The 50,743-nt window shown below is 58.2% G+C and carries 43 protein-coding genes and 4 pseudogenes (1 of these 47 cut by a window edge); 25 read left to right on the top strand and 22 right to left on the bottom strand.

Translation table 11 applies throughout. The features are described from left to right. Positions 1–458: 458 nt before the first annotated feature. From NKG99_RS17555 to NKG99_RS17540, 4 genes are read right to left on the bottom strand one after another with little or no spacing between them, the layout of a single operon-like run. Positions 459–1,235, bottom strand: coding sequence for a hypothetical protein (locus tag NKG99_RS17555; RefSeq protein ID WP_352731729.1), 777 nt, complete (start codon positions 1,233–1,235; stop codon positions 459–461). Positions 1,236–1,267: 32 nt separating this feature from the next. Next, positions 1,268–1,669: a hypothetical protein gene (locus NKG99_RS17550; protein WP_352731731.1), complete on the bottom strand. Its 402-nt coding sequence runs from the start codon at positions 1,667–1,669 to the stop codon at positions 1,268–1,270. Further along, entirely contained in the window at positions 1,666–2,754 is a 1,089-nt protein-coding gene (locus NKG99_RS17545) for an AAA family ATPase (protein ID WP_352869868.1), read from the bottom strand. The genes NKG99_RS17550 and NKG99_RS17545 overlap by 4 nt, the downstream gene beginning before the upstream one ends. Positions 2,755–2,765: 11 nt before the next feature. Further along, on the bottom strand, positions 2,766–4,514 hold the full coding sequence (locus tag NKG99_RS17540; protein WP_352869876.1) for a type IV secretory system conjugative DNA transfer family protein: 1,749 nt from the start codon (positions 4,512–4,514) through the stop codon (positions 2,766–2,768). On the opposite strand from NKG99_RS17540, the gene NKG99_RS17535 reads away from it, so the two are divergent. Continuing rightward, complete coding sequence (locus tag NKG99_RS17535; RefSeq protein WP_352869866.1) at positions 4,503–5,894, top strand: BID domain-containing protein; 1,392 nt, start codon at positions 4,503–4,505, stop codon at positions 5,892–5,894. The genes NKG99_RS17540 and NKG99_RS17535 overlap by 12 nt on opposite strands. 335 nt (positions 5,895–6,229) lie before the next feature. On the opposite strand, the gene NKG99_RS17530 is transcribed toward NKG99_RS17535, so the two are convergent. The 4 genes from NKG99_RS17530 to NKG99_RS17520 all read right to left on the bottom strand — a co-directional run bounded on the left by NKG99_RS17530 (position 6,230) and on the right by NKG99_RS17520 (position 9,121). Continuing rightward, positions 6,230–7,258 carry an alpha/beta hydrolase family protein gene (locus NKG99_RS17530; protein ID WP_352869864.1) on the bottom strand — a complete coding sequence of 343 codons (1,029 nt, stop codon included), beginning with the start codon at positions 7,256–7,258 and terminating at the stop codon, positions 6,230–6,232. A 70-nt stretch (positions 7,259–7,328) separates the two neighbouring features. Then, entirely contained in the window at positions 7,329–7,424 is a 96-nt protein-coding gene (locus NKG99_RS35965; protein WP_502911002.1) for a hypothetical protein, read from the bottom strand. After that, complete coding sequence (locus NKG99_RS17525) at positions 7,417–7,905, bottom strand: recombinase family protein (protein WP_502911003.1); 489 nt, start codon at positions 7,903–7,905, stop codon at positions 7,417–7,419. Before NKG99_RS17525 ends, NKG99_RS35965 begins: the two co-directional genes overlap by 8 nt. A 955-nt stretch (positions 7,906–8,860) precedes the next feature. Then, on the bottom strand, positions 8,861–9,121 hold the full coding sequence (locus NKG99_RS17520; protein ID WP_352869862.1) for a hypothetical protein: 261 nt from the start codon (positions 9,119–9,121) through the stop codon (positions 8,861–8,863). Between the two features lie 177 nt (positions 9,122–9,298). On the opposite strand from NKG99_RS17520, the gene NKG99_RS17515 reads away from it, so the two are divergent. From NKG99_RS17515 to NKG99_RS17500, 4 genes are all read left to right on the top strand, one after another. Beyond that, positions 9,299–9,790, top strand: a complete 492-nt coding sequence (locus NKG99_RS17515; RefSeq protein ID WP_352869860.1) for a DUF302 domain-containing protein — start codon at positions 9,299–9,301, stop codon at positions 9,788–9,790. 105 nt (positions 9,791–9,895) lie between these two features. Continuing rightward, positions 9,896–10,912, top strand: coding sequence for an alcohol dehydrogenase (locus tag NKG99_RS17510; RefSeq protein WP_352869858.1), 1,017 nt, complete (start codon positions 9,896–9,898; stop codon positions 10,910–10,912). Between the two features lie 237 nt (positions 10,913–11,149). Continuing rightward, positions 11,150–13,471: an FdhF/YdeP family oxidoreductase gene (locus NKG99_RS17505; protein WP_352869857.1), complete on the top strand. Its 2,322-nt coding sequence runs from the start codon at positions 11,150–11,152 to the stop codon at positions 13,469–13,471. 65 nt (positions 13,472–13,536) lie between these two features. Continuing rightward, entirely contained in the window at positions 13,537–14,364 is an 828-nt protein-coding gene (locus tag NKG99_RS17500; RefSeq protein ID WP_352869855.1) for a formate/nitrite transporter family protein, read from the top strand. A gap of 331 nt (positions 14,365–14,695) precedes the next feature. On the opposite strand, the gene NKG99_RS17495 is transcribed toward NKG99_RS17500, so the two are convergent. Continuing rightward, a complete protein-coding gene (locus NKG99_RS17495; protein WP_352869854.1) occupies positions 14,696–16,582 on the bottom strand; it encodes a monovalent cation:proton antiporter-2 (CPA2) family protein in 1,887 nt (628 codons plus the stop codon). A 5-nt stretch (positions 16,583–16,587) separates the two neighbouring features. Further along, a complete protein-coding gene (locus NKG99_RS17490; RefSeq protein WP_352869853.1) occupies positions 16,588–17,190 on the bottom strand; it encodes an NAD(P)H-dependent oxidoreductase in 603 nt (200 codons plus the stop codon). Between the two features lie 221 nt (positions 17,191–17,411). On the opposite strand from NKG99_RS17490, the gene NKG99_RS17485 reads away from it, so the two are divergent. Further along, positions 17,412–17,606: a hypothetical protein gene (locus NKG99_RS17485; RefSeq protein WP_352869852.1), complete on the top strand. Its 195-nt coding sequence runs from the start codon at positions 17,412–17,414 to the stop codon at positions 17,604–17,606. A gap of 443 nt (positions 17,607–18,049) precedes the next feature. On the opposite strand, the gene NKG99_RS17480 is transcribed toward NKG99_RS17485, so the two are convergent. The 4 genes from NKG99_RS17480 to NKG99_RS17465 all read right to left on the bottom strand — a co-directional run bounded on the left by NKG99_RS17480 (position 18,050) and on the right by NKG99_RS17465 (position 20,317). Continuing rightward, on the bottom strand, positions 18,050–18,640 hold the full coding sequence (locus NKG99_RS17480) for a peroxiredoxin (RefSeq protein WP_352869851.1): 591 nt from the start codon (positions 18,638–18,640) through the stop codon (positions 18,050–18,052). Positions 18,641–18,708: 68 nt separating this feature from the next. After that, positions 18,709–19,563 (bottom strand): alpha/beta fold hydrolase, encoded by an 855-nt coding sequence (locus NKG99_RS17475; RefSeq protein ID WP_352869850.1) that lies wholly within the window; start codon positions 19,561–19,563, stop codon positions 18,709–18,711. A gap of 18 nt (positions 19,564–19,581) precedes the next feature. Then, entirely contained in the window at positions 19,582–19,752 is a 171-nt protein-coding gene (locus tag NKG99_RS17470; RefSeq protein ID WP_352869875.1) for an oxidoreductase dimerization domain-containing protein, read from the bottom strand. Positions 19,753–19,768: 16 nt separating this feature from the next. Further along, positions 19,769–20,317: a helix-turn-helix domain-containing protein gene (locus NKG99_RS17465; RefSeq protein WP_352869849.1), complete on the bottom strand. Its 549-nt coding sequence runs from the start codon at positions 20,315–20,317 to the stop codon at positions 19,769–19,771. 268 nt (positions 20,318–20,585) lie between these two features. Between NKG99_RS17465 and NKG99_RS17460 the strand changes: the two genes are divergently transcribed. From NKG99_RS17460 to NKG99_RS17415, 10 genes are all read left to right on the top strand, one after another. Then, the gene (locus NKG99_RS17460; protein WP_352869847.1) at positions 20,586–21,356 is read left to right on the top strand and encodes an SDR family NAD(P)-dependent oxidoreductase; all 771 of its coding nucleotides are present in this window, start codon (positions 20,586–20,588) and stop codon (positions 21,354–21,356) included. Between the two features lie 26 nt (positions 21,357–21,382). Next, positions 21,383–24,277 carry an ATP-binding protein gene (locus NKG99_RS17455; protein WP_352869846.1) on the top strand — a complete coding sequence of 965 codons (2,895 nt, stop codon included), beginning with the start codon at positions 21,383–21,385 and terminating at the stop codon, positions 24,275–24,277. Between the two features lie 391 nt (positions 24,278–24,668). Next, the gene (locus tag NKG99_RS17450; RefSeq protein ID WP_352869845.1) at positions 24,669–25,928 is read left to right on the top strand and encodes a mechanosensitive ion channel family protein; all 1,260 of its coding nucleotides are present in this window, start codon (positions 24,669–24,671) and stop codon (positions 25,926–25,928) included. Positions 25,929–26,069: 141 nt separating this feature from the next. Further along, on the top strand, positions 26,070–26,900 hold the full coding sequence (locus NKG99_RS17445) for an alpha/beta fold hydrolase (protein ID WP_352869844.1): 831 nt from the start codon (positions 26,070–26,072) through the stop codon (positions 26,898–26,900). Between the two features lie 25 nt (positions 26,901–26,925). After that, positions 26,926–27,645 carry a hypothetical protein gene (locus NKG99_RS17440; RefSeq protein ID WP_352869842.1) on the top strand — a complete coding sequence of 240 codons (720 nt, stop codon included), beginning with the start codon at positions 26,926–26,928 and terminating at the stop codon, positions 27,643–27,645. A 54-nt stretch (positions 27,646–27,699) separates the two neighbouring features. Beyond that, complete coding sequence (locus NKG99_RS17435) at positions 27,700–28,128, top strand: GlcG/HbpS family heme-binding protein (RefSeq protein WP_352869840.1); 429 nt, start codon at positions 27,700–27,702, stop codon at positions 28,126–28,128. Positions 28,129–28,130: 2 nt separating this feature from the next. Beyond that, entirely contained in the window at positions 28,131–28,850 is a 720-nt protein-coding gene (locus NKG99_RS17430; RefSeq protein WP_352869839.1) for a hypothetical protein, read from the top strand. Between the two features lie 174 nt (positions 28,851–29,024). Then, a complete protein-coding gene (locus tag NKG99_RS17425; protein WP_352869837.1) occupies positions 29,025–29,153 on the top strand; it encodes a hypothetical protein in 129 nt (42 codons plus the stop codon). Between the two features lie 28 nt (positions 29,154–29,181). Beyond that, a complete protein-coding gene (locus NKG99_RS17420) occupies positions 29,182–30,057 on the top strand; it encodes an MBL fold metallo-hydrolase (protein ID WP_352869835.1) in 876 nt (291 codons plus the stop codon). Positions 30,058–30,405: 348 nt separating this feature from the next. After that, complete coding sequence (locus NKG99_RS17415) at positions 30,406–33,138, top strand: ATP-binding protein (protein ID WP_352869834.1); 2,733 nt, start codon at positions 30,406–30,408, stop codon at positions 33,136–33,138. Between the two features lie 92 nt (positions 33,139–33,230). Here NKG99_RS17415 and NKG99_RS17410 read toward each other — a convergent pair whose 3' ends face one another. Continuing rightward, positions 33,231–34,211 (bottom strand): alpha/beta fold hydrolase, encoded by a 981-nt coding sequence (locus NKG99_RS17410; RefSeq protein ID WP_352869832.1) that lies wholly within the window; start codon positions 34,209–34,211, stop codon positions 33,231–33,233. 314 nt (positions 34,212–34,525) lie between these two features. Between NKG99_RS17410 and NKG99_RS17405 the strand changes: the two genes are divergently transcribed. Then, positions 34,526–35,044 carry a helix-turn-helix domain-containing protein gene (locus tag NKG99_RS17405; protein WP_352869830.1) on the top strand — a complete coding sequence of 173 codons (519 nt, stop codon included), beginning with the start codon at positions 34,526–34,528 and terminating at the stop codon, positions 35,042–35,044. A gap of 174 nt (positions 35,045–35,218) precedes the next feature. Here NKG99_RS17405 and NKG99_RS17400 read toward each other — a convergent pair whose 3' ends face one another. Further along, entirely contained in the window at positions 35,219–35,599 is a 381-nt protein-coding gene (locus tag NKG99_RS17400; protein WP_352869828.1) for a response regulator transcription factor, read from the bottom strand. 205 nt (positions 35,600–35,804) lie between these two features. Further along, positions 35,805–36,443, bottom strand: coding sequence for a response regulator transcription factor (locus tag NKG99_RS17395; RefSeq protein ID WP_352869873.1), 639 nt, complete (start codon positions 36,441–36,443; stop codon positions 35,805–35,807). A 293-nt stretch (positions 36,444–36,736) separates the two neighbouring features. Between NKG99_RS17395 and NKG99_RS17390 the strand changes: the two genes are divergently transcribed. From NKG99_RS17390 to NKG99_RS17375, 4 genes and pseudogenes are all read left to right on the top strand, one after another. After that, positions 36,737–39,211, top strand: coding sequence for an MFS transporter (locus tag NKG99_RS17390; protein WP_352869826.1), 2,475 nt, complete (start codon positions 36,737–36,739; stop codon positions 39,209–39,211). Between the two features lie 633 nt (positions 39,212–39,844). Next, the gene (gene tehA / locus NKG99_RS17385; RefSeq protein WP_352869824.1) at positions 39,845–40,855 is read left to right on the top strand and encodes a dicarboxylate transporter/tellurite-resistance protein TehA; all 1,011 of its coding nucleotides are present in this window, start codon (positions 39,845–39,847) and stop codon (positions 40,853–40,855) included. A gap of 122 nt (positions 40,856–40,977) precedes the next feature. Continuing rightward, on the top strand, positions 40,978–41,559 hold the full coding sequence (locus NKG99_RS17380; RefSeq protein WP_352869823.1) for an SDR family NAD(P)-dependent oxidoreductase: 582 nt from the start codon (positions 40,978–40,980) through the stop codon (positions 41,557–41,559). 54 nt (positions 41,560–41,613) lie between these two features. Further along, positions 41,614–41,796, top strand: a pseudogene (locus NKG99_RS17375) (MBL fold metallo-hydrolase); the annotation flags it as partial. A 113-nt stretch (positions 41,797–41,909) separates the two neighbouring features. On the opposite strand, the gene NKG99_RS17370 reads toward NKG99_RS17375, so the two are convergent. Then, positions 41,910–42,134 (bottom strand): DUF680 domain-containing protein, encoded by a 225-nt coding sequence (locus tag NKG99_RS17370; protein WP_352869821.1) that lies wholly within the window; start codon positions 42,132–42,134, stop codon positions 41,910–41,912. 418 nt (positions 42,135–42,552) lie between these two features. Between NKG99_RS17370 and NKG99_RS17365 the strand changes: the two are divergent. Further along, a pseudogene (locus NKG99_RS17365) lies at positions 42,553–42,911 on the top strand (alpha/beta fold hydrolase); the annotation flags it as partial. An 87-nt stretch (positions 42,912–42,998) separates the two neighbouring features. Here the strand turns inward: NKG99_RS17365 and NKG99_RS17360 are convergent. Both NKG99_RS17360 and NKG99_RS17355 read right to left on the bottom strand, forming a co-directional pair. Further along, on the bottom strand, positions 42,999–43,436 hold the full coding sequence (locus tag NKG99_RS17360) for a GlcG/HbpS family heme-binding protein (protein ID WP_352869820.1): 438 nt from the start codon (positions 43,434–43,436) through the stop codon (positions 42,999–43,001). A gap of 174 nt (positions 43,437–43,610) precedes the next feature. Continuing rightward, positions 43,611–44,624, bottom strand: coding sequence for a zinc-binding alcohol dehydrogenase family protein (locus tag NKG99_RS17355; protein ID WP_352869819.1), 1,014 nt, complete (start codon positions 44,622–44,624; stop codon positions 43,611–43,613). 61 nt (positions 44,625–44,685) lie between these two features. Here NKG99_RS17355 and NKG99_RS17350 point away from each other — a divergent pair. Continuing rightward, positions 44,686–44,868, top strand: a pseudogene (locus NKG99_RS17350) (winged helix-turn-helix transcriptional regulator); the annotation flags it as partial. Here NKG99_RS17350 and NKG99_RS17345 read toward each other — a convergent pair. Next, positions 44,855–45,734, bottom strand: a pseudogene (locus tag NKG99_RS17345) (DUF992 domain-containing protein). The pseudogenes NKG99_RS17350 and NKG99_RS17345 sit on opposite strands and share 14 nt — an antisense overlap. Before the next feature lie 530 nt (positions 45,735–46,264). On the opposite strand from NKG99_RS17345, the gene NKG99_RS17335 reads away from it, so the two are divergent. Together NKG99_RS17335 and NKG99_RS17330 are read left to right on the top strand one after the other, a co-directional pair. Beyond that, positions 46,265–47,971, top strand: coding sequence for a hypothetical protein (locus NKG99_RS17335; protein WP_352869815.1), 1,707 nt, complete (start codon positions 46,265–46,267; stop codon positions 47,969–47,971). Beyond that, entirely contained in the window at positions 47,968–49,116 is a 1,149-nt protein-coding gene (locus NKG99_RS17330) for an HlyD family secretion protein (RefSeq protein WP_352869814.1), read from the top strand. The genes NKG99_RS17335 and NKG99_RS17330 overlap by 4 nt, the downstream gene beginning before the upstream one ends. Before the next feature lie 102 nt (positions 49,117–49,218). On the opposite strand, the gene NKG99_RS17325 is transcribed toward NKG99_RS17330, so the two are convergent. After that, a protein-coding gene (locus NKG99_RS17325) for a xanthine dehydrogenase family protein molybdopterin-binding subunit (protein WP_352869812.1) crosses the window boundary here: on the bottom strand, positions 49,219–50,743 show its 3' portion. It continues 629 nt past the right edge of the window; the window shows 1,525 of its 2,154 coding nt (coding positions 630–2,154); its start codon lies beyond the right edge, outside the window — the gene reads right to left on this strand; its stop codon occupies positions 49,219–49,221.

The raw sequence follows: 50,743 nt of genomic DNA, 5'->3' as shown, positions 1-50,743 counted from the left end.
ACATCCCCTCTAACGCGGGGCGGCAGCGGCAGAGGTGTAAACCCCCCCCCGCACAAGTCCGCCGGCCCCGGCCCACGCCCCCAAACGCCGGGCGCCGGCTCGCGCCGGCGCCGCCCTTTTCTTATGCAAAGCGTGGCTGAAGACCAATGCCTATCGGCCGGTGCGGACGGTCGACAGGCAGACGGGCGGGAGCGCTTAACCGAGATTTCCGCGATCGCGGAATTGCGAGAACGCCCGTCGACAGACCCAGCATGGCGGCAAGCTGTTCGCGGCGAGCCCGCGCATCTCGCGGCTTTTGGGCGTTTGCTTGCTGAGCTTCTTTTCCATTTCACCGAAAGACACAACCCGTTGAAGCCAGGCCTGCGGAACATCGGCTTTTCAAAACCTCGTTCATCCGTTTCGACGGACCCTGATTGACGGCGGCTGTGGTGCTTTTTGGTTCTCGCCATGACCTTTTGCTACCCCTGGTGCAGCAATTCGCCGCTGTCGATCATGCGCAGGTTCATGTCGGCGGGGGTCTTGATGAGCAGTTGGGCATTGAGAACATGCAGGTCACGCGGCTCGGTGCAGGCCAGCCAGGCGCGAAGCTTGTAAAGACCGGGGTGAAGATCGGCGCCAAAGATGAAGGAGACGCTTTTTTGCTCTCTGGCCGGCATCGGAATTTCACCATGCTGGGAGCCGATCGAGCGATCTTCGAGCCACAGCGAGGCTATGCAGCCGGCATTGACAAAAACGTTGGATCCGGTGGTGGCGCGGTATTCGACGGCGAGTTGCGTGCGGCCGGGTTCTGCGACCTTCAGCCAGCCCTGGAGTTCGACTGAGGTGAGGCCGGTGTAGAGCACACCTTTGCGCGACAGTTCATTGAGGGGAATGGCGCCGCCGATATAGACAAAGCTGCCGACGCTGTCGGCAGGGATCTCTGGAAGATCGTCTTTTTTGGCCGGCGCAACCCGGGCGATGGCGAGCGCGCCCCGCTGGTAACCTTGGCTGGCACCGGCTTCGGAGGAAGCCTGCTTCTTCGCGCCATCGTTTCCGGTGGCGGGCAAGCTGCCGTTGCTCTTTGCCGACGCACCGTCCTGTCCGGGGATGCCGAGATGCTCGATAATTCGATCGAGTTTTTGCTCGATGCGGTCCAATTGCTGCTGGTTTGCCTGCTGGTCTTGCGCCAAGGCAAAGCCGGAGCCCTCAACGAAACTCAACGCTGCGATTGCAATGCCGAGCGCCAGCCTGCCCACGCTTTTTCTTTGCATCATGGGGATGATCCTTCCTACGGTACGGTTCCAAAATCGTCGTGCGGCGCGGGCGCCACCTTTATTCCTTGCAGCGGCCGGCCTGGAGCGACAGCAGGCGTATGGTCTTGAGCCGGCTCCGAGGTTGATCCAGGCGCGGGCGGTTGGGTCCGCGACCCTGCGGCTGTAGATGCATTGCCCTGTTCGAATTTTTCCGAAGTCGACGTCGGCGTGCCGGCGTTCTTTCCAGCGCCGGCAACGGGGCCGTCGCGATTGCCGGCGACATCCCGAACAATACTAATAGCCAGAAAGATCAAAGCCAGAACGGCGGCGATCGTGGCATAGCGGAACAGCGGATCGCGCCGGAACAGGGCGGGAACAAGTTGGAGCCAGCGCACCAGCGTGGCTCGCACAGATGAGAGGAGGGTTTGAGCCGTCATGTAGTTGATCCCTGCCGCTCGTGTGATGCTATCGCCGCCGCAATGTCACCTGGCTCGATGGTCATGATGGCGTCGCGGCCAGCACTGCCGATGCCGTGGGTAGCAAGACGCATGGCTTGCGCCTCGCGCGTGCTTTCCCAAAGCGTGCGGATTGCGCGGGCATTGCCGAAATCGTCTCCACGCTCTGGTTGGATGCGGACGCAGGCAAGGTTAGCCGAGTTCTCGGCCGGGGCGTCGAGCACAAAGCCTTCACGGTTGGCGAGGTTGCGAAAAATCCCCGCCAGCTCTTCAGCCGAATAGTCCTCGAACATTATTGTCCTGGTGAAGCGGGAGCGCAGGCCGGGATTTGCTTCGAGGAAGCGGCGCATTTCACCGGTATAGCCGGCGGCGATGACACACAATCGATCCCGATGATCCTCCATCAGCTTCAGCAGCGTGTCGATCGCCTCGCGGCCAAAATCGTTATTTTGGCCCTCGGGGGCCAATGCATATGCTTCGTCAACGAACAGCACGCCGTCGAGCGACGCCTCGACCGCCTCCCGTGTCTTGATTGCGGTCTGTCCGATATAGCCGGCGACAAGCTGGCTGCGGTCGACCTCGACGACATGGCCGGATCTGAGCAGGCCGAGTGCGAAAAGAATCTCGCCCATAAGACGCGCCGCCGTTGTTTTTCCGGTCCCTGGATTGCCGAGGAAGATCAGGTGCAGGCTTGGGGGTGCGGCGTTGATGCCGTGGCGCCGACGTTCCTGCTCGGCCTGCAGCACCGCGACCAGCTTCTTGACCTCATCCTTGACGGAGCGCCACCCGGTCATGGCGTCGAGTTCGGCCAGCACGTCATCGAGCGGCCGATGTCTTGCTGCACGGATCGGCAGAGCCGGTTTCCGTTCAACGCCTGCTTGCGCGTCCCATTCACCCTTCGAGAATTTCGGCGATACCGGCACGCCATGCTTTGCAGCATGCGCCAGCCGCCAGCCCATGACGATAACCGCGACGATAAGAATGACGCCGGAATAGGTTTCCAGCAGGGCGAGCACGACGATCAGGACGGCAAGGCCAGGGATAATCGGGGCCAGAATGCGCTGCATCTCTTGCCGCCTCAACCCGACGCGGCTTGGGGCGCGAAACGGTTCCGCTCGACCTTGGCGACCATTTCCGGCCTGCGGAAATAAATCGCTCTGCCGCAGCGCAACGGCTTTCGGCCCTGGACGAAGACGAACTGCTCGTCGGCTCTGGCATCGGCAAGAATTTCGGAGACGGTCGCCAACCGTCTGCCACGCTCGGAGCGCTGTTCCGAGGCGCCGGTCGAGGCGGTGCCGATCTCGAGCGGCTTTGCGCTTTTTCCCCGGTTTTTTGTCTCGGAGTTCAGCACGACGCCATGTTCGCCCAGCGCTTCGGAGACAGCGCGGGCCTGTTCGAGCGAGCCGATCGCGGCGTAGGATCGCCAGGAAGCGCTTTCGAACCAGGCGCTCTTGCCGCCATCGCCCCATTGTTCGCGCAGCTGGCCTTCGGACTGATAGAGCATGACCAGCGTAATGCCGTATTTGCGGCCGGCATCGCGGGCGCGGGCCAGTGAGGTCATGTAACCGAGGCGGGCGACCTCATCGAGTAGGAAGACGATACGCCCGCCCGGCAAGACGCCGTCGGCCTCATAGACGGCATTGAGCAGGGATCCGACAACGACACGGGCGAGCGCCGGCGTCGATTCCAGCACCTTCATCGGGATGTTGATAAAGAGGTCGAGCTTGCCGGCGACCAGATCAGCAGTGCGAAAACTGTTACCCGACACCAGTTTTGCGTAGGCGGGATTGGCGAGCCATTCGGTTTGCTCGCTCATGTTGCCGTAGACGCCGGAGAACGTCTCGGCGACCAGCCCCATCAACTGGCCTGCGAGATGGCGGGCGCGATGCGAGGAGGAGTGTTCAAAAATGCGTGCTAGCTCGTTCCGCATTTTTGCCTCCGGCAAGGCGAGCCGTTGCGCCAGAGTGACGAGATTGCGTTTGTCGTCGGACAGATTTTTGTCGAAGACGATGTCGGAAAGCAGGGTCTCGACGATGGCCTTGCCACGGCCCTCGAAGAAGGCCTTGCCCGAGGCGCCGTGCGGCGCATCACGGGTGGCGGTGTGTTTCTCGCCGCAGATCCAGTCGACGACCGAGCGGATGTCGCCATCGATGAGCGGCGAACTTTTTGTCAGCCAGTCGAGCGCGTTGAAGGCTCCGCTGCCCGTCATCGGATCAATTGAGATGACACGCCGGCCCATCGCCGTGCGTGCGCCCGTCAGCATCGGCGCCAGCTCGGAGGAGGGATCGAGGGTGACAATTGAGGCGCGCCAGGTGAGCAGCGTCGGCACGCAGACGGAGACGGTTTTGTAGGCGCCCGAACCGGCGAAGACGAGGCCGTGGGTGCCGCCCCAGGAGAGATCAAAGGTGAGTAAAGGCGACTTGCCACCCTTGCCCCATGTTTTTGGATCGCGCGGATCAAACTTTTGTCCGCGCCGGGCCGGCGCATCCTGATCGACGCGGTAGGCTTCGCCGATGACGACGCCGCAGCGCGGATTGGCTGTCGACTTGGCCGAACCACCGAACAGGTTTTGTGACTCGCGAATGTCCATCCAGTCCGCGTGGCCAAAGATGTCAGAGGAGGCACGCTCAACCGGCTTGACGCTTTGGGCGTGCAGCGATTTTCCCATCAGCATCCTGACGCCGGCCGTGGTCGCGAGAAAGCCGACAACCCCGGCATAAAAGATGGCCATGTCGGCTGCGTTCAAAATGGCGGACCAGGCAAAGTCTGATCGGTCTACAAGGGCCAGGGCAAGACGCTTGACCACACCTATCTCATGCACACGCATCACTGGCGCGCCGCCTCGAGCTATGTCGCGCTGACTAGGCAGCGTGAGAGCGCGACGATCTTCGTAGCGACGCAGACCGCCCGGGATTTGCGGCAGCTCGCCCGGCAGCTCGGTCGCAACGAGATCAAGTCGGCGTCAGTGGCTTATGCAACACGCGACGAGTTCAGCGCGGAACAACGGGCGAAGCTGGACGAGGAACGGGCGGCGGAGAACGCCCGGCCAGTGTCGCAAGTTGGGAAAGCTCACCAAAGCAGGGAACAAGAGGAGCAGCCGATGGCTTCAGTTGTTGAAGAAGCACGGGTGGACATGCGTCAGGCTGATCCGCGCACACCGGAGATGCAGTCCGGCGCCATTGCCAAGGACGCGGAGGGCCAGCGTCGGCCTGAGCATCGAGGCGGGACGCCTGAGCCCGTCGTGGCGCAGAAGTCAAAAGAGGCAGGAGGCAGCGATCGTCCCGGGTCAGCCGATGATCGGGTCGTAGCAAGCGGAACCGAAGATCGGCAGGCTGTTCCAAATGGCAGAAATGAAGAGCGGTCGCGCAGCACCGCAGCCGGCCGGCCAGCGGACGTCAGGGTACTGATAGCTGCGTTCCAGGATGTGGCTGCTGGTGGCGTGCGCCGCGACAGCCTTGGGCGATCGATCGACGAAAAAAGCATCGCCGCTGCTGTCAGTCGCGATGCGGATGTACAGCGCGAGCGCGAGGCTCGCTCAATCTATCTGGAGACCGCCTACCGTGATCCGAAATCGGCGGCGCAGCGTCTCGACGAGATCATTGCTCGAGACGGTCCGACAAGTGCTGCACAACGGATATCGGCGGACACCAGCTTGGTCGGCGAGCTGCGAGGCAGGGAAGGGTTCTTCGCCGGTGCCAGGGCGCGGGAAGAGCGGACCGCCGCTGAACAGGCTGCCGCCGCGATTGGCCCGAACATTGTCCGGACCGCCGAGTTCGAGAACCGAGCCGAACGATCCTATCGCACCCAGGTCGAAAAGCAGCTCAAGGCTGACGCGGTTGAGGTGAGAGATGTTTCTGATCGGGCGAAAGCTGCCCTGGAAAAAATTGCAATGGCCAAGGATGATCGCGAGCGGGCCGAAGCCTTCAAGGCGGTGTCAGCCGATCAGGAGGTCAGACGGGAGATCGCCACCTTCAAGAAATCGATTGAAGTCCGTTTCGGTGAAGACGGCGCACGCGAAATCGCTCGTGCGACAGCCTCGGGCAAATCGTTTGAACATCCATCCGTGCGGAAATCCGATCAGGTCAGGTTGGGTGAGGCCGCGGCTCTCTATTCCGCAGCCCGATCGGGTGAAGTCGCGTCCAGACAAGAGGCCGAAACTGAACGTCTTGCAGCGCGCGAATCTCAGTCGACACGGCTGAAGCAGTAGGGAAGCGCCGTGGGGCCGGCTGCGTTATCCCGTCGGCGTCGCAGGCCGCGGCGAATGACTACTCTTTAAGCAAGGTGGTCGTTCATTGTCACAAATGGGCCCGGTACAGTTCAGAGCTGCAGATCAGCATTCGGGGAGTTGCCAAAGATGCTCTTGTACTCTCGGCCGAACTGAGAGGGCTGAGGTCGCGCCATGCACCTTCAGGAGCCGGGCGACCTCGGCCGGCTTGAAATCGTCGTTGACGAGCTGTCGCGCATGCGCGACCTGGTTGGGGGAGGGACCGAACCACATCCCGCGCGCCCTGGCCGCGATCCGGCGCGGAGCCATCAAATAGCTCAAACTTCGCTAAAGTCGTAGCGAAACCCGCGAACCTCCCAAAGCTCTGACAGGGTCGGGGTTTCTTTCAAAAAACGAAGAACCTTCCGAGCCGCGATCAAATTGAAGGGGAACATTCCAATAGATGAGTGCCCACAATTCAGCCGCACGACCTCAGGTGGAAGATTGCACTTCGCCAGCAACTCAATGAGACGCTCAGAGCCTCCTGGGCGCGCAACCGTATCGTCCTTACCGAGCAAGAACATCAAATCCAGACGAGGACGTGTAAGGCCGAAAAGATGCTTCTCTAAATCGATGAGACCCCAAGCGGTTCTTAGCCCTTCCAGTGACATGGACGATTCAATACGACCACGTAAGGCCGTCATGGTCTCCGCAGTCCAGACGAGATCAGCAGGGCTTCCCGGCGATACCATGAGAACCGCCTTATCAACCTTCTGCTCTTGGGCAGCAACGAGACCCGCAACAGTGCCACCCAAACACATCCCTACAACCGAGATTTTCTGATACCCCTGACTATAAAGCCAACGAACAATCTTACGACCATCTAGGACAGCCTGTCTCATCGACTGGACGGTGCGCCCTAAATTCGCGTTGAAAAGTTTTTCCTCCGAATAGTCATTCGAAGCTCGCCCAAAATGATACGGAAGTGTAGCTTCAATAACCGTTATGCCCTTTCTAGCGAAGTATTTGGAAAATCGCGGATACCGGTTCCGAGCATACCAATGATGAAACACAACAAGCGCATGTTGTTTAAATCCACTGTCGGTAACAACGCATTCGAACGTATTGTTCGCCTGATCTTCAGTTGAAATATCAGATTGGAAGATAACACTATCCGATTCTTCCCTTAACGGAACAGCTGGAAATATCGTCGCGAAAAACATCTCGCCCTTGGAAATTTCATTGAAGACCAATGCGTCAGAGCCATCGCGAGAAAATGGAATCGCCTTATCATGAATACGCCTCTGGCGTTCTAATGATCTCAGAACGTGCTTACGATCATAACGGCGCGCTAGATAACGGAACATTTTCTCTCCTTTCTTGCAGGTCGGAAACCTATCATCATAAAACCAATGCTGAAGTCCCGCCGTACTTCATTCACTCGACAAAGGCGGCTGGCCATCCCTCCACACTATTTAGCGCCCGATAAAGGGTTGCTCGATGCACCTTCAGGAGCCGTGCAACCTCAGTCACTGGCTTGTCTTGGGCGATGAGCTGACGGGCGTGCGTGACCTGGTCGGCCGATAGGGCAGGGGAAGGACCGAACCGCACTCCACGTGCCCTGGCCGCGATCCTGCCCGCTGGTGCGCTCCACGATCAAGGATCGCTCGAAATCCGCAACGCCGGCGAACACGGTCAACACCATGCGGCCGGCCGGCGTCGTCGTGTCGGCCCATGGCTCGGCCAAAGATCGCAAGCCGGCCTCGGCCTCGCTGATCCGCTCGGCAATATCGAGAAGGTCGCGCGTCGATCGGGCGAGGCGGTCTAGCCTGGTGACCGTCACCACGTCGCCGGGGCGCAAATGGTCGAGGAGCTTCACAAGCTCGGGCCTGTCTCGCTTTCCCCCGGAAACCTTTTCCTCAAAGAGGCGAATGCAGCCGGCCGCGCCAAGCGCCGCGTGCTGCTGGTCGAGGTCCTGGCCCTGGGTGTAGACCCGGGCATAGCCAATCATCATCGTGGCGGGTTTCCTCGCAAGTTATGTCGCAAGGACAATTACCACTTGCGACAAAGACATGCGACACAAAAACCCCCTGATTTTCAGGGGACGGCCGATCTGTCGCAGGTTTTAGGAATTATGCGAGGTAGCAACGATCTGCCTAAGAAGCTGCGCGAAATGGTTGGAACCAAGACGTCCACCCCCCCTTGTGCACATCTATAATTTGGGCAACGACCAAATTATAGATGGGCATCACTGCTAGCCCTTGTCCCCGATCCCAACGCGAAATAAGCATCCGCCCCGAACGGACCACCAGACGGTGCAATCCACCATAGATAGCCATATCTTGATCCATGAGACTGGAACAACCTGCTTTTCGAGCCACTGGCCACCATTGAGGAACAACAAGCCGAAGCGCGCGAGATCGCAAGCAGACAGGCGAAATGTATGTGCCCGATGGTCTGACGATGAAACTTGGCGTGGATCCTCGGCCATTTTTTCGGCCTCGATGCTCGGCCGCTGCGCCTGGCGTCGGCCCGAGTTTGCTCGTGCGTCGACTCCCTGTCCGGACGTAGCTCGATCTCGCTCCGGACGCCCATTTGCTCCGCAATCCCGCGCCGCTCAGAAGCGTTCAGAGTCTTCCGTCCAGTTTTATCGGGCGGTGAGGTGATGGTTGGTAATATCGATCCGTCGTATCGAGACTTAGAGTAAGAGTGACCGCCAGAACACTTGATCTAGTTCCTCTAGGTGATTGCTCGAAGACTCGAAACGCGAGCTATTCATACTTTGAATAGTGGAGAAATATTAACTTACACTGGTGAAAGTCGCATAAGATATCTTATGGAACTCGATTTTATATCGACATATCAATAACTTGGCCCCTGGTTATAGCGTGTGACAAGCCCGTCTTTAGGGGTGCTTTACGGCGAGATTCGGCGAAATGGTCCATCTGGGTTCTCCTAGTTGCAGGGTTTCAGTCAAACCGTCCGGAGGCGAGTGGATCGCTTGCCGGAAAGGTCTCCAGGAGACCCTCGCCCAGGCGTTCATTCTCGCGCGGGCACGGCTCGTATAACCCGGCGCGCTTCTTGACGTCGCCGGGCAGCAGACCTTTGTAGCCCGCAACAGCGTCCTCAGTCGATTTTTGATCGACCATCTTGGCACGATTGTCTCTCCTCTTCCGGTTGACGGCGTTTGATCCGCATCTGAGCGCGGTCACGAGAAATCGGCCGCGCATGCCCTCTCCGTATTGCACGATCCGGCCACTCCGGCGAACGGCACTCAATTCATTAAGCGTTCGTCCCAGGCCCGAAATCTACAATAACCTCAGCGTCGGCAGGTGCTCAGATCTGCTTCCCCCGGTTGGTGGGCGGCCGTCCTGAAGGATGACCCGCATAGAATAGGAGGCAGACAGATGACGAACTCCAAAAATGCGATAGAGCGCGAGGTGATCGAGTCCAAAGTGGATTTTGACACCGTCGTGGAACGAATTTTTGAGAGAATTGGACGAACGGATCGGTTGTCGTTGGAAGAGATTCTCGCCGAAAAAGACTTTCTTCGGTTTTCAGAGCGGATCAAGTCGACGATCGGATCGTCTGGCTTAATGGAGTTCGCGACTTATGACCTGGGCGACGCGCTCGGCAAGGATGGGAACTCCGCAGCCTATAGAATAATCAGGATCGTCGCTGGCAACCCGCTTATCATGCGTCAGATGGTTGCTGCGGTTCCACATGCGGGCTCATATGCCCCCGTGACGATCTTGATTTACGAGGAGGGCGGCTTAGTGAAGCTGGCCTATGATCGAATGGAAAGCTGCCTGCAGAGTTATTCATCCGAGCCGGCCCTCGAAGTCGCGCGAGCGCTCGATCAGAAGGTTTTGAATATCCTCGTCGAGGCGGCTTCGTGACGTCTTGGGGAAAGCTGGCCGGGCGGAAAGTACCGATAGATACAATTTTTCCCCTCGGGTATTTGACATGGTTCGCCCAGTTTCGATCGCGAACTGGAGAACGCAATGGAGCAACCTACAACATATCTCGCATGCCAGGCCGTCTCGCCTGGAAAACTGGAGTTCGTGCGCAAGGAACTCCGCAATCCGCCGGCCGGCTTTGTCCGTGTCAAGGTTGAGGCCTGCGGCGTGTGTCACTCGGACGGCGCAACCGTCGAAGGTGCCTTCCCCATCCAGTGGCCGCGCGTGCCGGGCCACGAAGTTGTCGGAAAAATCGATGTGGTCGGCGACGGCGTCGAAGGCTGGCAGTCCGGACAGCGCGTTGGCGTGGGCTTCCTGGGTGGGAGCTGCGGCCACTGCTCACAGTGCCGTTCGGGCCATCTCGTTAATTGCGAGAACCAAGAGTTCACCGGCATTCAACTGGATGGCGGCTACGCGGAATATATGATTGCAAAGGAGACAGGCCTCGTCCTCATTCCCGACGACCTCTCCAATGTAGAGGCCGCACCGCTCCTTTGCGCGGGCCTCACCACATTCAGCGCTCTGCGCAATTCGAATGCACGGCCTGGTGATCGGGTCGCGATCTTTGGTATCGGTGGCCTCGGTCATCTTGCGGTCCAATATGCACGTCGCATGGGGTATGAGGTGGTTGCGATCGGAAGAAGTGAAGCCGTCGGCGCCTTGGCCATGAGGCTTGGCGCACACCACTACATCGACTCGTCGAAGCGCAATGTCGCAGAGGCGCTCCTTGAGCTCGGCGGGGCTGATCTTGTGCTCGCCACGGCATCAGGCGGCGCGGCTGCAAAGGATACAATCAAGGCAATTCGTCCCCGCGGTCAGATTATCGTGCTCGGGGCCACGCCGGAGCCGGTCGAGGTTCCCACCAACGTGCTTCTGTTCGGAAGCAGATCGATCCAAGGCGCCCTGACGGGCGATCCGGGCACGAGCGAAACGACGTTGAAGTTCAGCGCGCTCCAGGGCGTCAATGCAATCATCGAAGAGATGCCGCTCGCAAGCGCGATCGACGCCTACGCGAAGATGATGGCCGGTCAGGCGAAGTTCCGCATCGTCCTGACGATGTGATTCTTTGCATCTGCCGGCGGATATTCCCTCGGCAAACGTATGTAGGCGACGCCGCCGATTCATCCCGCCGGCGTCGCCTCTTTCTATCGTCCGATGCCCTCTCACGTGCGAGTGAGTACCGCTGTCGAGCTGCAGGTAGCGGATCGTACAATCGCGTCCCGATCACGCACCGTATTTTCGAAATCGAGCGCTCATGGTCGTGGGCAATTAGCCATCTTCAACAGTTGGGGCACTTTGATGAGTGAGAAGGATCCAGAGGGCATCGTTCGATATGACGCGCCGGCGGGCGGGTGGGGTGCCTTGAAGGCCCTTGCTCGCACGTTGAAAGAGCAGCAGGTGGTATTTAGCGGCGTTCACGCTCTCTTGCGGGCCAATCAGCCAGATGGCTTCGATTGCCCCGGCTGCGCTTGGCCCGATCCCAACCACACCTCGGCATTCGAGTTTTGCGAAAATGGGGCGAAGGCGATAACGTGGGAATCCACGAAAAAGCGAGCCGATCCCGGGTTTTTCGCAAGTCACACGGTTTCCGAGCTGTGGACCTGGACAGATCACAAGCTTGAAGATGCGGGCCGTCTCACGAGCCCGATGCTATACGATGCCACAACCGACCATTTTGTCCCGATCGCCTGGGACGATGCGTTGAGCCGTATCGGAGCGTCCCTGCGAGGCCTCTCCGATCCCAATCAGGCAGAATTCTACACCTCCGGACGTGCGTCAAACGAGGCGGCTTTCCTCTACCAGACCTTCGTGCGAGCCTATGGGACGAACAACTTTCCCGACTGTTCGAACATGTGCCATGAGGCGACGTCGGTTGGGCTCCCCAAGTCCATCGGCGTCGGTAAAGGGACGGTGGAACTGAGTGACTTCGACGAATGCGACCTGATCATCAGCATCGGTCACAATCCGGGTACCAATCACCCGAGGATGATGACAACGCTGCATGATTGCTCCCGCAGGGGGGTTCCCATCCTGGTGTTCAATCCGTTGAAGGAGCGCGCGCTTGAGCGGTTTGCCGCGCCCCAGAACCCCGTTGAGATGGTGACCCTAACGTCGACCCCGATTGCTTCGGCTTACCACCAAGTGAAGGCCGGCGGCGATCTAGCTTTGCTGAAGGGTATCATCAAGCTCGTTGTCGAGCGGGACGAGGCAGATCTCGCCGCCGGTGGAGACGGACATCTCGACCGAGATTTCATCTTGATCCATACCTCAGGCATCGATGAGCTTCGCAGCGACGCCGCGTCCACAGAATGGAATCAGATTTGCCGGAAGTCTGGCATCGCCAAGGAAGCGTTTGAATCGATCGCCGATGCTTATATACAAAGCAAACGGGTTATTATTTGTTATGGCATGGGCATTACCCAGCATGCAACCGGGACCGAAGTTGTCCAGCAGCTGGCAAATCTCCTTATGCTGCGCGGCAATATCGGCAAACCAGGCGCTGGGATATGTCCGCTACGAGGTCACTCGAACGTGCAGGGTGATCGGACGGTGGGCATCACCGAGATCCCGAACAAAGACCTCATCGACGGGATGGAGCGCGCCTTCGGATTCCGGCCGCCGTCCGCCAGGGGCCATAATGCGGTTGAGAGCATCGAAGCAATCATAGCCGGCGCCTCGAAGGCGCTCGTCTGTCTAGGCGGAAACCTTGCCGTCGCCATGTCCGATCCCGAAAGGACGTTCGCGGCCATGCGCAAGCTTGATCTCGCTGTCCACTTGGCAACAAAGCCGAACAGGTCACATCTCCTCACCGCTAAAACCACAATCATCCTCCCTGTGCTTGGGCGGACCGATCAGGATATGCAAATTTCCGGACCGCAGTCGGTCACCGTTGAAGACTCCATGTCGATGGTTCATGCCTCCCGAGGCTTCTTGAAACCGCCGACGGACACGCTGATGTCGGAGCCGGCGATCATTGCGGCAATAGCAAAAGCGACATTGGGAGACAGGTACGGAATTCCGTGGGACGAGCTGGTCGGAAATTACGACCGGATTCGGGACAAGATCGAAATCGTCTTTCCGGACTTTCGGGACTTCAACCGTCGCGTCAGGAAGCCTGGCGGCTTTCGGCTCAGCATTCCGGCAGCCAAGAGAGTTTGGAAGACGTCGAACGGGAAAGCAAACTTCCTCGTCGCAAAAGGACTGGAAGAGGATCGCCGTATGACCGGTCCCGATAGTCTCGTGATGACGACGATCCGCAGCCACGGACAGTACAACACCACGGTCTACAATCTGGACGATCGCTATCGCGGTGTCTTCGGGCGCAGAGATGTCGTATTCATGAGCCGGGACGACATGACGGCCCGTGGACTTGCACAGGGTGACCAGGTCGACGTAATTGGCATAGACCACGATCCGGCTGCACCGAGAAGGGTTGTGAGCGGCTTCATTGCCATCGAGTACGACATCCCGACCGGATCAGTTGCCGGCTATTATCCCGAAATGAACCGGATCATCGCTCTTTCGGACTTTGACGCCCAGTCTGGTACGCCTGCCTATAAGGGCGCTCCGGTGACGGTCGAAAAAGCTGCTCTTTTTGTCGACGTCGCCTGTCGGGGTTAAAGCCGTGACTTTATCAAACGCAGCCGGGGCACATTCCTGATTTCCCTTTCACGGAGCAGACGAACATGTACGACGATACAGTCATCAGCTTTGCGCAGGCTGGCGCCCATAAGGTTGACTTGGTCAGAAGTAGGCTCCTAGCGTTCCTCGTGGGCTCGATGATGGCCGGGGTTTACATCGGATTCGGCGATCTTCTCATGTTCACGGCCGGCGCACATGTCGATCCGGCTTGGGCGCATCTCGTCATGGGGATCGTGTTTTCGTCTGGCCTGACCATCGTCGTTTTCGCCGGTTCGGAACTTTTCACAGGGACTGCGATGTACATGCCGCTGGCGGTGTTGACCGGCAAAGCAAGGATATCCGATGTGTTGCTTGTCTGGGTGGCATCGTGGTGCGGCAACCTGGTCGGTGCTATTTTGCTCGCCTCGCTCCTCTACGCGGCAGGCGGTGGTGTGATACTGGGTGATGGACGATCTCTGTTCTTTTCGGTCGTCGAGGGCAAGCTCTCGGCAGGTTCTGCAGAACTGGTTGCGAAGGGCGTCTTGTGCAACTGGTTGGTCTGCCTGGCGATATGGATGGCAGGTCGCACCGAGAACGCTGCCGCCAAGATTATGCTGATCTTCTGGCCCATCACGATCTTCGTCGCTGCTGGCTTCGAGCACTCCGTTGCGAACATGTTTGCGTTCTCGATGGCGCTTCTTGGCCCTCGCCCTGATTCCCTGTCGCTGATGGCGGCTGCGCATAACTTGCTCTGCGTAACCGTGGGCAATCTGCTCGGGGGCTCGATCTTCATGGCTTTCGGCTACTGGATCCAGTTCAACGGCAGCCGACACGTCTCGTTCGAGCCGGCACCCGCAACGCTTATACCGCGCGAAGAAGGCAGTCCGCGATGATCGGATCGAGATAACCTCCACTCCCGCGTTGCTAACCGCGCGTATGGCGGCCAAGGATGCGCCCCGCCCCCGTCGGCGATCATGCCGCAAGTGGCTCTCCGAGCAGCCGACAATCCATCCCCCATGCAAGCGCCTCGTCGCCAAGGTTGCCTTTGGCAGCAAGTCCCTATTCGGCATAGCGCGTTGTCGCCGACGATTCGCCATTGCTAAATATGTATGCGAACGCCGCATCGCGGAATGCGGAAGTGGGACAGAACCTGTTCTCCACGGCCGACGAACGCTCGGCGCATCCCTCCCGGAGCGAGTCCAAAGGCCCATCGACGCTCCGGCGTCACCGTTTCTTAGACCGGCTGTGGCTGCTCTCAAGTTCAGGCGGGCTCCATCCTCGTGCCACCGCTTCCTCGAAGGCATCTCTGTCGCCCAACATTGCGTTGGAGATGATCTTTCCGATATCGTTGAAGCCGGCGATAAAGTCCGGATTGTCGGCGACCGGCGTCACGCCATCGAAAAGCGGCGCCATCTTACCCAAGCCGGCAAGATCTTCCCTGACGAACAGCTGTTTTCTTTTCTCGACTTCGTAGGGGTGCATGCCCAAAAACTGGAGCGCATTCCCGGCTGTGTCGACCGAGCTCGCGAAGACCTCCCTCACGATCTGATCGGCGCCCGCGTGCTCCAGCCGGTAATGATGAAGACGATCATAGGCACGAACAATGATCTTGAGCCGCGTGTTTGCCCGGCGTGCATGTTCGACTATCTCTACCGCGCGATCGGTGTCGTCGATGGCGACAACCAGCAACTTCGCGTTTCCGACACCGGCAGATTCCAGCAGATCCGGTCGACCGGCATCTCCGAAAAAAGACTGAATTCCGAACTTGCGCAGGTTGTCCACGACGTCTGCTCGAAAATCGAGAACCACTGGCTTGTAGCCGTTAGCAAGCAGCATTCTGGTAATGATCTGCCCAAAGCGTCCCAGGCCCGCGACAATGATGGTCCCCTCGTCGGGATGATCTGTGGGTCGCTTGGCGATGTCCCTTCGATCCAGCAAAACCACCAGGCGATCGAAGACGATGAACAGACCTGGCGTGAGGATCATGCCAAGTGCGATGATGAGGACCGCGACCGATGAAAGCGATGACGTGAGCAGACCAGCCTGCTCGCCGATAGACAGGAGCACAAAGCCGAACTCGCCGGCCTGGGCCAGGCCGAGGGCAAGCAACCATCCGGCCGAAGACCTTAATCGAAACAACCAGGCCAGGGGCAAAAGCACTGCGATCTTAACGACAATCAACAGGCCCGCAGCCCCTAGGATGAATGGCCAGCTTTCGAACAGCACCCGGAGCTCGATCTTGGCACCGATCGTCATGAAAAACAGGCCGAGCAGGAGACCTTTGAACGGTTCAATGTCGTTTTCCAACTCGTGCTTGAACTCGCTGTTTGCGAGCACGACGCCGGCCAAGAAAGCCCCGAGAGCCGGGGAAAGTCCGACTGACATCATCAATACGGCAATCCCAACAACCAGCAAGAGGGCTGCGGCGGTGAAGACCTCCCTCAGGCCCAGCATTGCGATCATTCTGAACACCGGGCGCGATAGAAAATGACCGCCCGCAACAACGAAAGCGACAGTGGCCAGGGTCAGGATCGCGGAGGCCCAGGCTGGCAAGTTCGAGAGGAGACCCTGGGTGACATGTTGTGGACCGACCGCCGATCCCACGGACAGCAGAGGGATAAGCGCAAGCATCGGGATGACTGCGAGATCCTGAAAGAGCAGGACCGCGAAACTGGAGCGCCCGCCGTCTGACTCCAACAGCCCGCGTTCCTTCAGCGTCTGCAGAACGATCGCCGTCGAAGATAGCGCAGCGACGAAGCCGAAAAGAACGCCCTGTTGCCAGGTAAAGCCAAATGCAGCCGATACAGCGCAAACGGCGATGACCGTCGCAAGCACCTGCAGTCCTCCAAGCCCGACCAGTTTGGTGCGCAAGCGCCAGACCATCTGCGGGTCGATCTCGAGGCCGATCAGGAACAGCATCATGACGATGCCGAACTCGGAAAAGTGCTCCAGGTATCCTGACGCCGAATCGGAAAAATGCAGCACCGGTCCGACGATGACGCCTGCTGCGATATATCCGACAACAGAACCGAGCCCGATGCGATGAGAAATGATCACGGCCACGACGGCCGCGGCCAGGTAACCAAAGGCATATACTGCAAGGCTTTCCACAGAAGTTAGGCTCCCATGTCGCCGGAACGTGTCACCTGGGCAAGCATTTCACGCGCGGTTCCCGACTTCAGGTCAAAGCGATCTTGAACCAGGTCCCCAAGGAGGGTGCGATAGGCCGCGATGTGAGCCTGCGCCGAGGGGCTGTCGATGTGGTTGGCCGAGTGGAGCACGAAGGGGGGAAGATAGTTCATGCCGCATAGCGACGCGGTCTGTTCAAGCGGCAGAAGAAATTGGCCGAACGGATGCCGGTTTCCCCCTGACCGCGAATAGTCCCCATCGCTTCCCCCGGTGGTCGTAGCGATAAGCAAGAACTTCCCCTCGAGCTTTCGGCCTGTCGGTCCATAGGCGAAGCCGTACTCGAGAACCAGATCCTGCCACTCCTTCAAAATGGCAGGGGTCGAATACCAAAATGTTGGAAACTGAAGCACAATCAGATCGTGTTCGAGCAAGCGAACTTGCTCTCGATCGGGATTGATGTCGAAGCGTGGATACTCTGCATAGAGGTCCACGAAGGAGATGCCTTCGACACCTCTGGCTTCCCGGGCCATCGACAAATTAATGCTGGATTTCCGCTGGGCGGGATGCGCAAACAGAACTAGGACACGCATCTGGCTTCCTTGTGTCGGTCAAAGTAAAGAATTAGCGCATCGAAATCACAGCTTGTGCTCGCGCGACACCGTACAGTCGACAAACACGCTTTCTTGGACGATCCGGTCGAAAAACAGCGGCCTTCCTCTGCATGTGCGCGTCTCAATGCGACCGTTTCAGACAAGAACTATTCCTGGGTTGCATTCTAAACCGGAGCGAACGACGGAGACCGATGAATCCCATGACCTTGAACGAGGTACTTTCCGATCCGCTTGTCGCAATGCTCAACGCAGCAGATGGCATCGATGAAGACGAATTTGCTTTTATGCTGATGGAGGCAGCAGAGCGATGGGATTTGGCGGAAAGCGATCGGCCAGCTATTCGGTCGAGCGGGAGGACGCGTATGGAAGCTTTCAGCCGGGAGACCTGCCGGTGACGGCGGGCGCATATCCGAGAGCAATTCACTTTTGCGCTGGCGGCAATAGGGGGAGACATGTGGAGACGCGTTCGACGCTGGCGACCGTAAGCCATTCAACGCGAGCTTGAGTTCCGCGACCGTGCGCGGTTCGATAACTGCCTTATCGTGTGCGGCGGGCTCGCGGACAGTGAAACGATAGCCCGCGCCGTGAAACCCCGGCTGGTGCAAGGCCGAGCTCATGCATTTGGACGCGGGACTGCGGCTCGCAAGCAACCCTGAGGCGTCCCGTCAGATGATGCTGGATGCGTATGAGTTCGCTCGCGGCAAAGGCGCCAGATTCTGTGAACCCAGAGCTGCGGCAAGTCTTCTCGTTCACCCAAAGGCCGTTGTCAAAAGCAAGGCCAAGCACCGCCTTCGAGACACGCTTTCCGCTTTTGAGGGCGAGCTTGAAGTGGCAGACCTCACCGCGGCGCGTGCGTTAATCTGTTCGCCGCACCTCGTTCCCCGACTTGTGGCGCTGTGTAGTTATGGGCCCTTAAATAGCTGAGCATTGTCGCTGCGTCCGATACCGTCACGCTCAATCCGTCGGAATTGTCAGTAAGGCCTGGCTCTGTGAAAATGGAGCGGATCTCTCCGTCGACGACATGCATCGAATATCGCCAGCTCCGCAATCCCATGCCGTTGCTGGTTTGTTGAACCAGCATTCCCATTTGCCGCGTAAAATCCCCATTACCGTCCGGGAGCATTCGAACCTTCTGAACGCCTCGTGCTTTCGCCCATTGGTACATGACAAAGGCATCGTTCACCGCAACGCAAACGACTTCATCGACACCGACTTCACGAAAGTCATCATAATTTTGCTCAAAACCGGGCAAATGGCTTTCGGAGCAGGCGGGCGTGAAGGCACCTGGGAGCCCAAACAGGACGATGTTGCGTCCCGAAAAAATCTCATCCGACGTAATCGTCTTCCACTCAAAAGGATTAGGACCTTCAAGGGCGTCATTTCTCACGCGCGTGTGAAAACTGATATTCGGGACGATTGCTGGGGGCATTGGTCTTCTCTCTAGTAGGAATCATGGCGCTGCAAGGGCGAGCTCAGGCACTAGCCCTTCAGGGAAAGTCAATGACGAGCGATGAACGACGCGACGGCATCGGCGACGAATTCAGGTTCCTGATGATGCGGCGCGTGGCCCGCTTGGGGGATCGTGAGGAGGTGCATTGTCTTCCAGGCACGGGATAGACCGTACCAATTATCGACCGGGCACGCGATATCGTGGTCACCGCCGATCACCAGCATCGGCTTTTCACAATCCGACAGGTAGGACATGTATCTTCCATCTGCATCCGGGAAAATCGTCGTCCTGTCCGTCGCTTCGCTCAGCAGCTTCAAAAACGTCCCTTCCGCGATGGCGGGCGATCGGTCCGTTTGACGCTCTGCGATGCGTGCGTGCGACCTGGTGGCTGCCGCTCTGCTCGATTCCGATTCCGGTTCGAAGAACAGGACGTGTTCATCCTCAAGATCGTTGACGGGCTTCATCGCGGTCCTCATGAACACTGCCTCCCCCGGGACCTGCGGCTTTCCGGGCGGGGCAGTTCCAATCAGGACGACGTGAGAAACCCTTTCTGGATAGATCGCCGTAACGACTTGAGCGACGACGCCCCCTAAAGACCATCCTCCCATGATCACCCTGTCAAACCCCAGATGATCCATCAGGTCCTTCGCATCCTTCGCCAAAGACTCACGAATATAGGTCGGCTCGCCCGTCGACGCCCCAAGACCCGTGTAGTCGAATGTCACGACTGTGAAATGCTTTGCAAGTTCATCGAGGAAAAGCGGGTCCCATACATCGAGGGTCCCTCGAAACCGCACCGCAAGGAAGAGCGGCGTGCCCTTACCGATTTTTCGGTAGGCAAGTGTCCTGCCCTCAACTTCAGCAAATTCGGTAGGCGCGCTGACCGAGCTGGAAGTTATCATTATTCGACCCCTTTCGTGTTAGTTTTCCGGTTCACCGACTGCAGCGAAGAGCATGTTCAATGCCTCCGAGACAGTCGGGTGCGCGAAAATGCCGTCCCGCAAAGCGGTAAAGGGCAGTTCGCCAAGCATTGCCATCTGGACCACCGTCATCACTTCGCCGGCGCTGACGCCCAGCATGCTGAGGCCCAGTACTGCCGCGACAACATTATGCGAGTTCCGCAGTCGAGCAGCTCAGCCTTCGCCACCTGTGAGCGTCGGCAGGGGCTGGTCTAGCGCCCGACTCTGCGCGCCGCCATCGCAAAGGAGTCATTCCGACGAAGCGCTTGAATATCTTTGAAAGATGGGCTTGATCGCTTAGCCCGCACGCCTGTGCGATCTGGCTGAGCGGCTCTTCGGTCGTCGCGATCAGGTATTTTGCGGCTTCCACGCGGCGAAGGAGGACATAGTCGTAGGGCGAGCGGCCGAACGATTCCTTGAAGCCTTTTGAGAACCGACTGGCGCTCAGTCGAACCTGCTGACCGAGGCTTTCGACGCGGATAGTTCCGTCAATATTGTCGTCAACATACCGGACGATCTTGTTTTTCTGCCAATCGGAAAGGCCAGCGAGTTTCCGGCGCGGCCCCGCCGCTTCTTGGGCAGCTTTCGCGTCGCGTGGAGCCACGACAGCCCCGGCGAACTCCGGCAACGTGATATTCGGATCGTACCGAAAGCTGATCTGGATCAGGTTTGAAGAAAATGAAACCGGTTCACCCATCGCTGCATACCTCGCTTCTGTAACGAGGGAACGCTAACGTGGCGCCGCTACGCTAAGCGAGTTAAGCGATGTTAAGAGTGGTTATGGGTGCTCCTTCGCGCCGCAACGTCGTCCAAAATCAGCGCCTTAGGCCTTGGAACCACCGTCCGCAGACGTTGACGCGTTAAGACTTGATTTTACAAGAATTAGGACGAAATGCGGTTTAGCGGTCAACGAACATTATAAAGCCGAGGCGCTAACAACTGACGGAATTTAAACGGAGATAATTTTGAACGAGCGAACAGGGATCCATCCCCGTCCCTTCGCCGGGCGAGTGGCACTTTTGACCAATGCGGACCAGGGCGTGGGCATTGCGACTGCCTGCGCGTTGGCTCAGAGCGGCGCCGACTTGGTGCTAACACTGAACACGCAGGAGGCGGGCGAGCGGATACTCCAGGCCATTCAACCTTTCGGCGTCCGTGTTGCCATATATCCTTCGTCCGCCAGCCCCTCGCCGGCTGATTTCCTCCGAATTACCCGAACAGCCATAGCGGACTTCGGCCGGATTGATATCGTGATCGCCAACTGCGAAAACCGTGTCCACGGACAGATTGACGATGAAGACCTGGACGAAGATGCAGTCGAGCACCAGCTTGCAATCCATATACGCTCGACCACGGCGCTGATCCGCGCCGCGGTGAGGGTGATGAGCTCGGGTGGCCGGATTGTCGCGCTCGGAGCGAGTTTGGCAGATCGCGTCGGAACGCCCGGCCTTGCGGACTTTGCTGCGACCCAAGCTGCACTATCGGCATTTTGTCGGGGAGCCGCTCACGATATTGGCCCTCGCGGCATAACAGTTAATGTTGTGCAGATCGGTGCGATCGAAACGACGCAAGGCTTTGCGCTCCCCGAAATAATGGAAGCTGAGCGAGAATCGAATGCATTAAAGCGCCTTGGTCGACCTGAAGAAGTGGCAAATGCGATCCTTTTCCTCGCGAGCCCAGGGGCGTCCTTCATCACCGGCGCAGTGCTCAACGTTGACGGTGGCTACAACGCCTAAAGCATTGGATCAGAAAACAACATTAGTTGAAGGCGTTGCCCAAGACCATTCAGAACCCTATAGGTATTTGGGGGGCCTGGGAATGGCTGCGGGGTGGCGTGCTCTGCAGGGCGCGCCCGTTTGAGCTGCCCCGCCTATCGCCCAGGCCCGTCAAACATCTGATTGAACGAATGGGCCAACTGAGGTTTGGTAGCTTCGAACTCGACATACCGGGGCGGCGTCTGTCTGCGGCCGGGAACGCCTTACATCTCGGCGGCAAGGCTTTCGACATTCTGGCTGTTCTGGCTTCGCGCGCCGGAGAGATCATCCGCAAGCAAGAGCTGATTTCCCTGGTGTGGCCGGATACGACCGTGGAAGACGGGGCGCTTCGCGTCCATATTGTCAGCCTGAGAAAGCTCTTGAGCGACATTGATGGTGGGCGATATATCGAGAACGTTCCAGGCCGGGGCTACGTTTTTGTCGTTGCCGTCACGGAGGCGAAAGCATTTGACAGCGATGGACCAGCATCGGCCTCCACCAATCAGACCGGTGTGTTGTCGATCGCATCAAACCTCCCTCGGCTTGCAAGCCGACTGATCGGGCGGGAGGAGTTCATCGACGCCACAGCCGAAGCACTGAGAGTGAACAGGCTCGTGACGATCTCAGGCACGGGCGGGATTGGGAAAACCTCCGTTGCGTTGGCAGTTGGCGACAGCCGAGACAAGCGAACGCTGTTTGTTGATCTGGCGGCGTTGAATGACGGCCAACAGATTATGCCGACGCTGGCGTCCCTATTAGGCATCACCGCATTTGCCAATGATATCGAGGCGGGCGTTCTCAATGTCTTGGCTGAGGAGGATCTTTTGCTCATCTTCGACAATTGTGAGCATTTGATTGACGCAGTTGCCACAGCTGTCGAACGCATCCTCGGATCAGCGACAAGTATTTCGATCCTTGCAACCAGCCGGGAGCCGCTCAGGGTAGCAGGCGAGCGCATCCGGCAGCTACCTTCGCTGCAGGTTCCGCCCGAAGGCTTGTCGGCGAGTGAAGCCCTTTCGTACTCAGCCGTGCAACTTTTTATTGAACGCGTTGCACAGTCGTCGGATCTTGAGGACCTGGATCAGCCCGACAGCGTCTTGATGGTCGCCTCTGTCGTCCGGCAGCTCGACGGGATCCCCTTGGCGATCGAGCTTGCTGCTTCTCGCGCCGCGAGCTTGGGTTTGGCGCACCTCGCTGCCTCGCTGGATAATCCTTTCGCGATCCTTCGAAAGGGACGAAGGACCGCTCCGCCACGGCAGCAGACATTAAGAGCTACGCTCGACTGGAGTTATGACAGCCTCACGACGGAAGAGCGGACGCTTCTCCAGGACGTCGCAGTTTTCGCAGGCCCATTCACAGCCTCGGCTGCCCAAGCCTTGAGCTCATCTCATATTGGCCAGGAAAAGTTTCACGAGACTTTCGACGGACTGTTTCTAAAGTCCTTTCTCTCGGTCGTTGGAGGCGATGGAACATACCGTCTGCTTGAGACGACGCGCCGTTACGCATTGGAAAAACTGACGGAGGCAGGCAGAGCCATCTCGCAGCGCACCGCACATGCACTTTATTGCGAGCAGAAACTCGCTGCCGCCGAAATCGATTGGAAGAGTTTGACGACGAAGGACTGGGTGCAACGATACCTGTCTCTCGTCAACGACGTGCGTTTGGCCGTGCGATGGTCAATGCCGGAGACCGGCTATGAGCAGTATGCCGTTGCGCTCATCGCCAAATCCCATGTACTTTGGGTTCAACTGGGATTGATGAGCGAACAGGCGAAACTCGTCGAATGGGCACTCGGATTTCTACCCAGATCCGGCCACGCAGGCACCGAAGTTGAAATTCAACTTCGCATCGCCCGTGGCGGGCTTTTGTATCATACTCGCGCGTTCATCGATGACGAGGCCGCCGCCGAAGAGTTCGTCAAGGCCGGGGAAATTGCGCGTGCGGCTGGCGACATCCCCAAATACATCCAGGCGATGACCGGCGCGAACTCGATCTGGACTTCAAACGGACACTACACTCGATCGATTGAGAAAGCGCTCGCCATCCGATCGGAGCTTTCGCAGATACCCGCGAATGTCTTCAGCCGGATGCTGGACAGTCCCCACTTCTTCCGTGGAGATCTTTCGGATGCGATCCGGGAAGCCGAAGGATCTATCGAGAATGCGAAGGGTCTACTGCGGTCAACGCAGAATACCGGTGTCGGATACGAGCAACGGATGATCGCCTCGACGATTGTCGCATTTTCCGGTTTCTTGCGGGGCGAAACCTCGAAGGCCCTCAAGCATCTTCAGGCATTGGAGAAAGAAGCAAAGGAGCTGGATTACGCAATCTCGACCCTGCTTCTCCTCATGACCGCTGCATGTCCCGTGGCCTATCTTGTCGGCGACAGGACGACGGCGATCCGGCAGTTGGACCACGTCGCGGGCCTGGTCCAAGCTCATAACCTCCAGCGCTGGGCGTTATGGCTTCGAGGTTATCGAAGGATCATTGTCGATTGCGCGCCGGTTGAAGGCCTCGCCGATGAGTTCGCCGATGCGCGTGGCGCCCTGCTTGATTATCTTGTGACCCTGGCTGGAGATCGAGCCCCCCTCGACGCACTGGACCGTGCACTCTCTGGTGAAGTCGGATGGAGCAGACCCGAACTGCTGCGGCTCAAGTCTGAGCGACTGCTGGCGGTTGATGAAGCGCAATCTCGAGCGCTGGTTCTTCAGTCGCTACAGCTTTCCCAGGAAATGGGAGCCTCGTTCTGGGAACTGCGATGCGCATTGTCTGCGTTTCAGTTCGATGCTGGAACCTTCCGCCCTGCCCTAGTCGGTGCGCTATCAAAAGTGGACGATAACCTTACGACAACGGATATGCTAAAGGCGCGCGCTCTTCTGGAGTCCGGAACTGGTCTCGTCTGAAGCCGAGAATTGCGACGGGCGATACCCGCAATGGCGTCGCTTTGAGCGGCATTCGCTAGGACTCGGTAGCCGAGGCATTGTCTGAAAACGACATCCCGTTCCATGGAGCGGGATCGCACAAGACTCGCCCAGCACGCATCGTCTAGCCAGTCGAGATGCGCGAAATCGCCCTTGACCCCCTTGCGGAAGCAACGGCCCTGATACTTTTCCGTCTTCTGGTTCGAGTCGTTCTCGGGCGGAGGCCCGCGGCTGTTCGACTTGTCGTGAACTTTTGCTTTTTCTTGCTGCTGACCACGATTCTGCTTGTCGCTGGACATGTCCCTTTTGCTGCCGAAGCGAGGGACCCCGACATCACTCAGACCGTTCTCCTTGATCTGATGAAGGCGATCTGGTGGGCCGCGGGCGCGAGTGTTGTCGTAAGCGCCGTGCGTCTCTTCCTGATTTTCGAGGGGAATTCGAAGGAAGGACGCCTGCTCCAGGACCTGGTGGTGGCAATTGTCTATATTGGATCATTCCTGTCGATCAGCGCTATGTCTTCGGGATACCCGTTGGCACGCTCATTGCGACCTCGGGCGCATTTGCAATCATTCTTGGACTTGCGCTTCAAAGTACGCTGAATGACCTGTTCTCCGGAATTGCCCTGAAACTCGGTCATCCCTACACCGTGGGAGACTGGATCTTTCTGGACGCCGGTACACAGGGCAAGCTGATCGAGACCAATTGGCGTTCGACGCACTTGGTCAATTCGGCCAACGATCTCGTCGTTATTCCAAACAGCGCCCTCGCCAAAGCGATATTCATAAACCTCAGCAGCCCTTCCCACAGTCACGGCAAAAAGCTCAAGGTTCGCGTCACGCTTGACAAGTCGCCGGTAACGATCGAGGCGGTGCTCCGCACCGCATTGGCCAGCAGCAATCTCATTGCCAGAGAGCCGCCCACATCGACACGCGTAACGGGTCTGAGCCGGGAGGTCGTCGAAGTCGAACTGAGTTTCAGTGTGAGTTCGTTGAGCCTCTCCGATGCGGCGCAATCTGAGATATTCGACCTCATCTACCGCCATCTGAAGGCGGCCGGCCTCTCGCTTGCACCGGAGCCTGGCGAAGGCTCTACGGGGAAAGGAAGCAGGACTACGCCAGAACACCACCCGAGTTCGGCGTGGCGACTTCTGAATGCCATCAACCTTTTCGCCGCGCTCACCGAAGATGAAAAGGGAGCGCTTGCGGCCTCGATGACCCGTCTAACTTTCCAGCAGGGCTCCACCATTGTGGAGCGCGGCACGAAGATGGCCTCGCTTTATATCATCAGAAGCGGCGTTGCGATTGTTGAGGGGAAGGACGGCTCGAAGCACGAAGACGCGCGAAAGCTATCCCCGGGCGACTTCATTGGAGAAGTTGGTGTGTTGATGGCAGCAGCCGAGAGAGCCTCCATCCGGGCTGCAACCTTCGTCGTCGTCTATGAGATTTCCAAGGAGCGTATCGCGGCGCTCTTAAGTGACAGACCCGCCATTGCTGATGAGCTCGGGACGATCGTCGCCAAACACACGGACCTTGCAGCGAACCCCACCGCGGGTCTTCGCAACGCGGAGCACACTGCAACGCTCTCTCAGAAGATCAGAAATCTCCTGCATGCTGAACCTCCGCACGGTTCGTGAGCAGTATGTGCCAATACCGACGCCGCCTGCCCACGTAACAAGACTTAACAGCACTTAACTCGCCTAACGGATTGCCAATTTGCATTTTCCCGTCGGGCAGCCGCCGGAAATTCACTCGCTCAAACCAAAAAGGAAACGCAGATGCGAAAGACACTCGAAACCTCCAAAACAGAAACTGTTGAAGCGAACGGCATCCATTTCGCCTATCGTCGGCTCGGTCCGGAAACCGGCGTTCCGCTCGTCCTCCTTCAGCATTTCACGGGCACGATGGATGCCTGGGATCCCAAGGTCGTCAACGCGCTTGCGACCGAACGTCCGGTAATCGTCTTTAATAACACCGGCGTCGGGACATCCACGGGCGAAGTCCCTGATAATGTGGAGCAGATGGCGTATGACGCCGAGGCCTTCATTGTCGCCGTCGGCCTGAAGGAAGTGGATCTACTCGGCTTCTCGCTCGGTGGGTTCCTTGCTCAAATCATGGCACCGCGGTCGACCATCAACGTTCGCAAGCTGATCGTTGCCGGATCAGCGCCCAAGGGCGGCGAGGAGCATCTGTTACAGGTCGTCGAAGAGGCTTTCTCGAAAAATGCACGCGATGTCCGCCTTCCGCTGTTCTTCACGCCCACAAAGGCAAGCCAGGCCGCAGGCGCTGCCTTCGTCGATCGTGCGGCCGCCCGCAAGGAGGATCGTGATCCGGACAGTGGCGAGAATGTCAGCAATCCGCAGGCGAAGGCGATCATCGGCTGGTGTGCAGAGAAGGATGAAGCTCACGCCTCGCTGAGGGCGATCAAGCAGCCCACGCTTATTGTTCACGGCAGCGACGACACGATGTTTCCATCGATCAACGCCTACCAGATGTTCAAAAACATGAGCGATGGCACGCTGATTATTTATCCCGACTCGGGTCACGGGGCACTGTTCCAGTACTCCGAAACGTTCGTCGCCCACGTAAGCACTTTCCTCGACGCCTGATCAGTCAATTTCAAAGGACATTTCAATGAATTCGCTCGCACAGAAGATTGTCGACGCCCATGGCGGGCTCGAAACCTGGAACAGGTTTACAAGCCTGACCGCGCATCTGACACAGGGAGGCGCCCTGTGGGTGCTCAAGGGTCATGCCGGCAAGCTTGACGAAACGAATGTGACCGTCGGCTTGCGCGATGAGTGGGCCTCCCATCATCCGTTCGGTCCCGACGGCAAGGTCTCGCAATTCCGGCCGGGCAAGGTCGAGATCCAGGACAGCTCGGGCAACGTCGTTGAAGAGCTCAGCGATCCGCGCGCATCGTTCGCAGGACACACCCTCGAGACGCCATGGTCCGAGCCGCAGCTTGCTTATTTCGCGGGCATTGCGATGTGGACATACCTGAACATGCCGTTTGTGCTCGCCCAGCCTGGCGTCGTCAGCGAACAGTTCGAAGACTGGACGGAAAAGGGTGAGACCTGGAACCGGCTGAAAGTCACCTTCCCGAAGGAAATCGCCACGCACAGCACCGTGCAGACACTTTACGTCGATGCTGACGGCCTTCTGAAGCGGCATGACTATGATGTCGAGATTGCCGGAAACACGCCGGGCGCCCATTACATTTCGGGCTACACGACAGTTTCAGGCCTGAAGTTCCCGACTGAGCGTCGCATTTTCCCGCGTCAGACCGACGGAAATTCTCTGTCGGAACCTCTCGTAGTGTCGATCGACCTTTCGGATATCGAGCTGCGCTGAACAGCTTGGGCGACGTATCGCGCCGCCCTCAAATCAATGATTGAGGAAACAGAGATGTTCGTCCCACAAATTGGCTTGGGAGCGGCGAAGCTGGCTCTCGCTGCTGCCGAGGAAAAAGCCGCTGCGATCGGGGTACGATCCACAATCGTTGTTCTCGATCACGGCGGAGAACTTGTCGGAATGGCGCGCATGGACGGCGCCTGGCCTGGCGCCTTCGACGTCGCGGTCGGAAAGGCTCAGACCTCACGCTCGTTCCACGCGCCTTCTGCGGCGTTCGTTCCCATGATCCAGCCCGGGGCTGCGTTGTTTTCGATCGGTAATGCGGCAGGAGGCAAATACGTGATTCTAGGTGGTGGTCTACCCATCGAGATCGACGGACATGTGGCCGGCGCGATCGGTGTGAGCGGAGGCACGGTCGAGCAGGACACGGCTGTTGCCGAAGCGGCGCTCGCAACCATCAAATCATCAAAAGAAAGGAAGTAACAGTGACCAATCTAGTCGAAACCGCAATCGAGGCGCATGGCGGAATGGAGCGATTTTCTCGTTTCTCGTTCCTGACGGCAAAGCTTCATCAGGGTGGCGTTCTCTGGGGTCTCAAGGGCAAAGCGACCGTTCTCGAAGATTGCCATGTCAAAGTCGATCTGAAGCGGGAATGGGTTTCGCATTGGCCGTTCTCCCCGACCAATAACAAGTCGGCATTTACCCCTGACCGCGTTACCATCGAAACGCCGGCGGGCGAAGTCGTTGAGGAGCTTCTCAACCCGCGCGCGTCGTTCGACGGCTATGAAATGGAAACCCACTGGAGCAATCCGCAGGTCGCCTATTTTTCCGGTTACACAATGTGGACCTATCTCACCTCACCGTTCATTCTGAAACAGCCAGGGGTCGTTTCGGAGGAGGTCGAGAGCTGGAACGAAAACGGCGAGACCTGGCGCCGGCTCCGCGTGACTTTCCCCGCCTCCATCGCAACCCACAGCACGGTGCAGAGCTTCTACTTCAATGCCGATGGAATTCTCGTTCGCCACGACTACGAGGTAGATATCCAGGGCAAAAACGCCGCGGCCCGCTATTTGACGGACCCGGTGAAGGTCGAAGGCATAACGTTGCCGTCAAAGATGAGAATTTTCCCGCGTCAGCCCGACAACACGCCTTTGTCTGAGCCGCTAATCGTGTCGGTCGATTTGTCCGGTTTCCACTTTGAATGACGTCTACGGAGGGGCTTTGGAAACAAAGCCCCTGTGGCGCGCACAGGCCATTTGCGGCCTCGGGCCGCTACCCGAACGCCGGACAGGCATATCCCGAATGCTCCAATAACCTGTGCTTCCCGGGCCTTCCACTTCGGATTGCAGATAATTCCATTCACTTCCAGGGAGGCCCCGGTGACATCGATCGGCTACTTCAAAAATCTTCCCGCAGACGATCCCGAAGCGATCGTGGTCATCGAGATCGAAAAGCCTTCGAGCTATCACTTTCAGGTACCTGACAGCAGCAGCAATTCTGAAATATGACAGTCTCGGTTCAAATGAGGAGCGTGTTTTGAAAATTGGGCGATCGGAAGTATACCGCGTTCAGGAATATGAGGGCCTCGGCTTTCCCCCCAAGTATCACCTGCCCGCTTGGACAGCAGAGGCCGTCGCCAAACACGCGGACTGGATGATACCCCGTTATTACGCGCCGGAACACGAGCGCCTCATCGGATCCGTCCACAGTTGGATTGTCCGGACATCCGGGATCACCGTGCTCGTCGACACCTGCTCGGGGAACGGAAAGGAACGGCCGCACACGCCGTTCTTCTCGATGCTGGAGACGTCCTATCTCGAACACTTCGCAGCTACGGGAATCGCACCGGAAGACGTGGACTATGTTCTCTGCACGCATCTGCATGTCGATCATGTCGGATGGAACACCTACGAGCATCTGGGGCGCTGGATTCCGACATTCCCGAATGCGAAATACCTGGTTTCCCGCATTGAGTTTGAATTTCTCGCCGAGCATGAGGCCGAGCTCGAAGACAACGCCCGGATTTTTGCAGACTCTATCAAGCCTTTAATTGAAACCGGACAGCTTCTCCTTCTTGACCCTCCTTTCGAGCTTGCGGAAGGCGTATTCATCGAACCGGCTCCCGGCCATACGCCCGGTCACGTTTTGCTTCGAGTACAGGAGTCAGACGGCGATTTGATCTTCGTCGGGGACATACTTCATCACCCTATCCAGGTTTGGTATCCGGACTGGAACAGTCACGCTTGCCGAGATGGTGAACAAGCTACTCAGACCAGACGTAGCCTCTTGGAACACTGCAGCGGAACGTCGACGACACTGCTCCCTGGCCATTTTGCGGCACCCTATTGCTGCCAAGTCGGTGGAAAATCAGGCCTCGGCTACGAATGTATCTTCGTGGCAGACGACGAATAAACCGGCTTGAGGCTGCCTCGAAGTTGGCAAAAGGAAGTGCCACTTGCACCGGTTGACAGTGACCGGTGTAACAAGGCGCTGTGCCTCGGTCGGCTTCGGGCCGGCGGCGGTTGTTCCTGTTGCAGCGTATGCCCTGACCGAATTTTTAGGTCCGCTGGTCTGGCGTGGATTCTTACGCTTCGCACAACCAAGCGGATGTGACCCTGTACACGAGTGTAGCTTTCCTGAAAGGGGTAATACTGATAGCCGTGAGGCTTCACCCGGTCCTGTTTCCTCGTTCGTTTGAGCAGAGCAGGCATCATCTCGAAACGCACCACGCGATGGCGCCGAAGACATACGAAGGTAGCAGTGGAGTTGATAATTCTTCGATTTGCTGAATTCGAGCTCGACATTCAACAACGCCGACTTCTCAAAGACGGAGCGTTGATCCGGCTTGGATCTCGGGCCTTTGACCTGCTCACGGCGCTTGTCTTGCGAGCAAACCAGGTGATTGCGAAAGAAGATCTCATTCGAGAAGTCTGGCCAAACACTACCGTATCCGAAGGCGCGTTGCGGGTGCATATGGCTTCGCTTCGCAAGGCACTAGGCCTCGGCTCACCATGTCCCTTCCTCAGGCACGTTGCCAATCAGGGCTATATCTTCGAGGTTAACGTCGAAGAGCGCGGGGTCGACCCGAAAAACCCCCGGCGCGCAGACTTGGCCGGCTTGCCAGCGTTCGCCATGAACGTGATTGGCCGACGCGGGTTCGTCGAGAGTTGTCTGGCCGTCCTCGACAAAGGTGTGCTAACAATCGTTGGCCCAGGTGGCATCGGCAAGACGACCGTCGCTTCCTTGATTGTCCAAGAGGCGGCGGGCGACTTTGAGAAGATAGTATTTGTCGATCTGGGCGCTCTCGCCGGAGAGGGTCGCATCGCGCTATCTCTGGCCTCGCAGTTCGGGCTCACGTCCTACGGCGACAGCCCTCTTCCGGGCATCATCAAGGCGATCGGCGGACAAAGGGTCCTACTTTTCTTTGACAATTGCGAACACCTTGTCGATGAGGCAGCAAACGTCATCGAAGAGCTAACCCGCAGGGTGCCGAAGGCCCAAATCATTGCAACAAGCCGCGAGCCGCTTCGCATACAATCAGAGACCGTCAGGCGGCTTGGGCCGCTAGAAATGCCAAGTGAGATCGAAGCGGAAGCGTTTCTCACCAAGTTCCCGGCCGTCGAGCTGTTTCTTGAACGCGCGTCTCTGTCCATGGGCGACTCGTGGACAAACAGTCCAGGAGATCTTTCGAACATCGCAACGATCGTTCGCAAACTGGACGGGATCCCCCTAGCCATCGAACTGGCCGCAGCGAGAATCGTCGACCTCGGAATCTCCGCTTTGTTGCAGTCACTAGACAGTCCACTGACGGTTTTGCGTCGGGGACGCCGCACAGCTCCTCCGCGACAGCAGACGCTAAGAGCAACTCTTGATTGGAGTTACAGCTACCTGTCCGAGGACGAAAAGCAGCTTTTGATGCTGCTTTCGAGTTTTGCCCGCGCTTTCAGCTACAACGCCGCCACCGCAATCTCCAGAGACTTTCTTGGGCCGGAGGCTTTCGACGACGCGCTGACCGGTTTGCTTGCTAAGTCGCTGATATCGCAGCGTGAGGCTGGCGGTCAGCTCAAGCTGCTTGAGACGACCAAAGAGTATGCTGGTGTCAAACTGAACGAGACGACCTATGCCGAAGACGTCCGGGGGACACATGCACGGTTTGTCCTTGGTCAATTGCCTGCAACCGAGCAGGATTGGGACAAACAGACGACACATGAGTGGCTGGCAACGCACGGAAGTCTCATTGACGACCTGCGAGCGGGTTTGAAGTGGGCTGATTCAGCAGCCGAGCATCGACTCTTCGTCGATCTGGCGTCCAACTCTGACCTCCTCTGGACCCAGCTCGGGCTTATGGGTGAGCAGTTCCTGGTGGTCCAGCAGGCAATCGAGAAACTTGCGAAAATTGGACAGGATCCGGTTGCCGAAGCGAAGTTGCGCACCGCGTACGGGGCAATCTCCTATAATCTTCACAGCGTCCAAGGCGACGATGACTCCATCCAACAGTTTGAGCTCGCGGCAAAAGCGGCAGAACTCGTCGGCGAGCCCGCTCAAGCTGTGCGGGCCTATAGTGGCATCTGTGCCATTCTGATCGTACAGGGTCGGTATGAGGCCGCCGATAAGCTCACATGGAAAGTCGACAAGGAGTTGGGACTGCCGGCTCGCTCGACGATCGTTCGCATCGCAGCTCATAACTCCCATTATATGGGCCGGAATGACGACGCTGTGCGGTTTGCCCTCGAGGCCATAGACGCAAACGGTGCTCTCAGGAAAGGTACCCGCACAAGCGGCGTACACTTTAGCCAAAGGCATCTTGCGCTTATGGTCATGGCGAAGACGGCATGGATTATGGGTTCCACTGATAGAGCCCTCGCGATTCTCGACGAGCTCCTCGGAGAGGCTGCCGAAATAAATCATGGCGTTTCATCGTGCCTAGTGCTCTCGGTAGGAGCCGTGCCGATGTACCATTGCATGGGCCACACGAACCTTTCTCGTAAATATCTCGATCGCCTGCAGCACGTGTCTGAGACCAACTCGCTATTTCGGTGGAAGGAGTGGGCTGAAAGTTATGAACTCTTAGGCTTTGGAAGGTCCCCCACAAAGGACGCTGATGACGTAATCCGTGATCTCCTGAAGGGTGCTCATGGACCGCGACTGGAGAACACCGTCGTCGTCGCCGGCGGTCGCGCCCCGCAACAGCTTCTCGACCTTGCCATTTCTGGCGAGGCAGGATGGTGCAAGGCGGAACTCTTTCGGCTAAAGGGCGAGCTTTCGGCGCGCAGCGGAGGCGACGGCCGAAACTGGATCAAACGGGGTCTCGAACTCGCCTACCAACAGAAGGCACTACTGTGGCAGCTGCGTTGTGCTACATCACTCGTCGAACTCGAGACGGGACCAGAGCGCGGCGAAGCGCGACGGACACTCGAACAGATCCTCGCCGCCTTTCCGCAGGCCCCGCCTGCTTTGGAGTACACCGCGGCCGCGCAGGTTCTTGCCGCATAGCCAACCCGTTGTTGCCCCATCGCGGCGACCGCAGTACCACGGAGCCCGGCATGCAAACATGCCGAGCCCATTCTCTATCCGGCTGCTGACGCTTAGCTCTTCACGAACGCAAGGAGATCCGGATTGATGACATCTGCGTGCGTCGTTAACATGCCGTGCGGGTAGCCAGAATAAACCTTCAGCGTTCCGTTCTTGACCAATTTGACGGACAGGCGTCCCGCGTCGTCGATTGGAACGACCTGGTCGTCGTCACCGTGCAGAACGAGTGTCGGAATGGTAATCTTCTTTAGGTCTTCCGTTTGATCGGTCTCGGAGAACGCCTTGACACCGTCGTAATGTGCCTTGGCGCTTCCGATCATCCCCTGGCGCCACCAATTCTGCACAACGCCCGGATAAACCTTAGCGTCCGGCCGGTTGAAGCCATAGAACGGTCCAGACGCAACATCGAGGAAGAACTGTGCTCGATTGGCGGCGAGCGCCGAACGGAAGCCGTCAAAGACCTCAATCGGAGTGCCGCCGGGATTGGAGGCAGTCTTAACCATCAGCGGCGGGACCGCACTCACGAGGACAGCCTTGGCGACGCGTCCATTCGGCTGACCGTACTTTGCAACGTAACGCGCGACTTCGCCGCCGCCGGTCGAGTGCCCGATATGAACGGCATTTCGCAAATTGAGATGTTCGACGACAGCCCAGGCGTCTACAGCGTAGTGGTCCATATCGTGACCATCGCTGACCTGCTGAGATCTGCCGTGGCCGCGACGGTCATGTGCGACGACGCGGTAGCCATTCTTGACGAAGAACAGCATCTGTGCGTCCCAATCGTCGGATGAAAGCGGCCAGCCATGATGGAAGACGATTGGCTGAGCGTCCTTCGGACCCCAATCCTTGTAGAAGATATCGACGCCGTCCTTGGTCTTAACGAATGAATCGGTCATTGGGAATGATCCTTGCTTGTGGTCTGAGGAGGAGGTTTTGGTCGCGGCAAAGACCGGGCTGGCCATTGCAAGCGACAGGGTTGCTCCCGCAAGCAGGGTCTGCCTGCGCGAAAGTTCGAAAGAATGGTTGCGGTTCATCTCCGACTCCTTTGTCGTCGCTCGGTTGGCGGAAACCCGCGACCGTCACGATGGGAGGCAGACTAAAAGGCTGACGTCCGCGCTTATTGTATCTTTCGGCGCAAGTTGATGGGCCCCTCCCCTCGACAGGCCAAGGCACGGCGAAGGCAGCCGGAGGGTATGCTTGGTATTTGGCAGGCGATAGTGGAAGATAACGTCATGTGATGCGAGACATCATCCTATGGTTTAATTCTGGGCGAACCTGAGTTCAATCGTCAAATCGGCAGGCATTCGGCACCTTCGGCGCATTCACGACAAGCCAAAGAGGTTCCAAAATGAATGCCCAAGCAAACATCGCGTCACGCCGAATTCTAGACAACGCTACTTCGGTCGGCACTCCCGACAGCCTCGAAATCGCGGCAATCGTGCCCGCGCAGCAGGATGCACCGGCCTATTTCCCCAACACGGTGGGGAATGTCGTCAATCGGGGCGGCCTGGCTCCTTGGCAACGCAAGAAGGTCGTTGCCTTTATCGAGGAGAACCTGTCTTTGACCATCCGCATTGAGCAGCTGGCCGAGCTTGTCCGATTGAGCATCAGTCACTTTTCCCGCGCCTTCAGACTGACATTCGGTCAGCCACCATATGGATATATCTTGTTGCGCCGGATGAGCTATGCCAAGGAACTGATGATCGGCACCAGTACGTCACTCAGCCAGATCGCTCTCGATTGTGGAATGACCGACCAGGCCCACTTCTGCAAAGTTTTCAAGAAAACCTTCGGTACCTCGCCAAACCGCTGGCGCGGGCCCAATCGCGAGACGGCAATCGCACCGTCGGTCCGCACGGTTCACTGAGTCAGCCCGGGCTCGCCCCACCTCAAGGCCCATCGCCGACCGAACGGCGATGGGCCGTGCTTCGTTCATGACCGAGCCGACGCCGCTGCACATGCCCGTCCAAGTAAGACAAAAGAATCCAAGGACAGCCAGCCGCCCTACGCGAAACGCCCGGCGGCTCCTGCAATCAGACTATCAAGTTTCTGGGCCGCCGTAGGCGTCTTCAAGGCAGCGGATCAATGCATCCGCAAGGACCGGTTTGTGCAGGAGTTCTCGCGCTCCACCCGCCATAGCTTTGCGCCGAATGTTCTCGTCCTGCAAAGCCGTCATCATGACAATCGTAATCGCAGGGCGAAGCGTGCGCACAATCTTCTGGAGCTCGAGACCTGTGATCCCCGGCATATTGACGTCGGTAAGAAGGACAGAAACCTCTTCGACCAGCCCTGAGTCAAGGAACTCGCGGCCGGAGCTGAATGGTATGGCGCGATAACCCATGGATTCAAGGAAACCCGACGTCGCCTCGAGCAACCCTTCATCGTCATCGACGATCGCTACTGATCTCTTGCCGCCAGACACCGTTACGTCCTTCCTCGTCCGGCGGGCTTGGTAAGAATAGCCGCCAGGACGCATCCTCTCAAATACGCGGGCCGGCTTCTTCACGTAATTAAACCAGAGGATGCTTCCATGACGTTTCGATCCAATCCGAGTAGGCGATCAGACCGACGTTCGCTTGTTGAAGCGCTGACGGAAGGGAGAGCCGACCGACCGCGTTACTCGATGGTCAGACCGCAGCCTTGAGGTGCTCTGCCTTGCGCACCAGATCTGCCACGGAGATGGACTTCATTTTCCGCATGACCCTGCTGCGGTGAATTTTCACGGTGATTTCGGTGATACCCAGCTGGTGCGCGATCTGCTTGTTGAACAGTCCGGCAACGACCGCGTCCATCACCTCATGCTCCCGGGGGGTGAGTCCGGCCGCCAGTTCCGCGATTTCAGCTGATGCGGAGGATTCCGCCCGCCTGGTGCGGTCCTGATCTATTGCCAGCGAGACCGCATCGAGGATTTCCTGATCGCGAAATGGTTTCATGAGGAAATCGAGGGCGCCTGCCTTCATCGCCCTCACCGTCATCGGCACATCGCCGTAGCCGGTCATGAAGATGATGGGCATCCTGTTACCCATAGCAGCGAGCTTTGCCTGCAGCTCCAGCCCGCTAGACCCCGGTAACCGAACGTCTAGAACCATGCAGCCCGGGCGATCTGGCAACGACGAGGCCAAAAGATCTGCGGTCGACCCGAAGCCTATGGTTTCAGTGCCTACCGAGCGCAGGATCTCCGCCACGCTTTCGCGCATCCCATCGTCGTCATCGACGATGACCACCAGTGGCGTATCTTTTGCGGCAGCTGCCATGCGTTCCGCCATTACCTTCTGCATCAAATCCCCACGCGGTAGTGCACCGGCGAGCTCGATCAGCGCGAGCGCTAACCCTTTCCTACATTGATGCCAATAATGCCCCGGCACGCCAGTGCCGGATCGTACAAATTCCCAAATGAAAACGGGGCTATCAACACCCGGGCCAAGCTGGCGGCCCTCCTCGGCTACAGGAAAGTCCGCGGAAAATTCCCGCAAAGCAGTAAAGATAACGATCCGTCGCAATGCCTTCAGACATCATCAGAGCAAAGAGTGACACCCGCCCCGGCGCTTTGAACGGGCCCATGACGTTCCGCGTCCTTCTATCCAGTCTGATCGGCACATCGGTCGAGTTCTATGACTTCTACATCTATGCGACGGCAGCGAGCCTTGTATTCGGCCCGCTGTTCTTCCCCGCCACCGTTCCTGCGGCCGAACTCCTAGGTGCATATGCAAGTTTCGGGATAGCCTTCCTAGCCCGGCCAATGGGAGGGGCGGTTTTTGGTCACTTCGGCGATCGAATTGGACGCAAGGCAACGTTGGTTGCGGCCTTGTCGCTGATGGGCGCGTCGACAGCAGCGATCGGCCTTTTGCCAACCTATGCGGTAGCTGGCTGGCTGGCCCCCGCGCTTCTGTGCGTCCTCCGCTTCGGGCAGGGATTGGCACTGGGTGGGGAATGGACAGGAGCGGTTCTGCTGGCTTTGGAGAACGCCCCTCCTGGCTGGAAAGCGCGTTTTGCCATGTTTGCTCCGCTGGGCGCCCCGATCGGCTTCGTCCTTGCAAATGGGTTATTCCTCGCTCTAACGCTGCTGCTCACGCCCGAGCAGTTTCTCGACTGGGGTTGGCGTGTACCCTTTCTCGCAAGCGCGCCATTGGTCGGGATCGGGCTTTGGGTTCGTTTCAATCTCGTCGAAACGCCCGAATTCGCAGCCGCGATCGCCGAAGCGAAGCCCGCCCGCGTTCCAATCATTGAAGTGCTCAAGGACCATTTCACGCAGGTTGTCATCGGCTCGCTCGGCGTCGTGGCCTGCTTCTCCCTGTATTACGTGATCACTGCGTTCGCACTGGGTTATGGGACAGCAAATCTCGGGATCGACCGCTCTGACCTTCTGATCATTGAACTGGGGGCAATCTTTTTCATGGCCGCGTCCATTGTCGGGGCGTGCTGGCTATCGGATCGTTTTGATCCGGAACGAATCCTTATCGTTGGCTGCATCGGCACCATTACATCGAGCATGCTTCTCGCTCCCATGCTCGGTGGTGGTTCATTGTGGGTTATTTTTTTCTATCTCGCGTTTTCGCTCACCGTAATGGGCTTCGTCAACGGACCACTGGGGGCCTGGCTGCCGAGCTTATTTCCCGCGCGCATCCGATATTCAGGGACGTCCCTCGCATTCAACATCGGGGGCATTATTGGTGGAGCGTTCTCTCCGATCGTGGCGCAAGCACTTGCCGATAGCAGCGGCCTCGTCTCTGTCGGCTTTTATCTTGCAATCACGGGGGGACTTAGCCTTATCGGCTTCGACGCGAGCGCCCGCAGGCGAGCAGTCAGCGCGCTGGAACGCAGCGAACGCCGCTATCGGTCGATCTTCGAACAGACCCATGTATCGCTGTGCGAACTGGATTTTGCCGACCTGCGAGCGTACCTTGAAAGCATCAGAAACAAAGGCGTCATGGATCTCCCGGCTTTTGCAGAAAGGTATTCGGGATTTTTCACCGATTGCGCGAAATTGATCCGATTCACCGACGTCAATGATGCGACTGTGGAGCTGCTCGGATGTGGATCGCGCCAAGCCATACTCGAGCCTATCAGCCGCTTCCTTCCACCGGGAAGTGATCTGTTGCCCCACCTGATATTCGCCGCCGATGCGGGCGCGGAAAGATTAGAACGGGAGGTCCGCCTCATCAGAGCCGACGGACGAGAGGTCATCGTACTCTTCATCCTTGCCTTCCCGGATGACCAGCAGGCGTTCGACCGCGTGGCATGCGCCATGATCGATGTAACCTTGCGGGAGCAAGCCAAGGAGGCCTTGAACGCCGCGCAAGGAGAGCTCGCCAGAGCCGGGCGGGCCGCAGCAGTTGGGGCGATATCTGCCTCGATCGCTCATGAGGTTAACCAGCCGATCGGAGCGGTCGTCATGTTTGCCCAGGCATGCATTCGCTGGCTTCAGGCGACGCCGCCAGACATCGCCGCAGCTTCGACGGCGGCCGAGCGGGTGGTACAACATTCCTTGCGCGCCAGCCAGATTATCCAGCGGACCCGGGAGCAGCTGAAAGGCCAGAAGCGACAGCCGGAGATTTGCGACATCAAGGAAGTCCTAGGTGATGTCGCTGGCCTGCTGGAACGGGAACTTGGTTCCATGTCCGCAAGGCTTTCGGTTGATTTAGCTTCGGACGACATGTTCATAACGGCGGATCGTGTCGAGATCCAGCAGCTGCTCGCCAACCTGATTACCAACGGGCTGCATGCGATGCACGCAACAGATCCGATCCGGCGAGAAATCAAAATTTCAGTTGCGACCGCAGCAGGTGACACCATCAAGATCTCGGTCCAAGACAATGGAACCGGTATTAGCGAGGACAACCTTTCAAAGCTCTTCAACCCATTCTTCACCACCAAAGCCGAAGGAATGGGTATGGGCCTTGCGATCTGCAAGACCATTGCCGAAGCGCATGGAGGTTCCCTGACTGTTCGTAATCATGAAGGCGGCGGGGCATTATTCGAGGTCGATTTTCCAACGGCCGCTTCGCTGAAAGGTTTCGATCTGGGCACGGTTTGAAAAAGGGGCGACCCTCGTCGAGGCTGGGAGGAGAGACGAGGGTCGCGCTTGAAGGCCGACGTGACGCGGCCTTGGACCGAAGGCGGGGCGGAGACGCCTTCGTCTGGTCGGGGGTTCAGTAAGGGGGACCTGAAGCGGCCCGACGGTTATATCCTGAAGAGGCCTCACGCTTTCGGATTGTACGATTGAGCTTCTTCCAGGCGTGGCTCAATCATTCACCACTTGCGCACCCGTGCCGCCGCTTGAGAGCTCGTCGCGCACTTTCCGTCTGCCGATTGGTAGGAGATCCGGGTGTCACGACAACCCAACTGCCGGCGCCTGGCCGCGTCGGGTGCAGCGAGAGAGCGGCATCATCGTCGGGAGAAAGGCTCGGACCGCATGCCCCCCAGGCGATAGGCATAGCCGCCATCGTGTGCTCCGACATGATAGATAATGTGCGTGTACTGACCTCGAAGATAGATTCAAGTGCAATCGCGTTTTCAGATCGCGCGAGACCTGATCAAAACCGATCGAGGAGCTACTTGTTTTGTCGAAAGAGCTCATGATCCTGAAAGTCGTTATCCGAACATCTGGATCTTACAATATCGACCTTGTCATTTGGCTACCAGTTCACATCGAACAATGGAGGCTGTGATGATCGCCCTTTCTTCTGAAAATATCGAACCGACGAATTCGACGAAATCGCACCTAGGGCCCGCAATTCCCGCTTCGATGTTTGGGATCGTGCTGGGAACCGCCGGTCTTGCCAACGCTTGGCGAGCAGCCAGCGAACTCTGGCATTTCCAATCGACGATCGGAGACGTCATTGGCCTCGTCGCGACGGCCATCTGGGTAGCGCTTATCGCGCTTTTTGCTACCAAATGGGTTCTGTTTCCCGCCGAGGCCAAACAGGAGCTTGGGCATCCCGTGCAATGTTGCTTCGTCGGTCTGATCGGTGTTTCGACCATGCTGGTGGGGTTGGTGCTCGCCCGCTATTCCGACATAACTGCAAATGTTCTCTATTGGGCCGGCGCAATCTGGACGGCAGGATTTTCAGTTTGGAGGACTGGCGCCCTGTGGCACGGCGGCCGCGACGCGACGACGACAACCGCCGTCCTATATCTGCCCTCCGTCGCGGGTTTCTACGTGGTCGCGATAGTGGGCGCACCTTTGGGATACCTCGATCTCGCAAAGCTCGCGTTCGGCGCCGCATTCTTCTCATGGCTTGCAATCGAATCGGTCCTGTTGAACCGTCTGTTGACAACGACGGAGTTGGCCGAGCCGCTTCGACCGACGATAGGGGTCCAACTCGCTCCTCCCGCTGTCGGTGCGGCCGCTTATCTCGGTGTGACGGACGGGACACCCGACATGCTGGCTCACGCAATGGTGGGTTACGCGCTCCTGCAGCTCATTTTGATGATCAGGATTTTCCCCTGGGTCCTTAAGCAACCGCTCAATGCTTCTTACTGGGCGTTCTCGTTCGGGCTCACGGCCCTTGCGACGGACATCATCCGGATGGTCTGTCGGGGCGATCGTGGCTTGTTGGAGTATTTGGCCATGCCGGCGCTCGCGGCGGTTACGTTCGCATTGCTTGCATTGGCGCTCTTCTCTCTTCGGCTCCTGTTCACCGGGAAACTTTTGCCCCTTCGGCCGATCGGGCGATAGGTCCAGACCGCCGCGTCGCGGCGTCAACGGGAGCCATCGTGTGCGGCTCCAGCGCGCGGGGGGATCCTGCAAGCAGGATACCTCCCGATCCCTGGCCTCATGTAATAGCGAAGGAGAAGGCAGTGAAACTTACGGACAACACGATCTTGATTACTGCTGGCGCGTCGGGCATCGGACGCGGTTTGGCGGAAGCATTCCACGAACTTGGCAACGAAGTCGTTATCGCCGGGCGTCGACGGGCGCTGCTCGAAGAGGTCGCCGCGGCAAACCCAGGAATCCAGACGATGCAGCTTGATGTGGGAAACTCGCACGGCATCCGGGCTGTCACGGAACAGCTGATCCTTCAGTTTCCCTCACAGAATGTATTGATCAACAACGCTGAAATCATGCCATTCGACGACGCCGGCAGCGAGATCGACGAGAAGATGACTGAGAAGGTCATCATGACGAACCTGCTCGGTCCGATCCGCTTGACCTCTGCCCTCATCGAACACCTGAAGAAGCAGGCGCGAGCGACGATCATCAACAACACGTCCATCCTTGGCTTCGTTCCGCTCGCAAACGCCGCCGACCCTGCATTCCTATACGCTTTCACAACGCTTCATGCCGCGGAACACGTCGGTCGCCGTGCAGGAAATCGCTCCCCCTTTGGCTTTTTCAAAACGACAGGGCCGCCGTCGATGTTGATGCGAAAAAGCTTGTAGGGTTTTTCCCGCAGGTCATTGCCGTCGTGGAAGCTAGGCTGCCGGTTTATCTGTCCGCACGCACCGTATTTCAACCATCTAAACACGCCTTATCTCTCGCGCCTCACGAAATTCGGCGTTGCCCCCGATGAGGTTGACTACGTCCTCCACACGCATCTGCACGTGGATCACGTCGGGTGGAACACGAGGCTCGTCGATTGCCGCTGGCAGCCGACCTTTCCCAATGCGCGGCACCTATTTTAGAGGAATCGGCTGGCAAGAGAAGTTGGTTCACCTCTCAAGGAAGCAACTCAGATACCGCCGAAGGACCGAGGTCTCGCCCCGGCCCTTTAATTTTGTGTCGGTCAGGATCAGTGACCCCAGATGCCTTGGCCATATTCGTCGTTGGAAACAGGCTTGCGTACGGTTTTCGGCATGCCGGTATCGTTGTTCATTCTTTTGGTCGAGGAGGTATACGTGTTGTCAGACGCAGTTGCAGGCTGCTGGGCCTCGTTGGACCCATAGTGGTCGCTTCCGGCAATTGCGCTTCCTGCTGTAACAACAAGAGCGGCGGCAGCAAGAGCTGTCATTTTCATTTTAGTAACTCCATCGTTATCTTGGTGGTCTTCACCCATCCAGCTATAAAGCCTCGCTCCCCCGAGACGATTGGACGATCCGGCTGTGTGACCCATACGTTGGCATTGGGCGATGCAAGCCGAAGGGCAGGGACAATGTTGTTGACGGGAGGCAGCCTTGCCGCTGCGCTGAACATTCGTCGGGCGAATTGGTATTTGGAAGCAGCCGCTTGCGTGGATCTTTATTGGCCGCGGCCCCGGCACCATTCCAGCGCTTCCGGCCATCCGCCGCAGCATGCCACCGGTCACCCGATCTCAGCGATGACCTACCCTGGACCTTGGCATCGTCTGACTGACCATTCCGCATAATAGGTCGACGCGCCGGGTCGGCGCATTCTTCTGCGCATCGGTCATGAAAGGCCGCAAAAGGAGAAAGCAAATGCCGAACATTACTAGGATGCTGGCGCTCGCAGCGGCACTTGCCGTATCGAGCACCGCGATGGCGCAGCCGGTCGGCCCAGAGGCCAAGCCGACGGTCGTGCTGGTGCACGGCGCCTTCGCCGAGTCGTCGAGCTGGGATGAAGTCATCATCAAACTCAACAGGGACGGCTATGTAGCCAAGGCCGCAGCCAAGCCGCTCCGCGGCGTCGCCAGCGATGCCTCGGCGGTCGCGGCCATTCTCCGGTCGATCCCCGGGCCGGTCGTTCTGGTGGGCATTCCTGTGGCGGGCCTGTCATCACCGAGGCCGCCAACGGCAATGCCAACGTAAAGGCGCTGGTCTATGTGATCTGCATCGCGTCAGGCCGACCACCTTGATCGTAATGGCCAATATGGCGGAAACCCTGGATGAGTTCCGGCTTCTTCAAGAATCTAGACGTCACTGCTTCACCCGACCGAATAAGAGGCCACCGCGTATTCCGCTACGAGATGATCCTCGTTCGGGGATGCACCGCCTGCGCCAACAGCTCCAATCACCACCCGTTTGGGATCGCGGATCGGTACGCCGCCAGCCACAAAAGCGAGCTTTCTCGGAATGGAGGTTTCGATCGTCGCCAAGGGGTGCCCGCTCGAGACTGCGAGGCAAAGGTCTTTCGTGGATACGCCAAAAAATACTGCCGTCAGCGCCTTGGACGCTGAGGTATCGATAGATGCCAGCGCAGCGCCGTCCATCCGGGTTGCGAGCACGAGGTTGCCGGCGCCATCCAACACGGTGATTGTGTAGGGGACCCCGACGTCAGCAATCTTTTCGATCGCACGCTCGGTGATGGAGCGAGCGACGTCGAGCGAGAGGATGACGGGGGAGATCTGTTTAAATTTCGGCATAGGAAGATCCTGTTGTAACGGTCGCCCATTCGCGACCAAAAGTTGGAAAGGCTGGAATCACTCGAATTGCGAGGTGGCTAGACCGTGAGCCGGAGAGTTTGGTCCCCAAAACTGGAGCAGGCTCCGATCGGTCAGGAGCCCGGCCCTGATTGACCGGGTCCTTTCAACAAATGCTTAGAAATGTTCGAGAACGATCTTTCCCTTTGCCTTGCCGCTTTCGATCGTAGCGTGTGCCTTCTTGAGATTGGCCGCGTTGATGGGGGCAAGCGTCTCCGTAATCGTCGTTCGAATCTTGCCTGCGTCGATCAGTGCGGCAACCTCGTTCAACAGCTTCCCCTGCTCGTCCATGTCTGCCGTCTGGTAGATCGAGCGCGTAAACATCAACTCCCAATGCGTCGAGACAGCTTTCCGCTTGAAAGGAACGATGTCCAGACTGTTGGGATCGTCGATCAGTCCGAACCGGCCTTGCGGGGCGATGAGCTCGATGATCTCCTTCAGGTGATAATCCGTCTCAGTGGTCGAGAAGACGAAGGCAGGTGACCCAATACCCAGCTCGGCAACCTGAGCGGCGATTGGTTTGCTGTGATCCACGACATGATGGGCGCCCAGTTCCTTGACCCATGCTTGCGTCTCAGGACGCGAGGCGGTTGCGATCACGGTCACATTGGTGAGCGCCCTCGCCAACTGGATGGCGATCGAACCGACGCCGCCGGCGCCGCCAATGATCACGATCGCGTTCGCAGCGCCCGGTACGGGCTTGCGGATATCAAGACGATCAAACAGCATTTCCCAGGCTGTGATCGCCGTAAGCGGAAGCGCGGCCGCTTCGGCATTCGAGGCCGATGCAGGTTTTCCCCCTACGATCCGTTCATCGACGAGATGGTACTGGCTATTTGCGCCAGGACGAATGAGCGAGCCCGCATAGAAGACCTCGTCGCCAATTTTGAACTGCTTGGCGTCAGACCCGACTTCGACCACTTTTCCGACAGCGTCCCAGCCCAGAATTTTCCACTGCCCGGCTTCGGGGGAAACACCCTTGCGAATCTTGGCGTCCACAGGATTGACCGAGATCGCGGCAATTTCGACGAGAATGTCTCGGCCGGACGGCGCCGGGCGAGGAACATCGATATCGACCAGAGCTTCATCCCTGTCCAGGGTTCCGGCTTGCTTGTATCCGATGGCTTTCATTGTACTACTCCGTTGCTGATTGATGTACGCATGAGTTGGCGCCATGCTGAGAAAGGGTGCAATACGCACGAAATTTGCACGTAGTGCCAAAAAAGATACCGCAAAAGGTAAGGCTCGATACTGTCGGTTCGACTGCAGTCCCGGTTGCTCGGCTGAGGCAGCAATCGGTCTCATTGACGGGAAATGGAAATCAGTCATCCTGTTTCACCTTCTCGGCGGAACGATGCGATTCAACGAGATCCGGTGTCGCGGCTTGTTGCGGCTTCGATGAATTGGAGCCACCCCGCTACCAACACGAGGCCTGCCAAGGTCCCAAGCGATGGCGGTGGAACCAAGAGAAGCGTTGCCATTCCTGTCATTGCCGCGACCCCGCAGATTGCGGCAACCGCGAAGTGCCGTCGTCTCTCGGCCCTTGCCCGCTTCAAAGCTCTCGCCAAGGCTTCGGTTGGGGTAATCGTAGTCATGGCCTCTTCCTCGTCGGATTTATTCAACACTTGGGTCCGAGGGGCAGCGTAATGGCATGATCGGGGAGGCAGTCGGGTCAACGGGCGGACTTGCGCACCGGCGCCAAGCGCCCAAAGTTTGCCCGATGATCGATCGCGCCTGAGACACGTTCCGAGCCAACCGGAATGATCAGTCGGCTGCCCAACCGTCAGAGACGTGATGCCCACTGCAATATTGAAACCTTGATCCTCTTCGAGGGAAATCGGCTGCAGCGAAATCGTGCCATGCTCGCCCCCAACAAGAACCTTGGCCCCGAGGCCACGCCCGGTCGCAGCATCCGCGCTAACGCCAGCATAGGTGTCAGACAAGGCGCTCTCATTTCGATTGGCAGGGGCAAAGACCAGCCAAGCCAGTTTGGCGGCCTTTATTTCGCCCACATCAATGCCGAACTCGGGTAATCTTACCGATATAGGACTTTGACGCGCCGGAAGCCGACGGCTTAAAAACACAGGCGATATCCTGTTGTGAGCCGACGATGACGCCGATCCCTGCGGAAACGTCGCAATCCAGGCTCCGAACCTCAACATGTTCGGCGGCGAACGCCGGTCGAAAAACCAGAAGGGATGCCGCGGCAAGAGTTGCAGCGATTGCTGAGGAAGAGCGCATAAGAGATCCTTTTCTGACAGGCGAGCTGAGAGCCGACAATTGTGTCCGGCGGACATCGACCGGACAATCCGAAACGTAAGGCGTTCCTTGTCGAGCGAATTGGTGGATCCGATCGGGTTCGATCCCCATGAGGTCCAAATTTGTCTGAAACGGTCAGATAATCACCTTTTAAAAACCGAATTGGACAGGTCTCGTCGCACCGAGGGTATCAATGCAGTGGCAGCCTCGGTGGGGTCTCATACGGCGATATTTTCCAGGGGGAGGCGACACTGCTCGAATTCACGCAGCCCAGGGTCGCGCTCTAGACATAGTCACGATTGTCCAGCAGGGCCTCATACCGGCGTCCGAATGCTTCGAACACAATGATGCGGCGTGCTTGTCTCATCATGATGCCACAACCGAAGTTTCGGCCTCGGAGCTAGCCGCAGAACGAAAGGGCACGATTGTGCAATCGTCCGTCTCGGTCATGGCTATCCTTTCGTCAAGCTTGGTGACCAACTTGGTGCTAGGCATGGATCCAAGGAAAGGGTGTGCTCGTGCTGTCGACGGTGGGCGGCTGGATAGGGTGGTTGAGCACCCGAAATCCGGTGAGTGAAAGACGCAGGCATTTCTTCGAAGACGATGAGCCGTTCGAGTATGCGGAAAGCGAACGCCCTCCGGTCCCCGGATCTCCGGGGACGCCTGTTCATCCGCCGCATAGACGCGCAATCTACGGGATCACCTCACTGATCACGGGAATGACAGGCGCATTGGGCAACGGCCTCGTGTCGGCGAACCTGCCTTACCTGCAAGGCGCGCTGGAACTTAATACCAGCGAGATCGCCTGGCTGCCCGCAGTTTACCTGGTGACGAATGCTATCACCGGCTGCATTCTCGTCAAATATCGCCAACAGTTTGGTATACGATCGTTTTGTCTGATTTTCCTTACCTTGCAAGCCGTCCTGATCACCGCGCACCTTCTCGTCAGCAGTCTGGCCAGCGCGATCCTTGTGCGAGCGGCTAGCGGAATATGTGCTTCAGCGATGAGCACGCTCGGTGTCTTCTACATGATCCAGGCGATGTCCGCGACACGTCGGCTGATGGCCGTCACGCTTGGACTAGGCACCCCTCAGCTCGCCCTGCCTATCGCGTGGATTATTCCGAAGGACTTCCTGGCATTTGATAGCTGGAGCGGACTGTATCTGTTCGAGCTCGGACTTTCCCTTGTCAGCCTGGGTCTCGTGATGATCGTCCGCCTCCCGCCAACCATCAGGGCCCGGGTATTTGAACTGCTCGACGCCCTGACCTTCGGCCTCTACGCGGCGGGTATCGGACTTTTCGGGGCGGCGATGGGTGTCGGGAGCTATCTATGGTGGACGAACGTATCCTGGATCGGTTGGTGCCTGGCGGCGGCCTTACCGTGCTTGGCGCTGGTGGCTGCCATCGAGTATCACCGGGCGCGCCCGCTGATCGATGTGCGATGGCTAAGCGCGGGCACGTTCGTGCGTTGGGCTATGATCGCCGTTATTTGCCGGCTCGCTCAATCGGAACAAGCGGTCGGTGTAATCTCGATGCTGCGAGACTTCGGTCTCACCAACGACGACTTCAGACCGCTAACGCTGGTCATTTTGGCCGGTGCAGGCGTTGGTCTTCTAACGAGCGCTGCCCTCGCCTCCCCGACACGCCTCCCCCTTCTCGTCCTGATCTCGCTGGCATTCGCTGCGACCGCCGCATTTCTCGATTCATCCTCGAGCCTTCAAACAAGGGGGCAGCAGCTGATGGTATCTCAGGCGATGATGGGTGTGGCGACCACCATGTTTTTTGGCCCGGTTTTCATTTTCGGTCTCGGGCAGGTGCTCATCAGGAGGGGTGTGGGGCTTACAAGCTTCATCGCGGTTTTCGGCATTACTCAATCGGTCGGAACCCTGATCTGCAATTCTCTTTTGCAGAGTTACCTGTTTCACGCTCAGCAATATCATCTCGCGAACTTTGCGGCACAGGTCGAGAGGTCTGACCCGACGGTGATGAGAACCGCCTCAACGCTCGCTTCACAATACTCGGCAGTCCTTGCTGATCCCACGCTACGAGCCGCGGAAGGTGTCCAGGCACTATCACAGCAGATTCTCCTGAACGCTCGAATGGCGGCCTACAACGACGTCTATCTGGCCATTTCTTTGGTCGCGACCCTTGGATTTCTCATGCTTCTCAGCGTGGTCCTGATCGCGGTCTTCAAACAAGCCCGGAGAAATCTCTCATGAGCACACCTCCTTCCCTTGCAACCGAAGGCATTCCGGGCGGCCCTTTGCAAACTCCGGCCGGCGCGGTTCCGAGCTCTTGGCGCCCGGCGGCCACGAGTTTCCCGTCCTACCTGATCGCGCTATTGCTCGTCGCTGGCGGGGTGACGGCTATTCTCGCGGCTTGGCAATTGCCACCCTTCGCGACGGCAATCGTGAAGACCGACGATGCCTATATCCGCGGCCACACGACCGTAATCAGCCCGCAAGTGAGCGGCTACATCAACCGGATCACCGCACGCGACTATCAGAACGTCGCCGCGGGCGAAGAACTGCTTCGGATCGACGATCGCATCTACAAATCCCAAGTCGCAGAAGCACAGGCCAATCTGGATCTTTCTCTTGCGAACCTCGCAAGCAATCGGCAGACCATCGCGCAGCGGGTGGCCGATATCGTGACCGCCGACGCAAAGATTGCTAGCGCCAAGGCTCAGTTGGCTAAGTCCAATGCGGACTTTCGTCGAGCGGCCTACCTGGCAGTGCAGGGTTCAGGCTCGATCAGCAGCGAAGACACTGCACGTGCGGCTAAAGATACAGCAGCAGCAGGGCTTCAGGAAGCGCAGGCGGGCCGCGAGAGTGCAGTGCAGACCAAAGCTGCCGCTGAAATCAATGAAAAGGCCTTGGAGGCAAGTGTCGAAAGCGCGCGTGCGCAGCTGCAGATGGCCGAAATTAATCTCGGGTACACGGTTGTAACTGCCCCGGAAGCAGGCCGGCTGAGCGACGTAGGCGCCCGACGAGGACAGTACGTGACGAACGGCAGCCAGTTACTTTTCCTTGTTCCCTCCGTCCGTTGGGTGATCGCCAATTTCAAGGAAGGACAGACTGCGGCTATCCTACCCGGTCAAAAAGCCTTGTTCACTGTCGACGCGCTTGCCGGCGCGCGTTTTCGGGGAACGGTTGAGGAGGTATCGCCTGCCGCCGGCTCGGAGTTTTCCGTCTTGCGCACAGACAATGCGATTGGCAACTTCACCAAAATACCACAACGGATTTCAGTCAAGATCGCAATCGACCCGGATCAGGCGAATGCGGAGCGCCTTGGACCGGGCATGAGCGTTGAAGCCTCTATAGATACTGCATCCGCGACTTCCGGAGTTCCGCGCGCACCTTGATCAGGCACATGACGCACCCCGGAGTTTACTTCGGGCCGTGTTCACACGATGAGATCGGCAAGGATGCGGAAGCGCCCAGTTACGATGCTGGGCAGCTTTTAGTTATATCAGGTTGCAGGCTAGCGGAAGCGAGCGAATTCGTCTACCTGTGGCCGAGAAGATGGCATTCCCCAGCGCGCCTGCCGCTGCGGCTGTTCCTGCCTCACCCACGCCTCCAGGCTCTTCGTCACTTACGACTTGGTAAACCTCTATCCGAGGGACCTCGTTGATCCGCAGGACGCGATAACTGTCGAAATTCGCCTGGTCCACTGCGCCATTCGTGACAGTCACCTGATTGAACATCGCAGCACTCAGTCCGAACAGGACGCCCCCTTCCATCTGCGCTCTTACAGTATCGGGGTTGATGGTGATGCCGCAATCAACAGCGATTACGGAACGAAGCAGCCGGATCGTGTTATCTGCGCTGACCTCGATTTCAAGGATATGGGCGAGGTAGCTGCCAAACGCCACCTGTAGGCTGATTCCACGCCCCCGCCCCGGCGCCAGGCTTTTGCCCCAACCTGCCTTTTCGGCCGCAAGATCAAGGACCGCCAAAGCGCGGGGATTTTTCGTCAACATCCGGCGGCGAAAAGTGAGCGGATCAAGCTTTGCGGCGTGGGCCATCTCATCGACAAAGCTTTCTATCACGAAGAGATTGTGGGTCGCCCCGACGCCGCGCCACCAGCTTGTATTCATGCCATCGGGCTCGTCGCGAACGTAATCCGCCAAGACGGCAGTCTCGTCGTAGGGCGTTTCGGCGGCACAATCTACTGCGTCAGGATCTATCCCGTTCTTGAAAGCGGCCGGCGCCCATCGGGCGAAGATGGACGAACCCGTGACCCTATGCGTCCTACCGACGATCTTCCCATGCTTGTCCAGGCCCGCGGCGACCCTGTCATAGTAATAGGGCCGGTAGTAGTCGTGCATCATATCCTGCTCGCGCGTCCAAACGAGCTTGACGGGATAGCGGATGTCCTTCAGCAGACGCGCAGCGACCTCAATCGTGTCGATATCAAGCCGTCGGCCGAACGCCCCACCCATGAGCAGGTTAGGCACCGTGACATTCTGGGGAGCCAGGCCGGTCGCATGGGCGACGGCCAATTGGGCTCGAACCGGTACTTGCGTGCCCACCCAAAGGTCCGCGCCATCATCACGAATATGGAGCGTACAGTTCAGAGGTTCGAGCGGGGAATGTGAAAGGAATGGAGACTGATAGACCGCCGACAACTTGATCGCGGCGCCCTCTATCATTTCGACAGCGTTCGCATCGTCGCGGACCACCACCCCTTGATACTGCGAGGCGGCCTTCATCTTCGCAATGATCGAACCGGTGCTGACCGTTCCATGTACTCCCGCGTTCCACTCGATCTGCAGAGCTTCCAGACCCTGTTTCGCAGCCCACATATGTTCGCCGATGACAGCGACCGCCTCACCGGCCGACGTCACGATCTCAATGACGCCAGGAACTGCTCGCGCGGCAGCGAGGTCCATCGAGGCGATCGAACCTCCCTTCACGGGGCTGAGTGCAAGCGTGGCATGCTTCATGTCCGGCACGCGGACGTCTATTCCATAGACCATAGAGCCGTTG

Origin of the sequence: Mesorhizobium sp. M1409 (genome assembly GCF_040317535.1) — a bacterium.
Lineage (GTDB): Bacteria > Pseudomonadota > Alphaproteobacteria > Rhizobiales > Rhizobiaceae > Mesorhizobium.
This window is presented reverse-complemented; position numbering and strand designations above follow the sequence as displayed.

What these genes read in the sequence shown, in the direction of transcription:
- NKG99_RS17550 (WP_352731731.1), bottom strand. Translation starts at nt 1,669, where the DNA reads ATGACGGCTCAAACCCTCCTCTCATCTGTGCGAGCCACGCTGGTGCGC.
- NKG99_RS17545 (WP_352869868.1), bottom strand. Translation starts at nt 2,754, where the DNA reads ATGCAGCGCATTCTGGCCCCGATTATCCCTGGCCTTGCCGTCCTGATC.
- NKG99_RS17535 (WP_352869866.1), top strand. Translation starts at nt 4,503, where the DNA reads ATGCACACGCATCACTGGCGCGCCGCCTCGAGCTATGTCGCGCTGACT.
- NKG99_RS17540 (WP_352869876.1), bottom strand. Translation starts at nt 4,514, where the DNA reads ATGCGTGTGCATGAGATAGGTGTGGTCAAGCGTCTTGCCCTGGCCCTT.
- NKG99_RS17530 (WP_352869864.1), bottom strand. Translation starts at nt 7,258, where the DNA reads ATGTTCCGTTATCTAGCGCGCCGTTATGATCGTAAGCACGTTCTGAGA.
- NKG99_RS17525 (WP_502911003.1), bottom strand. Translation starts at nt 7,905, where the DNA reads ATGATGATTGGCTATGCCCGGGTCTACACCCAGGGCCAGGACCTCGAC.
- NKG99_RS17520 (WP_352869862.1), bottom strand. Translation starts at nt 9,121, where the DNA reads ATGCGCGGCCGATTTCTCGTGACCGCGCTCAGATGCGGATCAAACGCC.
- NKG99_RS17515 (WP_352869860.1), top strand. Translation starts at nt 9,299, where the DNA reads ATGACGAACTCCAAAAATGCGATAGAGCGCGAGGTGATCGAGTCCAAA.
- NKG99_RS17510 (WP_352869858.1), top strand. Translation starts at nt 9,896, where the DNA reads ATGGAGCAACCTACAACATATCTCGCATGCCAGGCCGTCTCGCCTGGA.
- NKG99_RS17505 (WP_352869857.1), top strand. Translation starts at nt 11,150, where the DNA reads ATGAGTGAGAAGGATCCAGAGGGCATCGTTCGATATGACGCGCCGGCG.
- NKG99_RS17500 (WP_352869855.1), top strand. Translation starts at nt 13,537, where the DNA reads ATGTACGACGATACAGTCATCAGCTTTGCGCAGGCTGGCGCCCATAAG.
- NKG99_RS17490 (WP_352869853.1), bottom strand. Translation starts at nt 17,190, where the DNA reads ATGCGTGTCCTAGTTCTGTTTGCGCATCCCGCCCAGCGGAAATCCAGC.
- NKG99_RS17485 (WP_352869852.1), top strand. Translation starts at nt 17,412, where the DNA reads ATGACCTTGAACGAGGTACTTTCCGATCCGCTTGTCGCAATGCTCAAC.
- NKG99_RS17480 (WP_352869851.1), bottom strand. Translation starts at nt 18,640, where the DNA reads ATGCCCCCAGCAATCGTCCCGAATATCAGTTTTCACACGCGCGTGAGA.
- NKG99_RS17475 (WP_352869850.1), bottom strand. Translation starts at nt 19,563, where the DNA reads ATGATAACTTCCAGCTCGGTCAGCGCGCCTACCGAATTTGCTGAAGTT.
- NKG99_RS17465 (WP_352869849.1), bottom strand. Translation starts at nt 20,317, where the DNA reads ATGGGTGAACCGGTTTCATTTTCTTCAAACCTGATCCAGATCAGCTTT.
- NKG99_RS17445 (WP_352869844.1), top strand. Translation starts at nt 26,070, where the DNA reads ATGCGAAAGACACTCGAAACCTCCAAAACAGAAACTGTTGAAGCGAAC.
- NKG99_RS17440 (WP_352869842.1), top strand. Translation starts at nt 26,926, where the DNA reads ATGAATTCGCTCGCACAGAAGATTGTCGACGCCCATGGCGGGCTCGAA.
- NKG99_RS17435 (WP_352869840.1), top strand. Translation starts at nt 27,700, where the DNA reads ATGTTCGTCCCACAAATTGGCTTGGGAGCGGCGAAGCTGGCTCTCGCT.
- NKG99_RS17410 (WP_352869832.1), bottom strand. Translation starts at nt 34,211, where the DNA reads ATGAACCGCAACCATTCTTTCGAACTTTCGCGCAGGCAGACCCTGCTT.
- NKG99_RS17405 (WP_352869830.1), top strand. Translation starts at nt 34,526, where the DNA reads ATGAATGCCCAAGCAAACATCGCGTCACGCCGAATTCTAGACAACGCT.
- NKG99_RS17395 (WP_352869873.1), bottom strand. Translation starts at nt 36,443, where the DNA reads ATGGCGGAACGCATGGCAGCTGCCGCAAAAGATACGCCACTGGTGGTC.
- NKG99_RS17390 (WP_352869826.1), top strand. Translation starts at nt 36,737, where the DNA reads ATGACGTTCCGCGTCCTTCTATCCAGTCTGATCGGCACATCGGTCGAG.
- tehA (WP_352869824.1), top strand. Translation starts at nt 39,845, where the DNA reads ATGATCGCCCTTTCTTCTGAAAATATCGAACCGACGAATTCGACGAAA.
- NKG99_RS17370 (WP_352869821.1), bottom strand. Translation starts at nt 42,134, where the DNA reads ATGAAAATGACAGCTCTTGCTGCCGCCGCTCTTGTTGTTACAGCAGGA.
- NKG99_RS17360 (WP_352869820.1), bottom strand. Translation starts at nt 43,436, where the DNA reads ATGCCGAAATTTAAACAGATCTCCCCCGTCATCCTCTCGCTCGACGTC.
- NKG99_RS17355 (WP_352869819.1), bottom strand. Translation starts at nt 44,624, where the DNA reads ATGAAAGCCATCGGATACAAGCAAGCCGGAACCCTGGACAGGGATGAA.
- NKG99_RS17330 (WP_352869814.1), top strand. Translation starts at nt 47,968, where the DNA reads ATGAGCACACCTCCTTCCCTTGCAACCGAAGGCATTCCGGGCGGCCCT.